Here is a 57,671-nt window from a genome sequence, read left to right on the forward strand (position 1 = left end):
TCCTGTCGCGAGGTGGCGTATATTACGCTTTCCTCCTGCAGAGTCAACCTCTTTCTCAGAAGTTTTTCTCCGGCGGCTCAGTCTCCTGTGCCTCTCAACCCGTTTTCCGTTGCCGGTTTGCCGTGTCAGTGGAGGCGCATTATAGGGAACGGCTCAGATAGCGCAAGTGCAAATTGAGACTTTTTTTCTGTTCGTCTGAAATTTGCACAAAAGCGCCGTTTTACCCCTTTTTAATGCGCGCCGGAAGCTCTGCCAGGCTATTAATCACCCAATCTGCTGCTGCTTCACCTTCAGCAGTGACCGGTTTGCCGCTGCGCACCAGTACTTTCTTGCCGACACCGGCAGCCTGCCCTGCCAGCATGTCTTCCAGCTTGTCACCTACCATATAAGAAGCGGCCATATCAATATTCAGTTCTTCCTGCGCCGTCAGCAGCATACCCGGCTGAGGCTTGCGGCAGTCACAGGCCTGACGGAACTCTGCTACTGTTGCTTCAGGATGGTGAGGACAGAAATAGATGCCATCAAGATCAACATCGCGATCGGCCAGCGACCAGTCCATCCATTCTGTCAGCCGCATAAAGGTATCTTCAGTAAACATACCGCGCGCGATGCCAGACTGATTGGTCACGACCACCAGCGCAAAACCCATTGCCTTTAGTTGTTGCAGCGCTTCAATCGTGCCGTCAATAAACTGGAAGTCATCGATCTCATGGACATAGCCATTGTCGACATTAAGGGTGCCATCACGATCAAGAAAAATAGCGGGGACTTTATTCGCCACGTAGAAACTCCTGCTGTAAAAATTGCCGATCAGTATCGCATGATTGCTATAAAAGGGAGAATGTCAGATTGAATCACTTCCATTGATTTAGACGTCTGGATGCCTTAACATCCATCCAGCTTTTATACCGAATAAAAGCGACGAGGCTTCCCACACCACGGACAACGCAACACGATAATAAATAACATAATGATTAAACTAGAAAATATTACCAAGGTGTTTCAGCAAGGTACGCGGTCTGTTCCGGCGCTAACGGATGTCAGCCTGCACGTGCCTGCCGGACAGATTTATGGCGTTATCGGTGCTTCCGGTGCCGGTAAAAGTACGTTGATTCGTTGCGTTAACCTGCTGGAGCGCCCTACTTCGGGCCGCGTACTGGTAGACGGGGCTGATTTAACCGCACTCAACGAACGTCAGTTAACTCAGGCGCGCCGCCAGATCGGCATGATCTTCCAGCACTTTAATCTGATGAACTCCCGTACCGTCGCGGGCAATGTTTCTCTTCCACTGGAACTCGGTAATCTCTCCAGCGCTCAGATCACGGCTCGCGTAACTGAGCTGCTGGAACTGGTGGGATTATCAGACAAGCATGATGCGTGGCCCGCGAATCTCTCGGGCGGTCAGAAGCAGCGTGTTGCGATTGCCCGCGCCCTGGCCAGCAATCCCAAGGTTCTGCTCTGTGATGAAGCTACCAGTGCACTGGATCCCGCGACGACCCGCTCTATTCTGGAATTACTTAAAGACATTAACCGCCGGCTTGGGCTGACGATTCTGCTGATCACCCATGAAATGGATGTAGTGAAACGCATCTGCGATCAGGTTGCGGTCATCAGTCACGGTGAGCTGATTGAGAAAGATAGCGTCAGTGAGGTCTTCTCTCATCCTAAGACACCGCTGGCGCAGCAGTTTATTCAGTCTACGCTGCATCTGGATATTCCGGATGATTACCAGCAGCGCCTTTCTGCCACCGCCGCTGAAGGCACCGTGCCCCTGCTGCGACTGGAATTCACCGGTAAATCGGTTGATGCGCCGCTGCTGTCTGAAGCTGCCCGCCGTTACAACGTGAATAACAACATTATCAGTGCCCAGATGGATTACGCCGGTGGCGTGAAGTTCGGCATTATGCTGGCCGAAATGCACGGCACAGAAAGCGATACCCGCGAGGCGATTGCCTGGCTGAAGGAGAATCATGTGAAAGTAGAGGTGTTAGGTTATGTCTGAAGCGATGATGTGGTTGCTGGGACGGGGCGTGTGGGAAACGCTGATGATGACCTTCGTCTCGGGCTTTTTCGGTTTTGTGCTGGGTCTGCCGGTCGGCGTTTTACTCTATGTCACCCGTCCGGGCCAGATTCTGCAGAATCAGGGACTTTATCGCGTGCTCTCCGCGCTGGTGAATATCTTCCGCTCCATTCCTTTCATTATCTTACTGGTCTGGATGATTCCTTTTACTCGCGTAATCGTCGGCACCTCAATCGGACTGCAGGCGGCCATCGTGCCGTTGACCGTAGGCGCGGCACCGTTTATCGCACGTATGGTTGAAAATGCCTTGCTGGAACTGCCAACCGGACTGATTGAAGCGTCACGTGCCATGGGCGCTACGCCAATGCAGATCATCCGTAAGGTTCTGCTGCCGGAAGCGATGCCTGGCCTGGTGAATGCTGCGACCATCACCCTGATTACCCTGGTTGGTTACTCCGCCATGGGTGGCGCGGTGGGTGCCGGTGGTCTGGGCCAGATCGGTTATCAGTATGGTTATATCGGATATAACGCCACTGTGATGAATACGGTATTGGTGTTGTTAGTGGTTTTGGTGTATCTCATTCAATTCTGTGGCGACCGCATCGTGCGTGCGGTGTCCCATAAATAAGCCAGCAATATCACATTATTAAGAAGGAAAGGATATGTCTTTCAGATTCAAGAAAATTGCCGCTGTGGGTGCACTGATTGGCGCGATTGCGCTGGCAGGATGCGATCAAAAAGAGAAAGACCCTAACCACATCAAAGTGGGTGTGATTGTCGGTGCTGAGCAGCAGGTTGCTGAAGCAGCGCAGAAAGTTGCCAAAGAGAAATATGGTCTGGACGTTGAGCTGGTCACCTTCAACGATTACGTACTGCCGAATGAAGCACTGAGCAAAGGCGATATCGACGTCAACGCCTTCCAGCACAAACCGTATCTGGATCAGCAGATCAAAGATCGTGGCTACAAGCTGGTTTCAGTGGGTAACTCCTTCGTCTACCCAATCGCGGGCTATTCGAAAAAGATTAAGTCACTGGATGAGCTGCAGGATGGCGCTCAGGTTGCCATTCCAAACGACCCGACCAACCTGGGCCGTACGCTGCTGCTGCTGCAGAAAGTGGGTCTGATCAAGCTGAAAGATGGCGTGGGCCTGCTGCCAACCTCGCTGGATATCACTGAAAACCCTAAGCATCTGAAAATTGTTGAGCTGGAAGCGCCGCAGCTGCCACGCTCACTGGACGATCAGCAGATCGCGCTGGCGGTTATCAACACCACCTACGCCAGCCAGATTGGCCTGACACCAGCCAAAGATGGTATTTTCGTCGAAGATAAAGATTCACCGTACGTGAACCTGATTGTGGCGCGCGAAGATAATAAAGATGCGGAAAACGTGAAGAAATTTGTCAAGGCTTATCAGTCTGACGAAGTCTACGATGCCGCTAACAAAGTCTTTAACGGCGGCGCGGTTAAAGGCTGGTAATTCAGCTGTTCATCTCCTTAAGGGCGGCGCTATGCCGCCCTTTCTGTTATTGGGTGCCCTGCCCGACTTGTTATTTATTCTTGTCCTTGTTTCAATAACGCCACTTTTTGAAACCTGAGGATGTTGCCATGCGTTTTTTACCGCTCTGCTTGTTAGCATTGATGCTGACAGGGTGTGTTCATGAGTATCACCCGATAAGCAGCGCACCGTCCCGGCCGCAGCAATCCAGTGAACCCACCCGCAAGCCTGTGTCACGACCGGCACCGGTTAAGCTCTATACTGATCCCGCCGATCTGGTCAGCAAGCCGTTCCGCGATCTGGGTGAAGTCTCCGCTGAAGATTGCCAGATGAGTAATCAGAACTCCCCAGCCAACATCGCTACTGCACGTAAACGCCTGCAGATCAAAGCGTCACAGATGAAAGCCAATGCGGTGCTGCTGCATCAGTGTGAAATCGTCACCGGCACGCCAGGCTGCTATCGTCAGGCGGTGTGTCAGGGTTCGGCACTGAAAGTCAGCAATCAATGAGTGAATTCGCCTTTGCGCAAATTGGGGTAATCCGCTCACCATGGAAGGAGAAGTTTGCCGTGCCGCGCCAGCCAGGGCTGGTGCAGGATGGCGGCGGCGAACTGCACCTGCAGCCACCTTACAATCAGCCGGAAGCGGTGCGTGGACTGGAAGCGTTCAGCCACCTCTGGCTGCTGTTTGTCTTCCATCAGACGATGGAGGGCGGCTGGCGTCCCACGGTTCGCCCTCCCCGGCTGGGCGGCAATGCGCGCATGGGTGTATTTGCGACACGTTCAACGTTCCGTCCCAATCCCATTGGCATGTCGCTGGTTGAGCTAAAAGGTATCAGGATTGAAAAACAGCAGGTGATCCTGCAGCTTGGCAGTCTGGATCTGGTCGATGGCACCCCGGTGGTGGATATCAAACCTTATCTGCCCTTTGCCGAAGCATTGCCCCATGCCCAGGCGGGTTTTGCTCAGGCGGCACCTGCGGCTGATATGCCGGTTCGCTTCTCCGCGCTGGCACAACAGCAGCTTCACCAGCAGTCGCGCTACCCCAATCTGGCTCGCTTTATCAGTGAAGTGCTGGCACAGGATCCCCGTCCCGCTTACCGTCAGGGCGAAACGCAGGCGCGGGAATATGCGGCCTGGCTGATGGATTTTAATGTACGCTGGCGCATTGACGATGCCGGTACTGAAGTGATCTCTATCGACCCGCGTTAAAACCCGCTTTTGAGCCGGTGATCTCACTGGTACACTAGCCGCCAGCAAAATTCTGTCTGTGACTTTCCGATCAACTGGAACCGTAATCAATGCGTACTACTCAATATCTGCTCTCTACTCAGAAAGAGACGCCTTCCGACGCTGAAGTGATCAGCCACCAGCTGATGCTGCGCGCCGGTATGATCCGCAAACTGGCTTCTGGCTTGTACACCTGGTTACCGACCGGGGTTCGCGTGCTGAAAAAAGTCGAAAACATCGTGCGCGAAGAGATGAACAACGCGGGCGCGGTTGAGATTTTAATGCCGGTTGTGCAGCCCGCCGACCTGTGGCAGGAGAGCGGTCGCTGGGAGGAGTATGGCCCGGAACTGTTACGTATTGCAGATCGCCACGAGCGTCCGTTCGTGTTGGGTCCGACGCATGAAGAGGTGGTCACTGACCTGATCCGCAATGAGCTGAGCTCTTATAAGCAACTGCCGCTCAACCTCTATCAGATCCAGACCAAATTCCGTGATGAAGTCCGTCCGCGCTTTGGCGTGATGCGTTCACGTGAATTCATCATGAAAGATGCTTACTCGTTCCACGTTTCGCAGGAGTCGCTGCAGGAAACGTATGACGCGATGTACCGCGCCTATAGCCAGATCTTCAGCCGTATGGGTCTGGATTTCCGCGCCGTGCAGGCCGACACCGGCTCGATTGGCGGCAGCGCCTCCCATGAGTTCCAGGTTCTGGCGCAGAGCGGTGAAGATGATGTGATCTTCTCTACCGATTCTGATTACGCGGCCAACATTGAGCTGGCCGAAGCCGTCGCACCCGCTGGTGAGCGCGCAGCGCCGTCGCAGGAGATGCAACTGGTCGAGACGCCAGACGCAAAAACCATCGCGGAGCTGGTTGAGCAATTCAATGTGCCTGTTGAAAAAACAGTGAAAACGCTGATTGTTAAAGGTGCTGAAGAGAGCGGCCACGCGCTGGTTGCCCTGCTGGTACGCGGCGATCATCAGCTTAATGAGATCAAAGCGGAGAAGTCAGAGATCGTTGCGTCACCGCTGGTGTTCGCGACCGAAGAAGAGATTCGCGCTGCAGTGGGTGCCGGACCGGGTTCAATCGGCCCGGTTGGTCTGCAGATGCCTGTGATTGCTGACCGTACCGTGGCGAAGATGAGCGACTTCAGCGCCGGTGCCAACGTCGATGGTAAGCACTACTTCGGCATTAACTGGGAGCGCGATCTGCCGCTGGCCAGCGTTGCGGATATCCGTAACGTGGTCGAAGGCGATTTAAGCCCGGATGGTAAAGGCACGCTGCAGATTAAGCGCGGCATCGAAGTCGGTCATATTTTCCAGCTCGGCACCAAGTATTCTGACGCGCTGAAAGCGTCTGTTCAGGGCGAAGATGGCCGCAATCAGGTGATGAGCATGGGCTGCTACGGCATCGGCATCACCCGCGTTGTTGCGGCAGCCATTGAGCAGAACCATGACGACCGCGGCATCATCTGGCCAGCCGCACTGGCACCTTTCGAAGTTGCGATTCTGCCAATGAATATGCAGAAATCGTTCCGGGTTAAAGAGCTGGCGGAAGAGCTGTATGCCACCCTGCGTGCTAAAGGCGTTGAGGTTATTCTGGATGACCGTAAAGAGCGTCCGGGCGTGATGTTCGCTGATATGGAACTGATCGGTGTGCCACACACCATCGTCATTGGTGACCGCAATCTCGATAATCAGGAGATTGAGTACAAATCACGTCGTGCCGGTGAGAAGCAGATGATTAAGCAGGATGAAATTGTTGAATTCCTGCTGAAGGCTCTGAATAAGTAAGTTCTTAGCGTTAATCAAAGCGGGCTGAATCTGGCCGCAACAGATGAGCTCAACGCGAAGGGAAGCGGGTCAGGAGAGGAAAGCGTCCCGCGCCAGGGACGGTGCGGGACGAGCAGCCATGGATGGCTTTAGCGACTTTCCGATCTGACCCCGTTCCCTGAGCAGGCTCGAACTCTTCGCCGCTCGCCCCTGACGTTGTAAGTACTCAAACGCCCCGCCTGCGGGGCGTTTTTTATTGCACCTTGCCGCGCATCGATTTAGTTGAACTGCGGCGGGCTTTTCCTTCAAGACGGCGCTCTTTTGAGGCGCGGGTCGGCCGCGTGGCGCGCCGTGCTTTTTCCACGGTACTCAGCTCCTGGATCAGATTAACCAGACGTTGCAGCGCCGCTTCACGATTCATCTCCTGACTGCGATACTCCTGCGCCTTGATCACTACAACGCCATCACCGGTAATCAAATGATGAGTGGCGGTGAGCAGCCGCTCTTTATAAAACGCGGGCAGTGAAGAGGCAGCAATATCGAAGCGCAGATGAATGGCGGTGCTGGCTTTATTGACATGTTGTCCGCCTGCGCCCTGAGCACGAATCGCCGTCAGCTCAATTTCACTCTCCGGAATCTCAACCGAACGGGATAGCATAATCATAAGCTCGCTCCCCACACCTTAACCACGTTGACCTCCGATAACCTGTTCATCAAATTAACCTTTTGTGCTCTGATTTATTCCGCCTCAGACAGCGGAATCTGTCACTTTAGCAGTGATTCGCGCACTGTTCCTGCTTTACGCAGGCTGATTTCCTCTAAATGGCTATGATATAGTCGCCAGTTAACCAGAGTATTTACGCTCTGCCGAGGAGGGCCACGTGCAAAATTATTGTGAGTTAGTTCGCCGGAAGTATGCCGAAATCGGCAGCGGGGATTTAGGTTACATACCGGATGCGATTGGCTGCGCATTGAAGGCACTTAATGATGTTGCCGCAAATACTGAGCTAAACTCTTCTGTCAGGGAACAGGCGGCCTACGCCGCTGCTAACTTATTGGTGAGCGACTATGTTGATAAATGAAGCGTACCAACCTATCAATTGCGATGATTACGATAATCTGGAACTCGCCTGCCAGAACAACTGGATGCTGTCGCTGGAAATGAAAGATGGCGAGCAGCTTAAGGCAAAAGCCAAAGAGATCTTTTCACGTAAGAACGTTGAATATCTGGCTATCGATCTTTCCGGTGAACATCGCGAATTACGTCTCGACCATATCGCCAGCTTCACCCATCCCGAGTTGGGTACGGTGGTTGTCAGCGCAGAGTAACCTACGCATTCAGGGCGGGACCTTTCCGCCCTGTTAAACTTCAGGGCTGCAACGAACTGTAGTACGCCGCTAAATCCGCCATATCGCTGTCACTCAATCCCGCCACAAACGCCTTCATGACTTCAGCCTGACCGCCACTGCGTTCGCCCTTTTTATAGGCCTGCAGCGCATGTTCCAGATAAGGTGCGTGCTGCCCGGCCAGGTCAGGATAGAGCGGCACCGCCGCTTTTCCCGCTGCGCCATGACAGGCCATGCAACTGCCCGCTTTCTGTGCGCCGCGCTGCGCATCACCCGCTGCCCATGCCGGTAACACGGTGACCGCTAAACAGGCGATAAGCCACTGTTTCATTATTGTTGTTCTCCTGCGCCGGATGCCCCGTCCCAGACTATCTGCCAGCCCTGCTGATCAGGGGCCGCGCCATCACGGGTGACAAAGAGAGTCGGAACGCAGACCAGCGTCTGGTTATAAAAAATTAACGGCAGCCGTTCACGCTGCCACGGCGGTATCTGTAACTCCTGCCACAGTTTTTTCATTTCCCTTCCGCCACGACGGCCCACCAGATGGACATAACCCTGTGCGTGGAACCGCACGCTGACCTGCTCATCCGGCTCAGGATAGCGCAACAGGCTCTGCGACTGGCTGGCACGCAGCGTGCCAAGGTTCTGCGGTAACGCCAGCGGCTGGCAGAGATTGGGCCATGCCAGCTCGGTGTCGCGCAGTGAACTGAACAACGGCAGCCAGTAGAGCTGCTGACGGTAACGACGGAGTTCAGCATGACCGAATCGCAGCCGGGGCTGCGCATCCTCCCGGCTCGCCATCACTTCGTCGTGGATGCGTTTCAGCGCTTCACGGGACGGCATCGCCCCACCCTGTCCGGCGATCCAGCGCCGCAATAAGGCATTAGCACGCAGCTCACTCATGGCCATTAAGGGTGGAAAGTGCAGGCTGCCATCAGGCTGGATCAGCTCTGCCAGTTGCCCGGCGAGCAGTTCATCCAGCAACAGCTCCTGCTCACTGCACAACATCGCACTGCGGGCCGTCGCCTCGGCAAAATGGGGCCAGCGCTGGTAAAGCTCAGGCAGCAGCCGCTGACGCAGAAAGTTGCGGTCGTAGCGAAGATCCTGATTGCTCTCATCTTCAATCCACACCAGCTGATGCGCGTCGGCATAGGCTTCAAGCGACTGTCGCGTCTGATTCAGCAGCGGACGCACCAGCTGATGAGAACCCAGCGCGCGTATCGCGGGCATCGCTGCCAGCCCGGCGGGACCACTGCCGCGCTTCAGCGCCAGCAGGAATGTTTCGCACTGATCGTCGAGGTGCTGCGCAGTGAGTAACACTTCACCCGGCTGCAGTGCCGCACTCAGCGCCTGATAACGGGCGGTTCGGGCGGCCGCTTCAATGCCGTTTTCCCGGTCATCAACGTTAACGCGGAGCACTTCACAGGGCAGCTGCCACTGCGCGCAAATCGTCTGGCAATGGGTTGCCCAGCGATCGGCATTCGGGCTAAGCCCATGGTGAACATGCAGTGCCCGCAGGCGCAACTGAGGATGCTGCTGCTGCCAGCCGCGAAGCTTATGCAGCAGCACGGTTGAATCCAGTCCACCGCTGAATGCGACCACCAGGGCGGCATCAGATTGCAACAGAGTGTCAAAAGCGGGCAAAGACATGGTAGAATCCAGAAAATCGGGCCACTGAATGTCGCCCGCTGAGCGCGCTATTTTACGCCTGATAAAGCTCCAGCGGCAAACCATCCGGATCGGCAAAGAAAGTGCATTGTTTACCGGTCAGGTCATCAATGCGAATCGGCTCGCAGATAACGCCTTTATCGGCCAGCGTCGCGACGGCAGCGGCAACATCCGGCACGGTAAAGGCCAGATGACGCAGGCCACACGCTTCGGGATGACTGACCCGCGCCGGCGGCTCAGGAAAAGAGAACAGCTCAATGGTATAGCGATCCTGTAGGGCAAGGTCGCCTTTCCAGGAGTCCCGCGCTTCGCGGTAATACTCGCCCATCAGACGGAAACCCAGTACATCACAATAGAATGCTTTGCTGCGCTGATAGTCAGAGGCGATGATGGCGATGTGGTGAATAGCGGTTAACTGCAACATGTTCAATTCCCTGATTCGGGCAGGCTGTCCGCAGACACCCTGCCGCTGATAGTTGTTTAAAGGTTTATGCGAGGTCGTTTTTCAGCACGCGGACGCGATACTCGCCCTCTTCGGTCAGGCTGGCACCGTGAATATCCGTTTCGAAGCCCGGATAATGCCGTCCAATGCTGCACAGCATCAGCAGAAAATCGAGCACCGCGCGGCTCTTCTCAGTAATCATCTCGCCTGGCATCACCAGTGGAACGCCTGGCGGATAAGGCAGAATCATATTGGCTGACACCCGCCCGACCAGCTCGCTGAGTTCCACCGTTTCGATATTGCCCTTCACCTGCTGCTGAAACGCCTGATGCGGCGTCATCTTCATTTCGGGCAGGACATCAAATGCCTGCAGCATCAGACGCGGCAGATCGTGATGGCGGATCAGCTGATGGATCCCCTGCGCCAGTGTCTGAATGCGCATATTGCGATAGAAGTCAGGATCTTCGGCATAGAGATCCGGCAGCATGTTTTTCACCCGCAGATTAAGATCGTAGGCGCGTTTGAACTCGGTCAGTCCGCGCAGCACGCTCATTGCTTTGGTTTTGTCGATGCCGATGCTGAACAGGAACAGCAGGTTATAGGGACCGGTTTTCTCCACCACGATGCCGCGCTCATCCAGAAACTTCGCCACCAGCGCCGCCGGGATCCCCTCTTCCGCCATCTTCCCCAGTTCGCTCATGCCCGGCGTCAGAATGGTGACTTTGATCGGATCCAGGTACATGTGATCGCGATCGGCCTGAGTAAATCCGTGCCACTCTTCGTCGCCGGGCTGGATCGGCCAGCATTGCGCTTCATCAACCTCTTCCGGCTGCCAGATATCAAAGAACCAGCTGTCAGACTCTTCGCGCAGGCGCTGGATCTCCCGACGGAAGTGCAGCGCGCGCTCCACCGAGCGATTGATCAGTCGTTTACCGGGATTGCCACGCAGCATGGCAGCAGCAGTTTCAATAGAGGAGACGATGGCGTAATTGGGCGAGGTGGTGGTGTGCATCATGTAGGCTTCGTTAAACGTCTGTTCGTCGTAGTCGCCCTTAATGTGAATCATTGATGCCTGCGAAAACGCCGCCAGCAGTTTGTGGGTCGATTGCGTCTCATACACCACTTTTCCCGGGATGCGGTCGCCACTCATGCCACTTTTACCGGCGTAGATCGGATGGAAATTAGTGTAAGGCACCCAGGCTGAATCGAAATGAATCGACGGTACATCCAGTGTCTCTTTGATGTACTGGGTGTTGTAGAGCAGCCCATCATAGGTGGAGTTGGTGATCACCGCATGAACCGGCCAGGTGGCACGGTCGGTGGCAGCCACCTTGAGCGAAATACTCTCGCGGGTGAACTCCTGCTTCGGGATACCGCCGAGAATACCCAACGCATTGCGGGTCGGCTTCAGCCAGATGGGGATAAGATCGCTCATCATCAGCAGATGGGTCAGTGACTTGTGGCAGTTGCGATCGATCAGCACGGTGCTGCCCGCCGGTGCGGCATACATGCCGACAATTTTGTTCGACGTTGAGGTCCCGTTGGTCACCATGTAACTCTGCTCGGCACCAAAAGTGCGTGCAATGTACTCCTCCGCTTCAAGGTGCGGACCGGTGTGATCAAGCAGCGAACCCAGTTCGGTAACGGAAATTGAGATGTCCGATTTCAGGGTATTGGCCCCGAAGAAATCGTAGAACAGGCAGCCCACCGGGCTCTTCTGAAACGCGGTACCCGCCATATGGCCCGGCGTGCAGAAGGTGTACTTGCCCTCTTTCACATAGGTGAACAACGCTTTAGTCAGCGGCGGCGTAATGTGGTCGAGATAGTCATCGGTATATTGCCGGATGTGCAGCGCGATATCGTCGGCGGCATTCAGCGCGTACTCAAAAAAGTGCAGCGGCATGCGCATCTCATTGACGCTGATGTCCATCTGCGAGTGGGTGTTGATAAAGGCGTACAGCGGCAGGTATTCGTTGAGCTGATTAATCTCACCGCAGAGTTCCGGACTGTTGTGCGCGTCCCAGTCGAAGATGACGCCGCTGATACGCGGATTGTGTTCGATCAGTTTCAGCAGATCGTCACTGTTTTTCGGGTAAAGCAGCCTGAAGCCTTGCAGATTTAACGCCGCGTCGAGTTCGCGTAACGGTTCATCTTTATAAAACACGCCGTGCGCGCCCATGATCGCCAGAATATTCAATGCCCATCTCCCTGATTATTGTGGAACCGGACAAGCATAACCGCTAACCCGCGGAAGGTGTAGCAAGGCGGCTATCGGATGGCGCTGAAAGAGAGGGGAATAGCGTGCGGAGATAAACCGGCGGCATAAAAAAAGCGGACCGGAGTCCGCTTTTATTGATGGGGCTAAATCAGGCGTAGCCGTAGCTCATCAGGCGCTGATAACGACGATCCAGCAGCTCTTCAGTGCTAAATCCATCGAGATCGGCCAAATCGGCCAGCAGCTGCTGCTTCAGTGATTGCGCCATATCAACCGGACGGCGATGCGCGCCACCCAGCGGCTCAGGGATCACGGAGTCAATCAGCTTCAGCTCTTTCAGACGGTGAGCGGTAATGCCCATCGCTTCAGCGGCCAGCGGCGCTTTGTCAGCGCTTTTCCACAGAATAGATGCACAGCCTTCCGGCGAGATCACTGAATAGGTGCTGTACTGCAGCATATTCACTTTGTCGCCCACGCCAATCGCCAGCGCACCACCTGAACCGCCCTCACCGATGACCGTACAGATCACCGGCACTTTCAGGCCAGACATTTCACGCAGGTTGCGGGCAATCGCTTCAGACTGCCCACGCTCTTCCGCGCCCACACCCGGATAGGCACCCGGTGTGTCGATAAAGGTGATGATTGGCATTTTGAAACGCTCAGCCATCTCCATCAGGCGCAGCGCTTTGCGATAGCCTTCCGGTGCTGGCATGCCGAAGTTACGGCGAATTTTCTCTTTGGTTTCACGGCCTTTCTGGTGCCCGATGATCATCACCGGACGTCCATCAAGACGTGCAATCCCGCCCACAATCGCTTTGTCATCGGCATAAGCACGGTCGCCCGCCAGCTCATCGAAATCGTCGAAGGCGTTGCGCACGTAGTCAAAGGTGTAAGGACGCAAAGGATGACGCGCCAGCTGAGCGATTTGCCATGCGCCCAAATCGGCGAAGATCTTACGGGTCAGCTCAACGCTTTTCTCACGCAGACGCTGAACTTCTTCATCCAGATTAACGTGTTTATCATCCTGACGACCAATTGAGGTCAGCGAATCGATCTTCGCTTCCAGTTCTGCAATTGGCTGTTCAAAATCCAGGTAATTAAGACTCATAATGTTCCTGTTCTAGTCAAACTCCAGTTCCACCTGCTCCGATCCAATCAACGAGCGCAGATCGTTAAGTAAACGATCGCTGGGCGAAATTCGCCACGCTGCACCAAAGCGCAGCTTCGCTCGCGCGTCGGCTCTCTGATAGTAGAGATGCACCGGAATAGTCCCTGATCGATGAGGTTCCAGAGACTGACGGAGTCGGTTTAATAGCTGGTCATCAATTTGCCTGTCCGTCAGCGAGATAGCAAGTCCGCGCGCGTATTTTTCGCGAGCTTCGTCGATGTCCATGACTTCACGAGCGGTCATTTTAAGGCCACCACTGAAGTCATCAAAGCTGACCTGTCCGCTGACGATCAGAATTCGGTCTTTCTCCAGCAACTGCTGGTATTTATCTAACGCATCGGTAAATAACATCACCTCAAGACGACCGGAGCGATCGTCCAGAGTACAGATACCAATTCGGTTGCCGCGTTTGGTGACCATTACCCGTGCCGCGATCACCAGACCGGCCGCCACGGTAATTTTACCCCGATCGGTAGGATGCATATCTTTCAGCCGCACCCCGCCAACATAACGCTCAATTTCTTTCAGGTACTGATTAATCGGGTGGCCGGTAAGGTAAAGCCCCAGCGTTTCCCGTTCGCCATCCAGCTGCACCTGCTCAGGCCACGGCGTGACGCTGGCGTACGATTTCTCAACCTGCTCCGGCTCTTCCGCCAGTACGCCAAACATATCAGCCTGGCCAATCGCTTCCGCTTTCGCGTGCTGATCGGCCGCTTTTAACGCGTCACTGAGTGAACTCATCAGCGCAGCACGATGCGGTCCAAGGCGATCAAAGGCCCCGGACATGATCAATTTTTCCATTACCCGACGGTTGATCTTTTTGGTGTCGGTACGGGCGCAGAGATCAAACAACTCGCGGAAATAACCGCCTTCGTTACGGGCGTCGATGATCGCTTCGATCGGACCTTCACCGACGCCTTTAATCGCGCCAATGCCGTAAACGATCTCGCCCGCGTCATTAACATGGAACTGATAGAGACCGGAGTTGATATCAGGCGGCAGGACTTTCAGTCCCATCCGCCAGCACTCATCGACCAGGCCAACCACTTTCTCGGTGTTATCCATATCGGCGGTCATGACCGCAGCCATAAACTCAGCCGGATAGTGCGCCTTCAGCCACAACGTCTGGTAGGAGACGAGTGCGTAGGCCGCAGAGTGTGACTTGTTAAAGCCATAACCTGCAAATTTTTCTACCAGATCGAAGATCTTCATCGACAGTTCCCCGTCGATGCCCATACTTTCAGCACCGTCGCGGAATACAGAACGCTGTTTGGCCATCTCCTCGGGTTTCTTTTTACCCATGGCGCGACGCAGCATATCCGCACCGCCCAGCGTGTAACCGGAGAGAACCTGGGCGATCTGCATCACCTGTTCCTGATAGAGGATGATGCCGTAGGTCGGTTCCAGCACCGGTTTCAGGCTTTCGTGCTGCCACTGAATGTCGGGATAGGAGATCGCTTCACGGCCATGCTTACGGTCAATGAAGTTATCCACCATGCCGGACTGCAGTGGGCCAGGACGGAACAGCGCCACCAGTGCGATCATATCTTCGAAGCAGTCGGGCTTCAGACGCTTAATCAGATCTTTCATGCCGCGCGATTCAAGCTGGAACACCGCAGTGGTTTCCGAGCGCTGCAGCATATCGAAGCTTTTCTTATCGTCCAGCGGGATAGAGGCGATATCGATCGGCTCCAGCCCCTGCTTTTCCCGGCGCGGGTTGATCATCTTCAGCGCCCAGTCGATGATGGTCAGCGTACGCAGACCCAGGAAGTCGAACTTCACCAGGCCGGCATATTCCACATCATTTTTATCGAACTGAGTTACCGGGAACTGCCCATGCTCATCACAATAGAGCGGCGCAAAATCGGTGATCTTCGTTGGCGCAATGACCACGCCGCCCGCATGTTTACCGGCGTTACGCGTGACCCCTTCCAGCTTGCGCGCCATGTCGATCAGCGCTTTAACCTCTTCGTCCGCGTCATACATGGCGGGAAGCTGCGGTTCAGCAATAAAAGCTTTTTCCAGCGTCATGCCGGGATCGGGCGGGATCAGTTTTGAAATGCGGTCAACGAAGCCGTAAGGATGTCCCAGCACGCGGCCCACATCGCGAATGACCGCTTTCGCCGCCATGGTGCCGAAGGTAATAATCTGGGAAACCGCTTCACGTCCGTACATATCTGCAACGTGTTCGATCACCTGATCGCGCTTCTCCATGCAGAAGTCGACGTCGAAATCGGGCATCGAGACGCGTTCCGGGTTCAGGAAGCGTTCGAACAGCAGGTCAAATTCCAGCGGATCGATATCGGTGATTTTCAGCGCATAGGCCACCAGCGAACCGGCACCGGAACCACGCCCCGGCCCGACCGGCACGCCGTTGTCCTTGGACCACTGGATGAACTCCATTACGATCAGGAAGTAGCCGGGGAAACCCATCTGGTTAATAACGTTGAGTTCAATCTCCAGACGTTCATCATATTCCGGGCGTTTCTCAAGGCGTTCGGCTTCGTCCGGGAACAGGAACTCGAGACGCTCTTCCAGACCCTCACGGGATTTCACCACCAGATAATCTTCGGTGGTCATGTCACCAGTCGGGAACTGCGGCAGGAAGTACTCGCCCAGCCGGACCGTGACGTTACAACGCTTAGCAATCTCTACGCTGTTTTCCAGCGCTTCCGGGATGTCCGAGAAGAGCTCGCACATCTCCTCTTCGCTGCGCATATATTGCTGAGGACTGTAGTTGCGCGGACGCTTGGGATCATCCAGCGTATAGCCATCATGAATGGCAACGCGAATTTCGTGCGCATCGAAATCTTCTGCATTGATAAAGCAGACTTCATTGGTGGCAACCACCGGTATTCCCTCTGCAATCGCCAGTTCAACTGCCGCATGCAGATAGCTCTCTTCGTCCTGACGGCCGGTACGAATCAGCTCCAGGTAGTAGCGATCGGGGAAATGTTGCTGGTAAAACGACAGGCATTGCGAAACCAGGGCATTGTTGCCGCGCAGCAGGCTGCGACCCACATCGCCGCGCCGTCCGCCCGACAGCAGGATTAATCCTTCCTGCAATTCAATCAGCCAGTCGCGGTCGATGATCGGTCCGTCCACGCCATACCCACGCTGATAGGCACGGGAGATCAGCAGCGTCAGGTTCTGATATCCGGTATTACTGGACGCCAGCACGGTAAGCTGTGTCAGTTCATCCCCCATCAGCTCACTGGCAACGTTGAAATCGGCACCAATGACCGGCTTTATCCCTGCGCTATGTGCGCCACCGTAAAATTTCACCAGGCCACAGAGGTTAGTGAAGTCGGTAATCGCGATAGCCGGCATGCCAAGGGCTGCCGCCTTCTTGATTAACGGCCCGGTTTTCGCCAGGCCATCAATCATCGAATAGTCACTGTGGACACGCAGATGTATAAAACGGGGTTCAGCCATATCAGTTTCCGGTTAAAACAGCGTCAGGCTATTAAAGCGTAAGGGTCTGGCGTGCAGCCAGTACTTCAGCATCGAGCAGCGCATTGCGTACGGGCGCAAAACTGCGACGGTGGTGCGGCGTGACGCCATACTGCGTCAGTTTTTCCATATGCAGCGCCGTCGGATAACCTTTGTGCTGCGCAAAACCATACTGCGGGAACAGCAGATCGAGTTCGGTCATCTCCTGGTCACGCGACACTTTGGCGATGATCGATGCTGCACTGATTTCGGCAACCAGACTATCCCCTTTAACTACCGCCTGTGAAGGCATTGGCAATGCCGGGCAACGATTACCATCAATCAGCACATAATCGGGCTGAATGCCAAGGCCAGCTACGGCGCGCTGCATCGCCAGCATAGTGGCATGCAGAATGTTGAGCTGATCGATCTCTTCAGGCTCTGCGCGTCCCAGACTCCATGCCAGCGCTTTCTCTTTGATTTCGTCATACAACGCGAGGCGGCGCTTTTCAGACAGTTTCTTCGAGTCGGCCAGGCCGGTAATCGGGTTTGCCGGATCGAGGATCACCGCGGCAGTAACGACCGCGCCAACCAGCGGACCGCGCCCCACTTCGTCCACACCGGCAATCAGTCTGGCGACAGGATAGATAAAATCAGGCATTCACCAGCTCCAGTACCGCATCCGCTGCCTGCTCATCGGCGTTCCAGCGGATCTGTTGATGTAATTCATGAAACGTCTGCAGGAGTGTTTCTCGCTCAGGCCCGGCATGCAGCAGCGGATCTAACGCTGCGGCCAGGGCTTCAGGCTGACACTCATCCTGCAGTAACTCTTTGACCAGCTCACGCCCTGCCAGCAGGTTTGGCAGCGAGACGTAAGGGGTTTTGACCAGCCGTTTCGCCAGCCAGAAGGTGGCCGGCTTCATGCGATAACCGACGACCATTGGGCATTTTGCCAGCATGCACTCCAGTGCGGCAGTGCCTGACGCCAGGAGTGCGGCATCGCTCGCAATCATCGCCTCACGTCCCTGACCATCAAGCAGATGCATCGGCAGTTCGGGGGCGGTTTCGGCTTTAATCTTCTCAAACTGTTCGCGGCGACGGGCGTTGACCAGCGGCACCACGATTTCCAGCGCCGGATAGTGACGACGCAGCAACTGAGCGGTTTTCAGAAAATCGGCGCTGAGCATTTCCACTTCCGCACCCCGGCTGCCGGGCAGCAAGGCCAGGCAGAGCGCATCATCGGCAATGCCCAGATGACGGCGTGCAGCCAGCTTATCGGGTTGCAGCGGCATGGCATCCGCCATGGTGTGACCGATAAAACGACAGGGAACGTTATAGCGATCGTAAAAAGCTTTTTCAAATGGCAGAAACGCCAGCACCAGGTCGGTGTTACGACCAATCTTAAAGACACGCTTTTGCCGCCATGCCCACACCGAGGGGCTGACATAGTGGATAGTGCGAATGCCAGTGCGTTTAAGATTGCCTTCCAGCGTGATATTGAAATCGGGCGCATCAATCCCGACAAAGACATCGGGTCGGAGTTCGGTAAAACGCCGGGTGAGATCGCGACGGATTGTCAGCAGGCGTCGAAGGCGACCGAGCACCTCGACAATGCCCATCACCGCCAGCTCTTCCATCTCATACCAGGCTTCACACCCTTCTGCCTGCATCAGGGGACCCGCCACGCCGACAAAGCGTGCATCCGGATGACGGGCTTTCAGGGCACGGATCAGACCTGCACCAAGAATATCGCCGGAGGTTTCTCCGGCGACCAGGGCAATCGTTAAGGGACGCGCTGACATGGATTAACGAATTAATCCACGGGTTGAACGGGTGAAGAAATCGTAGAAAGGTTGCACTTCGCTGTGCTGCTGTGCGATGGCTTCGATCTCCGGTTTCACTTCCTCCAGCGTTCTGCCGCTGCGATAGAGCAACTTATAGGCGTTGCGGATAGCGTGCAACGACTCTTTGCTGAAGCCGCGACGCTTGAGACCTTCGATATTGATCCCGAACGGCGTAGCGTGGTTGCCCTGCGCAATAACGTAAGGCGGCACATCCTGCGCCACGCCCGAACAGCCGCCAACCATCACGTGAGCACCGATGATGCACCACTGATGTACCGCTGTCATGCCGCCAATAATGGCGAAATCATCGACCGTCACGTGACCACCCAGGGTGGCGTTGTTGGCGAAGATACAGCGGTTGCCAATCACGCAGTCATGCGCGATGTGAGCATTAACCATCAGCAGATTATCGCTGCCCACTGTGGTGACCTGGCCACCCTGCGTGGTGCCGCGATGAATCGTCACGCTTTCACGGATGCGGTTACGATCACCGATCTCAACCCGTGTTGGCTCACCGGCATATTTCAGATCCTGATTCACTTCGCCAATTGAGGCGAACTGATAAATCTGATTATCTTTACCGATGCGCGTGTGGCCGTTCACCACAACATGTGACTTCAGTACCGTTCCTTCACCGATCTCAACATTCGCACCAATAAAGCAAAACGGGCCAATGTGAACGCGGGCGCCAATAATAGCGCCCTCTTCGATGACAGAACTGGGATGGATAGTGGCTGTTGGATCAATCACGAATTATGCCTCCCGGCTGCGGGCACACATCATGGTCGCTTCACAAACGATTTTACCGTCGACAGTCGCCACGCCTTTAAAGCGGGTCAGACCACGGCGGGTTTTCTCGAAAGTGACTTCCATGATCATTTGGTCGCCAGGTACCACAGGGCGCTTGAAACGGGCACTGTCGATACCGGCAAAGTAGTAGAGTTCGCCTGGCTCCAGTTTACCTACGCTTTTAAACGCCAGAATACCGGTAGCCTGCGCCATCGCTTCCAGGATCAGAACGCCAGGAAAAATCGGTTTACCAGGGAAGTGCCCCTGGAAAAACGGTTCATTAACAGAAACGTTCTTCACTGCACGCAGGTATTTGTGCTCTTCAAATTCCAGCACGCGGTCTACCAGCAGAAACGGATAGCGGTGCGGCAGCAGCTCTAAAATCTCTTCAATTTTCAGAGTATGAGTTTCAGTAGTCAAAATACTCTTCCTGTCCTAAAAATCTGATGACATCAATAACACGGCCTGCACAGATCAAAATGATCTTCCGCAGGCCGCAAATAGGTTCTGTGGCGCCGGGCTTCCCTGCTTAACATTTTTATTATGAAAGCCGGTCAGTTTTGGGATGGCGGTTAGTCGTCTTTGCCGACCTTGCGCTCGATGGCTTTTAAGCGTTTGCTCATGTCATCGATGTTCATCACCAGCGCTGCAGTTTTGCGCCAGGTTTTGTTGGGTTGCAGCGGAATGCCTGATGAATAGACACCAGGCTCTGTGATAGGACGCATGACCATACCCATACCGGTCACCGTTACTTTGTCACAGATTTCCATATGGCCGTTAATGACGCTGGCACCGCCAATCATACAGTAACGCCCAATTTTCAAACTACCCGCCATGATCACACCGCCTGCAACCGCAGTATTGTCGCCAATAACTACGTTGTGAGCGATCTGGCACTGGTTGTCTATGATAACACCATTGCCGATCAGAGTGTTATCCAGCGCACCGCGATCGATAGTGGTGCAGGCACCTATTTCTACGCGATCGCCGATTATCACCGCGCCTAACTGCGGGATTTTCACCCAGTTACCACGATCGTTGGCATAGCCGAAACCATCAGAACCGATGACGGTACCTGACTGAATCAGGCAATCCTGACCGATTTCAATTTCGTGATAAACAGAGACGTTGGCCCAGAGACGGGTACCGCTGCCGATACGGGTTTTTTTGCCAACAAAACATCCTGCACCAATGACCACGTTATCGCCCAGTTCAACATCCGCTTCGATCACCGCATTGGCGCCAATGGCGACGTTGCTGCCGAGTCGGACTGAGGGATCGATCACTGCACTGGGGGCGATATTTTGCGCTGGCTGAGGCGTGGTATCGAGTATTTGTGCCATACGCGCATAGGTCAGGTAGGGATCTTTCACCACCAGCGCTGCGGTATTGCACCACTCCAGATCCGCTTCCGTCAGCACCACGGCTGAGGCCTTAATCAGGGCGAGTTGCTCGCGGTAACGGCTGTTTGCAAGAAAAGTGATTTGGCCAGTTGTGGCGGATTGCATAGAAGCAATGCCGGAGATGACGATATCGCCATCTCCGTGCAATTCTGCATCCAACTGCTGGGCTAAATCAGCCAGTCGAATAGATGACATGAATTATTTAACCTGTTTCAGCACGTCAGCAGTGATGTCTTTTGCGTTTGACGCATAAGCCACCGCGTTAGCGTCGATCACGACGTCGTAACCATCGCTGTCAGCGACTTTCTTCACGGCATCCTGAATACGGCTCAGCAGCTTGTTACGCTCTTCCATCTGACGACGGCGATTATCCTGCTCAAAAGACTGGGCTTTTGTAGAGAAAGCTTCACGCTGAGACATGACATCTTTTTCCATACGGCTGCGTTCGCTCGCCTTCATGGTAGAACCGTCACGCTGCAGACGCTGCATTTTGGTTTGCAGATCGCGCTCCTGGCTCTGCAACTCAGTTGCACGGCCTTTGAACTCGTTTTCCAGCTGTTTAGCAACAGTCGCACGTTGCGGTAACTGTTGGAAAATGCTGGACACGTTTACCACTGCAATTTTGTCGGCAGCCTGAACACCAGCGGAGACCGCTAAAGCAAGACCCAGACCTGCGGCACACAACAACTTTTTCACTATAAACTCCTTACCATCAACGTTTGTGTCAGCGACACAGTGTTTGCCCCGGAACAGCAACAGGTGCTGTCCGGCAGCAATACTTCAGCTATGCATCCATGCTCAGAACATTACCAGGTTTTACCAATGTTAAACTGGAACTGCTCTGACTTGTCTCCATCGACTTTCTTCATCGGCTGGGCGTAAGAGAACACCAGCGGGCCGAGCGGTGACATCCACTGTAGCGCAACACCGCTGGATACACGGATATTGTTTGGATCGCTGTAGTCAGGAATGCCCGCCGCACGAGTTTCCGCAGTATTTTCCCAATGGGTATCCCACGCTGTACCGGCATCGACAAACACCGAGGTACGAACCGAGTTAGCATACTTCTCGCTCAGGAACGGCGTTGGCGTAATCAGCTCAAGGCTGGCAATCGCCATGGCGTTACCGCCCACCGCATCGTCAGACTTACAGACGCCATTTGGATCGGCGATTCGGCAGTTCGACGAGTTGTTATTTAAGTAGGCTGCTTTCGGTCCAATGGTGTTGGACTGGAAGCCGCGCACGGTGCTTGAACCACCGGCGTAGAAGTTCTCGTAGAACGGCATCTCTTTGCCGTCGAGACCATCGCCATAACCTACGCGACCACGGCCTAACAGCACCCAGGTACGATCCTGGTTAATCGGCACATACTGCTGAGTATCCAGCGTGGCCTTATAGAAGCTGTTATCCGAGCCCGGAATCGTCACCTTACCGTTCAGGTTGGTACGGTTACCGGACGTCGGGAAGAAGCCGCGGTCCAGGGTGTTATAAGTCCAGCCGTAGTTAAAGGTGAAGTCATCTGCTGAGAAATCACCTTCATCATTGAGCTGCTGCGGCTTGCCGACCGAGTCAAGATAACGCCACATCGCCACCTGAGGCTGCATGTTTGACAGGTCATTGTGGACATAGCCCAGACCGACACGCAGGGTGTTGTTTTCGTTAACCGGGAAGCCAAGCGTGCCATCCAGACCATAACTTTTGTTGGTATAGTCAGAAAGGTCCGCGTTATCTGCTTTAAAGTCGTTGTAGAACAGACGACCACCCAGACTGACACCATCAACGGTGAAGTAAGGGTCAGTCAGCGAGAATTCAGCATAGGTCTGGTAATCGTTCTTGGTCCCGCTGATGCCCACGGTATTACCGGTGCCCAGCCAGTTATCCTGCGTGACGCCGACCTGGAAGCTCACACCACTTTCGGTGCCGTAGCCGACGCCGAAGTTAAAGGTACCGGTGTTACGCTCTTTAACCTTGTAGACCACGTCAACCTGGTCTGGCGAACCTGGCACACGCTGAGTATCCACATCAACGGTTTCAAAGTAACCGGTACGGTTCAGACGCTCTTTACCCTGTTCAACCAGATCGCTGCCCAGCCACGCGCCTTCCATCTGACGCATTTCGCGACGTAACACGGAGTCTTTCGACGTGTCATTGCCTTCGAAACGGACGTTACGGACATAATAACGGTTACCCGCATCCACATTAATATGCAGTTTTACGGTTTTGTCGGCGTCGTTGATTTCTGGCTGTGTTGCCACGCGCGGATAAGCATAGCCGTAGCGGCCCAGCAGTTTCTTGATGTCATCTTCCATTTTCGTGACTTTGGCGCCGTTATAGAGCTCGCCTGCCGGAATCTTGGTCAGATGTTCAATTTCTGCTGAATGGCCCGCCATGCTGCCATTGACGATCACGCCAGCGATTTTGTACTGGTCACCTTCGGTGATGTTCACCGTGATGTAGATACCTTTTTTATCAGGCGTCAGGCTGACCTGCGTTGAATCGATGTTAAAGCGTGCATAGCCACGATCCAGATAGAAGCTGCGCAGGGTCTCGAGGTCACCCGCCAGTTTCTGCTTCTGATATTTACGATCGCCGACCACGTTCCACCATGGCACTTCATCGCGCAGCTGGAAGCGGGAAATCAGCTCATCGGAGCTAAAGGCTTTATTACCGACGATGTTGATCTGCTGAATTTTTGCAGAGACACCTTCAGTAAAGACCAGCTTCAGATCCACACGATTACGCGGCAGTGGCGTGACCACGGCTTTCACGTTGGCGGTATATTTACCTACGCTGTAGTAGAAATCCTCAAGTCCCTTCTCGATAGAGGAGATGGTGGTACGGTCCAGCGCTTCGCCGACACGGACACCTGAGGCTTCCAGATTTTGTTTGAGCTGATCCTCTTTCACCGCTTTGTTACCGGTGAAGGTAATGCTGGCAATGGTAGGACGTTCTTTGACCTGGACAATCAGCGTTGTACCGTCTCGCAGGACCTGAACATCCTCAAAGTTGCCAGTAGCGAACAGCGAGCGAATGGTATTTCTGACATCATCGTCATTCACCGTATCGCCAACCCGTACTGGCATGCTCAGCAGAGCCGCGCCGACGGCGACTCGCTGCAGCCCTTCGAAATGAATATCCTTCACTACGAAATCGTCTGCACCGTAAACGGTGGCGCTGCTAAACAGCAGCGACGCTATGAGCAACTTTTTCATCGCCATCGTTGTTATGCGTTTTCCTAACACATCCCTCGAATGTTCGCGTTCCAGCGGTTACAAACGTGAGAAATCATTGAAAAGTGCAAGCCCCATTAACAGCACCAGTAAAATTGAACCGATGCGATAACTAAAGTCCTGAACTCGCTCGGACACCGGTCCACCCTTGATCTTTTCGATCGCCAGGAAGAGCAAGTGCCCACCATCTAAAACCGGCAAAGGGAACAGGTTGATGATGCCCAGGTTGACGCTAATCAACGCCAGGAACATCAGGTAGTAAATCAACCCATACTCTGCTGACAACCCTGCACCCTGCGCAATCGAAATTGGCCCGCTCAGGTTGTTCAGCTTCACATCACCGGTTATTAACTTGCCCAGCATGGAGACGGTGAGCTTCATCAGTTGCCAGGTTTTTACACTAGCCTCACCGATAGCCGCAAACGCGCCATACTGTCTTACCGTCTTGTACTCTTCTGGCAGAGGAACAATGCGCGGAATGACACCCGCAAATCCCGCTTTACTGCCAGATTTCGCTTCTGGCGTCATCGTCAGCGCAATAGACTCACCGCCGCGATCCACCTCAAGCGCCATGCTTTTGCCGGGGTTATCCCGGACCTGCGTGACAAAAGTCTGCCACTGCGATAATGGCTGACCATCGACTTTAACGATCCTGTCGCCTGCTTGCAAACCGGCTTCACTGGCTGGCGAGTTCGCCTGCACTTCTGCCAGCGTGGTCTCAATCTGCGGACCGCGTGGCTGAATCCCTAACGCGACGACCGGATCCTGCTTATCAGGCTCAAACTGCCAGTTACGCAAATCCAGCTGTTTCTGCTGGGTTGCGTCCTCGCCAAATCGAGCCACTGTTAAGGTGGTGCTGTTGTCGCCGATTTTACCCACCAGCGCCATACGCACAGCATCCCAGTCAGGCGTTTCGATACCGTCAACAGCCTTAAGTTCCATGCCGGGCGTAATTTGAGCTTCCGCAGCCACCGAACCGTTTAAAATTTCACCGATTACCGGGCGCACACCGGGCACGCCGTGAATAAACACAACCCAGTAGGCAAAGATGGCAAAGATGAAATTAGCGACAGGACCTGCCGCAATGATTGAGGCGCGTTGCCAGACGGCTTTGTTGTTAAAAGCCTGATGACGAAATTCGGCTGGCACGCTTTCAACACGCTCGTCGAGCATTTTAACGTAGCCGCCAAGGGGAATCAGCGCGATGACAAATTCGGTGCCGTGGCGGTCACGGCGCTGCCAGAGCGACTTACCAAAACCAATGGAAAAGCGCTCAACTTTGACGCCACAGCGACGAGCGACCCAGAAATGGCCAAACTCATGAACGGTAATTAATACGCCCAGCGCAACGATAAAGGCGACGAAACTCCAGAGTATGCTCAACATCTTTGCCTGTCCTTAAAGGGTGCGAAACACCAGCAGCAATAAACAGGCAAACACCGGCACCGCCGCAGTCAGACTATCAATACGATCAAGAATGCCGCCGTGACCAGGAATCAGATTACCACTGTCTTTGATGCCCGCTTCACGTTTAAACATGCTCTCAGTGAGGTCGCCCAGCACAGAGGCCAGCGTCGCGATAATCGCGCAAATCACCAGCGTACCGGTGGAAACCGTCAGTGGCGCCAGCGTCGCAAACAGCACTGCAATCAGCGCCGAGGTGACCAGACCGCCCAGGAAGCCTTCCCAGGTTTTGCCTGGTGAGACCTTTGGCGCCAGCTTGTGCTTGCCGAACATCTTGCCAAACATATAAGCACCTGAATCCGCTCCCCATACCAGCAGCAACACAAACAGCAACCACCAGGCACCGGCGAAGTGGTCGGTGTCATAGTGATACTGGCGCAGCGCCACCATGCCCCAGAAAAAAGGGACCAGCGTTAACACGCCAAACAGTAAGCGAAGGGGACGCGAATGGCGCCAGAAGGCCGCAGAAGCGGGATAGGAGAGCACCAGCAGCAGTGCAACGACCCACCACACCAGCGACGCCCAAAGCGATGTCGCGATCTGTGGCAGATGCACCGTGTGTTGATAAGGTGGCAGCGTAAACTGCATCAGCGCCAGCAGCAGACCACAAAGTACAGCCAGCCAGACGCGCTGTTGCCGTGATGCCATCCCTGCAAACTGACCCCATTCCCAGGCTGCCAGCATGCAGATAACGATGGTTGTCAGGGCGAAGCCAACAGGCGGTAACCAGAACAGTGCAGCTATTACCAGCGGAATTAATATCAACGCGGTAATCAGACGAGACTTCAGCAAAGGTTACCCCCAGATTGCTCAGGCGCCGCCTGGTGCAGCGCCGCCAAAACGACGCTCCCGCAGAGAGAATGCATTCAGTGCACCTTCAAAAACGTGTTCATCGAAATCCGGCCAGAGCACATCGGTAAAATAGAATTCAGCATAGGCAATCTGCCACAGCAGGAAGTTGCTAATCCGATGCTCTCCCCCGGTCCTTATCACTAAATCCACTGGCGCCAGCTCCTGCATACAGAGCTGCGACGTCAGGCTCTCTTCGGTAATCTGGTCAGGTCGCAGTAATCCTTCCTGAACCTGTTCAGCCAGTTTTTTCACGCCTTCGATAATATCCCAACGGCCGCCATAGTTGGCAGCAATGTTGAGCGTCAGGCCACTATTATTTGCGGTCAGCGTCTCAGAACGGCGAATACGTTCCTGAATACGCGGGCTGAAACGGCTGGTATCGCCAATGACGCGTAAGCGAACATTGTGTTTGTGCAGGCTCTTCACTTCACTATCAAGCGCCCAGACAAAGAGTTCCATTAACGCGGTGACTTCCTGCGGCGGACGACTCCAGTTTTCACTGCTGAAGGCGTAAAGCGTCAGGGCTTCAAGATTGTTACTGACCGCAAAGCTGACGGCACGGCGTACCGATTTAACGCCAGCTTTGTGGCCTGAAATGCGCAATTTTCCCTGATTTTTGGCCCAGCGGCCATTGCCATCCATGATGATAGCGACGTGGCGCGGACCGTTTCCCTGCTGGTCATCAGTGTTGTTGTGATTGTTAGACGACATAACGCTTAACCAATTCCTTTCATCAGAAATGCTGTGGTTTCTGAATACATTGCGCCCGATTCAAATCCCGACACACTCTCAGTGCCGGGCCACACCGAATTCGGTGACAGACCGTGAAACGCGAGCCAGCGACTATATCATTTTCACCTGAAGCGAACAAATGGCCTCATAACGATCGGCATCACGACGTGAAACGCGGCAACATTTCTGTCGCCAGCGCGCGCGCAGTGCGATCGATTTCAAGGACAGCGTCCACCGAATCCGGCTCCGGACACACTTGTGCCGCCATCACCTCACTATTAAGCGCGGCAATGTCGGTGAAGCGGATCTGGTGATTCAGGAAAGCCGCGACGGCAACCTCGTTGGCTGCATTCAGCGTGGTGGTCGCCGCCTGCCCTGCATCACAGGCATCAATGGCCAGTTTCAGACAGGGGTAGCGACTAAAATCAGGTTCTGCAAAGGAGAGCGCCGACATGCGGGTAAAATCCAGCGGCGTCACGCCTGCATTGATGCGCGAAGGCCAGGCCATGCTGTGGGCAATCGGCGTACGCATATCAGGAGAACCTAATTGAGCCAGCACGCTGCCATCGCAGTATCGCACCATGGAGTGAATCACCGACTGTGGGTGGAGTATCACTTCCATCTGCGCTGCGCTGGCATTAAACAACCAACGGGCTTCAATGTACTCAAGACCTTTATTCATCATGGTGGCCGAATCGACAGAGATTTTTCTCCCCATCGACCAGTTCGGATGTGCACAGGCCTGATCTGGCGACATGGCGCTGAGATCCGCTAAATCTGTGTCACGAAAAGGACCACCCGATCCCGTAAGGATAATCGACTCAATGCCATTATCCCGCAGGTCAGCGTAACCTAACTGATGCTGGATGGTAGCCGGTAAACTCTGAAAAATGGCGTTATGCTCGCTGTCGACCGGTAGTAACTGTGCGTTATGATGACGCACGGCCTCCATAAACAAACGGCCGCAGGTGACAAGCGATTCTTTGTTGGCCAGCAGCACCGTTTTTCCGGCGCGAATGGCCGCCAGCGTCGGCAGCAAACCCGATGCGCCAACGATCGCCGCCATCACCTGATCCACCTCATCCAGCGCGGCCAGCTCACAGGCTGCCTGAACGCCGGAGAGCACTTCAGTATTGACCCTGATTGCTCTCAGTCGCTCACGCAACGCAGCGGCGGATGCCTCGTCTGCCATGCAGGCGTAGCGCGGTGTAAAAGCCGCACACTGCTCGGCCATCAGCGCCACGTTATGGCCGGCAACCAGCGCCGTAATCTGATAAAGCGCCGGGTTGGCGCGCACCACCGCCAGCGTACTGGTGCCGATTGATCCGGTGGATCCCAGCAGAGTTAATCGCTTCATGAAGCTATCCGTGTGAAGTCAGCGTGCCCACAGGCACAATGTAAAACGCCGCCAGATGTCGCATTCATACGAATACCTCTCTGTACGGCGTTTTGTCCGGCAGTGATGGGATTAGAAATCCATCAGCTCCGTCTCTTTTTCTGACAGTGCAGCATCAACTTTCTTGATGTACGCATCGGTCATTTTTTGCACTTCATCCTGCGCACGACGTTCGTCGTCTTCGCTGATCTCTTTATCTTTCAGCAGCGCTTTGATTTTATCGTTGGCATCGCGACGGACGTTACGTACCGACACACGGCCCTGCTCGGCTTCGCCGCGCACGATTTTAATCAGATCTTTACGACGCTCTTCTGTCAGCGCAGGCAGCGGAACACGGATGTCGGTACCGGCTGAACTTGGGTTCAGACCGAGATCGGACTTCATGATCGCTTTTTCGACTGCCGGACTCAGTGAACGATCAAACACGTTGATTTTCAGCGTGCGTGAATCTTCCACAGTGACAGAAGCCAGCTGACGCAGTGGCGTCGGCGTGCCGTAATATTCGACGACGATGCCGTCGAGCAGCGAAGGTGAAGCACGACCGGTGCGCACTTTGCTGATGGTGGTTTTGAATGCTTCAACGCATTTTTCCATGCGCGTGTCAGCATCTTTTTTGATGTCGTTAATCACGTTGAAACCCTTGGATTCGGTTTGACCTGGCCAGTTCCGGCGTAACCGGAAGCGGGATCGATAATCATCGATAATCCTGACTGGTGCGCGATGCATTATCATCGCGCTGACAGAATATACCTTATTTTATCTCGCCTCGGGTATTAATGCGTAATCAGGGTGCCTTCTTTTTCACCCATCACTACGCGACGCAGTGCGCCAGGCTTATTCATGTTGAAAACACGGATAGGTAATTTGTGGTCACGCGCCAGGGTAAAGGCCGCAAGATCCATCACTTTCAGCTCCTGATCCAGCACTTCAGCATAGGTCAGTTGCTCATACAGCGTTGCGTCCGGGCTTTTCACCGGATCCGCAGAGTAGACGCCGTCCACTTTGGTCGCTTTCAGCACGACGTCCGCTTCAATCTCAATGCCGCGCAGACACGCTGCAGAGTCAGTGGTGAAGAACGGGTTACCGGTACCGGCGGAGAAGATCACCACGCGGTTGTTACGCAGCAGGCTGATTGCTTCTGCCCAGCTGTAGTTGTCACAGACGCCATTCAGTGGAATCGCTGACATCAGGCGTGCATTCACATAGGCGCGGTGCAGTGCATCACGCATCGCCAGGCCGTTCATCACGGTTGCCAGCATACCCATGTGGTCACCCACAACGCGGTTCATGCCGGCCTGCTGCAGGCTCGCTCCACGGAACAGGTTCCCTCCGCCAATCACCACGCCAACCTGGATGCCCAGTTCAACCAGCTCTTTTACCTCTTGTGCCATGCGGTCAAGCACACTCGCGTCGATACCAAAACCTTCAGCGCCTTGCAGGGCTTCGCCGCTGAGTTTAAGCAGGATACGTTGATAAACAGGTTTTGCGTTGGTCGCCATGGTCAGTTCTTCCTGGAAGATTGGGTGTAAAGGAGAAGTAAATTCTGATCGATCATCCGCTTACCGCAATGAAATTGCTATTGGGATGAAACTGAAAACGTATCTGTTGCGATTCACAGACAAAAAAGAACCGCCATCTGGCGGTTCTTTCAAAGCATTAAGACTGTTTGGACATTGCTGCAACTTCTGCAGCGAAGTCAGACTCAACTTTCTCGATGCCTTCACCAACTTCGAAGCGGATGAAGTTGATAACGTCAGCGCCCTGCTCTTTCAGAGCCTGGCCAACGGTTTTGCTTGGGTCGATAACGAAAGCCTGACCAGTCAGAGAGACTTCGCCGGTGAATTTCTTCATACGGCCTTCAACCATCTTCTCTGCGATCTCTTTTGGCTTGCCAGACTGCATCGCGATGTCCAGCTGAACCTGGTACTCTTTATCAACCACGTCAGCAGAAACGTCTTCTGGCTTAACGAATTCAGGCTTGCTTGCCGCAACGTGCATCGCGATCTGTTTGATCAGATCTTCGTTAGCGCCTTTGGTTGAAACCAGAACGCCGATACGTGCGCCGTGCAGGTAGCTGCCCAGCTCTGCGCCTTCCAGGATAGCAACGCGACGGATGTTGATGTTCTCACCGATTTTAGCAACCAGTGCAACGCGCTCTTCTTCGAACTGCGCTTTCAGAACTTCAACGTCGGTAACGCGATCAGCTGCAGCCACATCCAGAACTTTGTCTGCGAACGCCTGGAAACCGCCATCTTTTGCAACGAAGTCAGTCTGGCAGTTTACTTCCAGAATCACGCCGTAGTCGCCAACGATCTTGGTTTTGATTACGCCATCAGCAGCAACGTTGCCTGCTTTTTTCGCTGCTTTGATTGCGCCAGACTTACGCATGTTCTCAATCGCCAGCTCAATGTCGCCATTCGCTTCAGTCAGCGCTTTTTTGCAATCCATCATGCCAGCGCCAGTACGCTCACGCAGTTCTTTTACCAATGCAGCGGTAATGTCAGCCATTCCAGAATCCTCGGTTCGTGCCTGTGTACGTTTGCACCAGCAGACACTTATTTGCGGAAAATTTACTCTGTCCCGCCGTCCGGTTGGGGGCGTAACAGACTTAGATAAAATAAAGGGGCCAGTATAGGCCCCTTACAGATCACATCTGAATGCTAAGGGCTCTTATGCAGAGCAAACCTTATTAAGCGTTTTCTAAAGACGCTTCTTCAGCTTGCTCAGCCAGGTCCTGAGAGCGGCCTTCGCGAACGGTGGTCGCAACGGCAGTCAGGTACAGGTTTACAGCACGGATTGCATCGTCGTTACCTGGGATAACGAAATCAACGCCATCTGGATCTGAGTTGGTATCAACGATAGCAAATACCGGGATACCCAGGTTGTTTGCTTCTTTGATTGCGATGTGTTCGTGGTCAGCATCGACAACAAACAGCGCGTCTGGCAGACCGCCCATATCTTTGATACCGCCCAGGCTGTTTTCCAGCTTGGCCAGCTCACGCGCACGCATCAGCGCTTCTTTTTTGGTCAGTTTGTCGAAAGTACCATCCTGAGACTGAATCTCCAGATCTTTCAGACGCTTGATTGACTGACGCACGGTTTTCCAGTTAGTCAGCATGCCACCCAACCAGCGGTGGTTTACGAAGAACTGGTCGCAGCTCAGTGCAGACTCTTTTACCGCCTGAGCAGCAGCACGCTTAGTACCTACGATCAGGATCTTACCTTTACGGGAAGAGATCTTGTTCAGTTCAGCCAGAGCTTCGTTGAACATAGGTACAGTTTTTTCCAGGTTGATGATGTGAACCTTGTTACGAGCACCAAAGATGAATGGCTTCATTTTTGGGTTCCAGTAACGGGTCTGGTGACCGAAGTGAACACCAGCCTGGAGCATGTCGCGCATGGAAACAGTTGCCATGATAAAACCTCTAAAGTTTGATTGGGGTTGGGCCTCCATGTATCCCATACGACCGACCTCTTTCAAGGCACCCCGGCGTATGTGTCGATACATGTGTGTTTTATTACACATAATGAGAGTTATGCGTTTCCTGCTGACCGAAACGGCCATACAGAGAATCGTCGGCGCGCTTTATACCACAACCAGCCCAGGGACGCCAATAAATGATCGCTGACGGAGGTCAGCGCGTTCTCTATTTGGCAGCCCATTTGCTGGCTGCTAACATGACAGCACAGAACTTATTATTGTCGAAAATTTCGACAACTGCGGATTAATTTAATGGCAATTTCAATTAAAACCCCTGAAGAAATCGAAAAAATGCGCGTCGCGGGCCGACTGGCCGCCGAAGTGCTGGAGATGATCGAGCCTTACGTAAAACCGGGTGTGACCACCGGTGAACTGGACCGCATCTGCCACGATCACATTACTCAAAAGCAACAGGCTGTCTCCGCCTGCCTCGGCTATCACGGCTTTCCGAAGTCGGTCTGCATCTCGGTGAATGAAGTGGTGTGCCACGGGATCCCCAGCGATGATCGTCCGTTAAAAGATGGCGATGTAGTGAATATCGATGTCACCGTAATTAAAGATGAATACCACGGCGATACCTCAAAGATGTTTATCGTCGGCAAGCCGACCATTCAGGGCGAACGCCTGTGCCGTGTCACGCAGGAGAGCCTCTATCTCTCACTGCGTCTGATCAAGCCCGGCATCCGCCTGCGCGAACTGGGCCGCGCCATCCAGAAATATGTTGAAGCCAACGATTTCTCTGTGGTGCGCGAATATTGCGGCCACGGTATCGGCAAGGGTTTCCATGAAGAGCCTCAGGTGCTGCATTACGATGCCGATGATGGCGGCGTGGTACTCCAGGCGGGCATGACCTTTACGGTAGAACCGATGGTCAATGCCGGGGATTACCGCATCCGCACCATGAAAGATGGCTGGACGGTAAAAACCAAAGATCGCAGCTTGTCCGCGCAGTATGAGCATACTATTGTGGTGACGGAGAACGGCTGTGAGATTTTAACCCTGCGCAAAGACGACACGCTGCCCGCTGTGCTTGTCGCCGAAGGGTAATTCCCCCATTACAGATCAAGCCGGCGCTGAGCCGGCTTTTTTTTGGCTAAAAAAGAGAAGAGCTGCATGAGCGTGAGTCTGTCAGAAGATGTGAAAAACGGTCTGGTCGATTCGCCAGCCGAATGGGGTGACGACCAGCTGACACGTGACATTCTGAAGCCGCGGCTGGAGCAATTTCAGCAACATCTGGCCGCCGCGTTTGATGCCGGTGAACCCGTTGAGCCGCTGATTGATGCCCGCACGCTGTTTATCGATCGGCTGCTGCGTCGCCTGTGGCGCTTTTTTGGCTTTGATGAGATGCCGGCTATCGCGCTGGTCGCCGTTGGCGGCTATGGCCGTGCCGAGCTGCATCCACTCTCTGATATTGACGTCCTGATCCTGAGCCGCCAGCCGCTGAATGAACAGGCTGCGCAGCGCACCAGCGATCTGTTAACGCTGATGTGGGACCTTAAGCTGGAAGTGGGTCACAGCGTCCGCACGCTGGAAGAGTGTCTGCTGGAGGGGTTATCTGACCTGACCGTTGCCACTAATCTGATTGAGTCACGCATGCTGACCGGCGATGTGGCGCTGTTTCTGGAATTACAGAAAAACATCTTCAGCGATGGTTTCTGGCCCTCATCCTGCTTTTTCGCCGCCAAAATTGAAGAGCAGCAGGAGCGCCACAAGCGTTATCACGGCACCAGCTATAACCTCGAACCGGACATTAAAAGCAGCCCCGGTGGCCTGCGGGACATTCATACGCTGCAGTGGGTCGCCCGACGCCATTTTGGCGCCACCACGCTGGATGAGATGGTCGGCTTTGGTTTCCTCACCGACGCGGAGCGCAGCGAACTCAACGAATGTCAGGCATTTCTCTGGCGCATCCGCTTTGCCCTGCACCTCTCCCTGCCCCGCTACGATAATCGCCTGCTGTTTGATCGCCAGCTCAGCGTGGCACAACGCCTGAATTATCAGGGCGAGGGCAATGAGCCGGTCGAGCGGATGATGAAAGATTTCTATCGGGTCACGCGGCGTATCGGCGAACTGAATCAGATGCTGCTGCAGCTGTTTGATGAGGCGATTCTGGCGCTCTCCACCAACGAAAAGCCCAGGCCTATTGATGACGATTTCCAGCTGCGTGGCGATTTGATCGACCTGCGCGACGAAACGCTGTTCCGGCGAGAGCCGCAGGCAATCCTGCGCATGTTCTACGTCATGGTGCGTAATGACAGCATCAAAGGGATCTACTCCACCACCCTGCGTCACCTGCGCCATGCGCGTCGTCATCTTAAACAGCCGCTGTGTCAGATTCCGGAAGCGCGCCGCACCTTTATGTCGATTCTGCGCCATCCCGGCGCGGTCAGCCGGGCGCTGGTGCCGATGCATCGCTACAGCGTGCTGTGGGCTTATACGCCGCTGTGGGGCCATATCGTCGGACAGATGCAGTTCGATCTGTTTCACGCCTACACCGTAGATGAGCACACCATTCGGGTGTTGCAGAAGCTGGAAAGTTTTGCCACTGAAAGCACCCGCCCGCAGCATCCACTGTGCGTCGAGTTATGGCCGCGCCTGCCGCAACAGGAGCTGTTGCTGATGGCCGCGCTGCTGCATGACATTGCCAAAGGGCGCGGCGGCGATCACTCTATTCTCGGCGCGCAGGATGCGCTCGACTTTGCTGAAATGCACGGTCTCAACTCACGTGAAACCCAGCTGGTGGCCTGGCTGGTGCGTCATCATCTGCTGATGTCGGTGACAGCACAGCGGCGCGATATTCAGGACCCGACGGTGATACAGCAGTTCGCCGAGGTGATGCAGAATGAGAACCGGCTGCGCTATCTGGTTTGCCTGACCGTAGCCGATATCTGCGCCACCAATGAAAGTCTGTGGAACAGCTGGAAGCAGAGCCTGTTACGCGAGCTCTTTTTCGCCACCGAGAAGCAGTTGCGACGCGGCATGGAAAACAGTCCGGATCTGCGTGAGCGGGTGCGTCATCATCGCCTGCAGGCGCTGGCGCTGCTGCGGATGGACAACATCGATGAAGAGCGTCTGCACCAGATCTGGAATCGCTGCCGCGCTGACTACTTCCTGCGCCATACGCCGAATCAGATCGCCTGGCATGCCCGCCACCTGCTGGTTCACGACCTGAAAAAACCGCTGGTGCTGGTCAGTCCGCAGGCCACGCGCGGCGGGACCGAAATCTTTATCTGGAGTCCCGATCGCCCGCACCTGTTTGCCGCCGTTGCGGGTGAACTCGATCGCCGTAATCTCAGCGTGCACGATGCGCAAATCTTTACCAGCCGCGACGGCATGGCGATGGATACCTTTATTGTGCTGGAGCCGGATGGCAGCCCGCTCTCTCCGGATCGCCATCCGATGATCATTCAGGCGCTGGAGCAGGCAATAACCCAGTCAGAGTGGGCGCCCCCGCGTACCCGCCGTCCGTCGGCCAAACTCAGGCATTTCAGCGTCGATACCGAAGTCAATTTCCTGCCGACGCATACCGATCGTCGCAGCTATCTGGAACTGGTGGCGCTGGATCAGCCAGGCCTGCTGGCGCGGGTCGGTGAAGTCTTTGCCGATCTCGGAGTCTCACTGCATGGCGCACGCATCAGCACCATCGGCGAGAGGGTCGAAGATTTGTTTATTCTGGCCAACAGTGAACGTCAGGCGCTGGACGAAGAAATGCGAAAAGCGTTGCGACAACGGTTGACAGAGGCCCTTAATCCAAACGATAAAGTGTGACCAGACTCGATTTGTAAACATTAATCTCTTTACTTGTGTCGGGGTATTGCCCGGCATCGCACATGACAGATCAGGAAAAAAATATGCAACAGTTACAGAGCGTTATTGAATCCGCCTTCGAACGTCGCGCTGACATCACACCCGCCAGCGTCGACAGCGAAACCCGTGATGCCATCAACCAGGTGATCGCCCTGCTGGACAGCGGTGCACTGCGCGTTTCTGAGAAGATCGACGGCGAGTGGGTAACGCATCAGTGGCTGAAGAAAGCCGTACTGCTCTCTTTCCGCATCAATGACAATCAGGTGATGGAAGGTGCAGAAACCCGCTTTTACGACAAAGTGCCGATGAAGTTTGCTGGCTGGGATGAAGCACGTTTCAAAGAAGCCGGTTTCCGCGTCGTGCCGCCTGCGGCTGTGCGTCAGGGTGCCTATATCGCCCGCAACACGGTGCTGATGCCTTCTTACGTCAACATTGGCGCCTTTGTGGATGAAGGCACCATGGTGGACACCTGGGCGACCGTTGGCTCCTGTGCACAGATTGGTAAAAACGTTCACCTTTCTGGCGGCGTGGGTATCGGTGGCGTGCTGGAGCCGCTGCAGGCGAACCCGACCATCATCGAAGATAACTGCTTCATTGGCGCGCGCTCTGAAATCGTTGAAGGCGTGATTGTTGAAGAAGGTTCCGTGATCTCAATGGGCGTTTACATCGGTCAGAGCACCAAAATCTATGACCGCGAGACCGGCGAAGTGCATTACGGCCGTGTTCCTGCGGGATCCGTGGTGGTCTCAGGTAACCTGCCCTCTAAAGATGGCAGCTACAGCCTCTACTGTGCCGTAATCGTGAAGAAAGTGGATGCGAAAACACTTGGCAAAACAGGTATTAACGAGCTGCTGCGCACCATCGACTGATTTAAGCGACGGGCTGGTTTCCAGCCCGTCATCTTTTCTTTACAGTTATTCATGAACAACATGCTTCGCGTCGCGAATTAACTGGTGCGTTTAGTTTTTATCCAGGTCATAATCCGCGCCAGTTAAATCCTGTCGCGCAATGTTCATCCCGCTTATTTATGTCTACAGTTGACGGACGTCATGAACAAGTCTGCGCGCTTCTCACTTTTGATGGAAACAACGCTATGTATGACAATCTGAAAAGCTTAGGTATCAGTAACCCGGACGACATTGACCGCTATAGCCTGCGTCAGGAAGCCAATAACGACATTCTGAAAATCTACTTCCGCAAAGATAAAGGTGAGTTTTTCGCGAAGAGCGTCAAATTCAAATATCCGCGCCAGCGCAAAACGGTTGTTGCCGATCACGCGACCCAGGGCTACAAAGAAGTTCAGGAAATCAGCCCGAATCTGCGTTATGTCATCGATGAACTGGACCAGATTTGCCAGCGCGATCAGGTTGAAGTCGATCTGAAACGCAAAATTCTGGATGACCTGCGTCACCTGGAAAGCGTGGTTTCTCACAAGATCACTGAAATTGAATCGGATCTGGAAAAATTAACCCGTAACGGTCGTTAATTTCCTGCCCGACCAGAGAGGCCAGCATTGCTGGCCTTTTTTATGCCGCAAATCTGCACTTCAGCCCTGCTCATCCAGTTGCAAAGCAACATAGAGCAACAGCCTGTCATCAAAATGGCCTAGATTCAGTCCGGTCAGTTCAGAAATCCGGTTCAGCCGGTATTCCAGCGTATTACGATGAATGAACAGCGCACGCGCGGTGGCGCTCGGCTGGACGTTATGGGTAAACCAGGCGATCAGCGTGCGGCGCAGCAAGCCGTTGTTATCCATGCTCTTGAGCTTCGCCAGTGGTCGGGCGAGCTCATTGGCCTGCCAGCCACCCCGCAGGCTGTCGAGCAGCACGGGCAGCACCAGATCCTGATAAAAATAGCTGCGCACCTCGGGCATACGTTGCTTGCCCACCATCATCGTGGTGCGCGCCGTCCGGTAAGAGCGTGCGATGCTGCCGGGTCCGGTAAAGAAGTTGCCCAGCGCGATACGCATCCGAAGATGACCGCTCTCTTTCATCCGCTGTAGTAGCTGCTCTACGCGGCGGCGATGATCTTCCTGATCGTGACGCCCATGCCCATTCAGGGCCGGTTTCAGCACCACCATTTCGGTCAGTGACACAATCGCGATCAGATTGTCCCGCTCCGGCGTGGTCAGCAGCGTTTGCAACTGCTGTAACTCTGACATCGCGCTGTCGACGCCGAGCTGACCACTATCCACTTCCACTACGGCGACCACACGCGGCTGATTGAGATCGATCCCGAGCCGCTGCGCCCATTCGGTCAGCTGTGGCGACAGGGTATCGCTGCGGATCAGGTTCAGCACCAGCTCTTCACGCAGACGGCTGTCCTGCGCCAGCATATGCAGCAGCCGGGCCTGCTCCAGCATCATCTCCGCGGTCATGCAGACCAGCTCGCCATAATGCCGCAGCGCCAGCGGCTCACCAGTCAGGCCGATCACCCCGACGATGTCACCATCAATGCGCAGCGGCAGGTTAATGCCAGGCCGCACGCCATGAAGATGTTTAGCCACGGCCTCATCGATGTCGACAACGCGCCCCTGAGAGAGCACCAGCAGTGCACCTTCGTGCAACTCCCCAATACGTTCCCGGTCACCGCTGCCGATAATCCGGCCCCGCGCATCCATCACGTTGACATTGCTGTCAATAATTTTCATGGTGCGCGCCACGATATCCTGTGCCAGCCGGGCATCAAGGTGATAGGTAGCCATCCATTACTCCTGAAAAGAGGGGGGAGAAACAGAATACGCATGCACAGCACGCAGAACATTGTGCAATTGCACAGAGCCAGGCCGTCATTTGCCGAATTTGCGGTGAGCATCACACTCTGACGAGGCAGAAAGTGGACATAAAAAAGGCGGACCGCAGTCCGCCTCTTCATCCGTTGCTGTTCGCTTACTGCATCAGCAGATAGATACTGCTGTCGCCGCGTTTCACATTCAGCGCCAGAACGGACGGCTTGCTGTCGAGAACTTTGCGCAGCTCACCCAGGTTGGTCACTACCTGCTGGTTAACGCCCTGGATCACATCGCCCTTTTTCAGGCCGATACGCGCCGCAGCACTGCCCGGTTTCACGTTATCAACCCGGACACCTTTGGTACCCGCTTCGATATTGCTGAGATCGGCGCCTTCAATGCCAGTGTAGATGGTCGCGGACTGCACTTTTGACTGGCTGCTCTGCTGCAACTTAACAGAGACATCGACCGGTTTGCCGTCACGCAGCAGCCCCAGTTTCAGGGTGGTGCCAACCGGAAGTGAGCCCACTTCCGCACGCAGCGAAGCAAAGCTGCTCAGCGGTTTACCGTTCATCGAGACAATGACGTCGCCCGCTTTAATACCGGCTTTGGCGGCCGCTGAGTCTGGCAGCACCTGGCTGACAAAGGCACCACGTTGTGCGTCGACCTTCATCGCTTTTGCCAGCTCGGAGTTCAGCTCAGTCCCCTGCACGCCCAGCTCGCCGCGTTTCACCTGACCAAACTCGACCATCTGTGCCGTCAGGTTTTTCACCATGTTGCTGGGGATAGCAAAGCCGATACCGATGTTGCCGCCATCGGGCGCCAGAATGGCGGTGTTAATCCCGATCAGTTCACCGTTGAGGTTAACCAGCGCACCACCGGAGTTGCCCCGGTTAATGGCCGCATCTGTCTGGATAAAGTTTTCGTAGTTTTCCACGTTCAGGCCACTGCGTCCCAGCGCGGAGACGATACCTGAGGTGACCGTTTCACCCAGACCATAAGGGTTGCCGATCGCCACGGTATAATCGCCGACGCGCAGGTTGTCAGAGTCAGCGATTTTGACTGCGGTAAGATTTTTGGCTTCCTGCAGCTGAATCAGGGCAATGTCAGAGCTGGGATCTTTACCGATGACTTTGGCGTCATAGCGACGACCGTCGCTGAGCTGTACCTGAATTTTGGTGGCATTATTCACGACGTGGTTATTAGTTACCACATAGCCTTTGTCAGCGTTAATGATGACACCCGATCCCAGAGCACGGAATTTTTCCTGCTGTGTATCAGGCACTGGCGCGCCGCCGTTACCGCCTGCACCGTCGCCGTTCTGGCACATCGGTGAACCCTGGAACGGGGAACCATCCTGGCAGAATGGCGAATTGTCGCCAAAGAATTGCTGAAATTGCTGCGGCATACGCGGGGTTTTCACCGTGGTGGTCCCCTCGACGCTGATACTGACCACAGACGGCATCACCTTCTCCAGCATCGGTGCCAGACTTGGCTGTTGCAGGCTATCGGAAGAGGCCGTTTGCGCAGCAGAAACAGTAACAGGGGCGAGCGCCATGCTCAGGCTCAACGCCAGCGCACTTAACATTAAGGTCTTTTTTTTCATTTTTCGTTTCTCAATAAGATTACTGTTCAGACCATTGCTGTGGTCGAAAGGTGAGATAAATGTTTTAGCGCGAAGTTCCTTTAAAAGTTTAAGGCAAAAGTAAAAATTTATTCGCGCTCTTTACAATTGGCGGCTTATTCTACCGCCATCAGTCGTCGGTACTCATCCCAGGCATAGAGATCGGTCATACCACTGATATAATCCTGAATGAGCCGGAAGCGATAATAACGTTCCCACAACAGACGCTGATATTTATGTTCTACAACCAGATTACGCATCTTATGCAAATAGGCTTTACGGTGTTTACCCGAGAGCTTATGAAAAAGCCGGGTTTCGATCGGATGCTGACGCAGGAAATCTTCATTTATCAGCGTGGTAAAGGCTTCGTAATTAAGGCGCATCAGCGGCTGATAGATCTCCAGCAGCCCTTTAATCACCCGGTAACCCTGCAACTCCAGCTGCTCTACTTCAGAATGATTAAAGACCTGCTGGCGCGCAACGGTTTTAAACAATTGCAGTAAGCGGCCCTCTTCACCCTCATCTTCCAGTAGCGCATGGTTAAAACTTCCATCGAATATAGCAGGAAGATTATCAACAAAACGTTTCACCGCATAGCTTACCAGTACGCTCTGAACATTTACGCGGAGTGACATAAAAAATTGATCGCTGCGGCTTCGGCGTTTTTTACTGCAGGCTTCACGCCAGGCTTCGCCAATAGTCCGACTGAAAGCGTCATTATTTTTAACCGGCCCCCAGGCTTTATTGAGAAACTCATACAAACTTTCAACATTAAAGATATCTTTTTCTACAGCGTCGTCCAAATCGGCAATACAATAGGAGATATCATCCGCAGCTTCCATTATATAAGTCAGCGGAAAACGGTGGTGTTCTTCCATATTGGTGGCAGCACGCAGGTCGGCAATATAATCCTGCTCAGAGAGATAAAACCCAGGCTTCTTCATGAGTACGCTAAATTCGGCGGGCTTTTCCCCCTGCCACCAGGCAGGCGCGGTATATTTCAGGATGCAGGCGACCTGAGAATAACTGAGATTCAGTTGCAGCAGCGTATGCACCATCCGGATCGCCTGCGCATTGCCTTCAAAGTGACAGAGATCCTGGCGGATCATGGCGTTGAGTTGATCAAAGGCTTTACGCTGTGCTTCTCCTTCCACGCCGGCCACCAGCGGATCAACCAGCTCGGCAGAGAGGTTCTCTTCAAACCAGTCATTAATCGCCGCCTCGCCAAAATGGCCAAAAGGTGGATTACCGACATCATGCATCAGACAGGCCATCTCAATCAGACTTTCAAAGGCGCCTTCCAGTTCATCAAGACCATACTGCGCCAGCCCGCCCTGCATCTTCAGGGTTTGCAGAATCTCTTTGGTGATGTAACGCCCGGTCTGCTGCACCTCCAGCGAATGCGTCAGGCGGGAACGAACGGCAGCGTTACGCTCCAGCGGAAACACCTGCGTTTTTTGCTGCAAACGCCGGATAGCGGCGGAGTTTATAATCCGTCCGCGATCGCTCTCAAAATGGCGCGTAATGTAATATTCGCCTTCCGGTTCCTTGCGGCTGTTATAAGGGCGCGAGAAGCTGATCTTCTTCCTGAAATTGATCGCTGACATGGATTACCCCTTATTTTTTCGTGAATTAATCCCCTGAATGCCATGGTAGACTATGCCCTAAATTTTGATTCTTTACATTAGCGGAACTCACTATGAAAGCAGGCATTATTGGCGCGATGGAGCAGGAAGTCACACTGCTGCGCGACAAAATTGAAAACCGTCAAACGCTGTCGCTGGCGGGTTGTGAAATTTATACCGGCACCCTGCAGGGCGTTGAGGTGGCTCTGCTGAAATCGGGCATTGGTAAAACCTCTGCCGCGCTGGGTACCACGCTGCTGCTGCAGCTCTGCAAGCCGGATGTGGTGATCAACACCGGTTCGGCTGGCGGTTTAGCGCCGTCGCTCAGCGTCGGTGATATCGTGGTGTCAGAAGAAGTGCGTTATCACGATGCTGACGTCACCGCTTTTGGTTATGAGCCGGGTCAGATGGCGGGTTGTCCTGCCGCGTTTGTGGCAGACAGCAAGCTTATCGCCGCTGCAGAAGCCTGTATTCAGCAGCTGGATCTGAAAGCCGTACGCGGTCTGGTAGTCAGCGGTGATGCCTTTATCAATGGTGCCGAACCGCTGGCGCGCATTCGTAATCTGTTCCCGCAGGCGATTGCCGTTGAGATGGAAGCCACCGCTATCGGCCATGTCTGTCATCAGTTCCAGGTGCCTTTTGTGGTCGTTCGCGCCATTTCCGACGTGGCCGATAAGCAATCTCACCTCAGCTTTGATGAGTTCTTAAGCGTTGCGGCGAAGCAATCTTCGCTGATGGTGGAGAACCTGCTGGCGCATCTGGCGCGTGGCTAAAACGCTACTCCTCTGCTGGCTGCTGCTGTTAAGCGGCAGCCTGCTGGCTTCACCGCCACGCGTGATTACCCTCTCCCCTCACCTTACCGAACTCGCCTTTGCTGCCGGGATTACCCCGATTGCGGTCAGCGCCTGGTCCGACTATCCGCCGCAGGCGAAACAGATTGAGCAGGTCGCAAACTGGCAGGGCATCAAGGCTGAACGTATTCTGCAGCTTAAGCCGGATCTGGTGTTAGCCTGGCGAGGCGGTAATCCGCAGCGGCAGATTGACCAGCTACAGCAGCTCGGCGTGCCGGTTAAATGGATTGATCCGCTGACGCTGGATGAGATGTTCACGGCGCTGGCCGATCTGGGCCACTGGAGCCCCAGACCGGAGCAGGCAACTCGCGCTGCCCGCCAGTTACGTCAGCAGGAAGCCGCGCTGCGTCAGCGCTATGCTCATCTGACTGCGGTTCCGCTTTTTTTGCAATTTGGTCAGCAGCCCCTGTTTACCGCCGCCAGAGCCACGCTGCAGAATGAAATTATTACGTTATGTGGCGGCAGGAACATCTTTGCTGACAGCCGCGTCAGCTGGCCGCAGGTCAGCCGTGAGCAGGTGCTGATGCGCCATCCTCAGGCCGTTGTGACGGGTGGCAGTGCGCAGCAGGCGGAAAACATCCGGGTGTTCTGGCGACCGCAGCTGGATGTACCGGTGATTGCCATCAACGAGGACTGGCTTAGCCGGCCAGGCCCGCGACTGCTGCTGGCCGCGCAGCAACTCTGTGCGGCCCTGCATCCCGATGAATAAATCGGCGAATTGATTAAAGTCACTGCGATTTTTGCCGTTGATCAATACCAGAGACGAACGCGCCACGTATGCTCGCCGTCCTTTTAGCGCTCCGGCGCTTTTTTAAAACACCAGGAACCTTATATGACCAGAGCACTGCTGCTGGCCATAGGGCTGTCGATCGCCGGTTCTGCCTTTGCAGGATCGATAAATGGCTCTATTGGCGCCAGACTTGTCATCTATTCACGCTGTGAAATCAACACGGCTAACGGCCAGCCCGCGCCGCAGATCAACTGCGGCAGACAGGCAAGCGCGCAGCCGCGCGTAACAAACGGCCAGATTCAATCGCAGGGAAGTGTGAAGCAAAGTAACCGGCTGGTCACAATAGAATGGTAAACGAGGCCGTCTGTATGACGGCCTGCATTATCAGATACTGAAGGAAGAGCCACAGCCACAGGTGGTTTTGGCATTCGGGTTGGTCACGATAAAGCGTGAGCCTTCCAGACCTTCCGTGTAATCCACTGAACCGCCCACCAGATATTGCAGGCTCATCGGATCAACCACCAGTGAGACGCCCTGCTTTTCAATCGTCATGTCGCCATCATTCATCTGGTCATCAAAGGTGAAGCCGTACTGGAAACCACTGCAACCGCCACCGGTGATATAGACGCGAAGTTTCAGCGCCGGGTTCTCTTCGTCGGCAATCAGGTTCTTCACCTTGGTGGCTGCGGCGTCGGTAAACTGCAACGGCAGTGCTACTACTTCATCACTCATGTTTTACTCCGGTAAACGCCCAGGTCAGAAAACGACCTTAATTACACTATTATCAGCCAGCACCTCAGCGCAATCAAGCTCTGCCCTTCGCACTCTGTGCCGCTTTCACTCCTGTTAAGGGCACAGGGGGCGAATCCACCTTTCGTCTGCTGCCCCTCTTCCGTAGAATGGCGCAATATTTTTCTGAACCGCTGGAGCCGAAAATGAGTAAGTCCGAACAACTGTTTGCCGAGGCACAACGCCTGATCCCGGGTGGGGTAAACTCGCCAGTACGCGCATTTACCGGTGTGGGCGGCGTTCCGCTGTTTATTGAACACGCTGATGGCGCCTATCTCTATGACGCTGACGGCAAAGCCTATATCGACTATGTCGGCTCATGGGGTCCGATGGTGCTGGGTCATAACAACGCGGCGATTCGTAACGCCGTGATTGAAGCGGCACAGCGCGGCTTAAGTTTTGGCGCACCGACCGAAATGGAAGTGACCATGGCGCAGCTGGTGTGTGAGCTGGTGCCGAGCATGGAGATGGTGCGGATGGTCAACTCCGGCACCGAAGCGACCATGAGCGCTATCCGCCTGGCGCGTGGCTTTACCGGCCGCGATAAAATCATCAAGTTTGAAGGCTGCTACCACGGCCACGCCGATCATCTGCTGGTGAAAGCCGGCTCCGGTGCGTTAACACTGGGTCAGCCGAACTCGCCGGGCGTACCGGCCGATTTCGCTAAACATACCCTGACCTGCACCTTTAACGATCTCGACTCAGTGCGCAGCGCTTTTGAGCAATATCCCGAGTCGATTGCGGCCATCATCGTTGAGCCGGTGGCTGGCAACATGAACTGCATCCCACCTCAGCCGGAGTTCCTGCCGGGTCTGCGTTCACTGTGTGATGAGTTCGGCGCACTACTGATTATTGATGAAGTGATGACCGGTTTCCGTGTCGCGCTGGGTGGCGCGCAGGCTCATTACAATGTGCGCCCTGATTTGACCTGCCTTGGGAAAATCATTGGTGGCGGAATGCCCGTCGGTGCGTTCGGTGGCCGTCGCGAAGTGATGGCAGCGCTGGCCCCGACCGGTCCGGTTTATCAGGCGGGAACGCTCTCTGGTAACCCAATCGCCATGGCGGCGGGTTTCGCCTGCCTGACGCAGATCGCGCAGCCGGGCACCCATGAGAAGCTGGATGCCCTGACCCGCAAGCTGGCAGAGGGTCTGCGTGAAGCAGCACAACAGCAAAATATCCCGCTGGTGATTAACCATGTTGGCGGGATGTTCGGCCTGTTCTTCACCGATGCTGACAGTGTGACCTGTTACGCCGATGTGACCCGCTGCGATGTGGAGCGCTTTAAAACCTTCTTCCACCTGATGCTTGAAGAGGGCGTTTACTTTGCGCCTTCAGCCTATGAAGCGGGCTTTATGTCGCTGGCGCACAGCGAAGAGGATATTCAGCGCACTGTCGACGCCGCGCGTCGTTGTTTCGCGAAGCTGTAATTGCGGCAGCGTTAAAGATGAAGACCGGCAGCAGCCGGTCTTTTGTTATTGATGAGGCTTGCCCCGCTCTGTTGTGAGAGGGTGCACGCACAGGAAACAGGGTCAGATCGGAAAGGCGCGAAAGCCGTCATCCATGACTCGCTCGGCCCGCGCGATTACGCACCTCATCCATGAGGTGCGCCCGTTGCCGGGCCAACGCTTCGCGTTGTTCAAAAACGCTCCCGGCGTTTTTGTCCCTGCCGCGGGACGCTTTCCTCCTCTGACCCAATTTCCTGCGCATTGAGCTTCTTCGTTGTTGTCAGATTCACCCTACTTTGGATCTGGCCGGCGTCTGAAACCAGCCTGCTTTTTCCTCTTAACCTGAACGCCGCAGCAGCCAGATAAAGTAAGGCGCGCCTAAAAAGGTCGCCATCAGCCCGGCTGGGATCTGATCCGGGAATGCCAGCATCCGTCCGCACCAGTCAGCCAGCACCATCAATCCCGCCCCCAGTAATCCTGACAGCAGCAGTTGCGGTAACGCCCGCCGGAATCCCAGCATGCGCGCCATATGGGGCGCCATTAGTCCGACAAAACTCAGCGGACCGATAGTCAGTGTCGCGCTGGCGGTCAGCGCGGCCGCCAGCAGCAGCAGACTCAGCCGCGCAGGCGTCAACGCCATACCGGCCGAGCGTGCGGTAGCGCTTCCCAGCGGCAGCAACGTCAGCCAGCGACTGGCCAGCGGTGCCAGCGACACCAGCACCAGCGCGCAGATTGCGCTCTGAACCGCCTGAGTGCCGCTGATGTTATAGGTCGAGCCGGAGATCCAGCTAAGCAGCCCGCCCATACGCGGATCGCCACTCGCCAGCAGTAGCATCAGCAGGGTGACAAAGGCGCTGTTAAGCGCCATGCCCGCCAGCAGCATTCGTTCCGGCGAAAAGCCGCCCCGACTGGCTACCGCCATGATCACCAGCAACGTCAGCGCCGCGCCCAGCGCACCGGCGGGCAGCAGCCAGGCCAGCGCATCGCCCGGCACAAAGAACATCATCATCACCACGCCAAAAGCGGCACCCGAACTGATGCCCAGCACTTCCGGGCTGGCCATGGGATTGCCGGTCAGCCGCTGAATCAGACTCCCCGCCACGCCCAGCATCAGGCCGGTCACCAGCGCGGCCAGCACGCGCGGTGCGCGCCATGGCAGCAGCGATTGCAGCATCTCACCCGCAGACCAGACCCAGCCCTGCGCATCACGACCAAACGCCAGACCACCCCACCCCAGCAGCGCCAGGATGGCAAGTCCCGTCAGCGCCCAGCGCAGCAGGTTCTGTCGCTCGGCGGGCACCTTATCACCCTGATTCAGCGCGGGCGGCACCGAACCGGTGCGCAGTCGCGGCAGCAGCCACAGCAGAATCGGTACGCCGAGCAGCGCCGTGGCGGTGCCGGTCGGGATATCGCGCCAGTGAGTGCTGAGCCACAACACGCAACTGTCCGCCAGCCACAGCAGCAGCGCGCCAGTCAGCGGAGCCAGCAGCATCCGGGTGATGAGCCGTCGTCCACCCAGCAGCTTCGCCAGCAGCGGCGCAAACAGCCCGATAAAGCCGATGATACCGGCGACGTTGACCAGCTGTGCGCTGAGCAGGATCGCCAGCCCGAGGCCACCGACACGCGCCACGGAGAGCGCAAGGCCAAGGTTTTTCGCTACGCCATCATCCAGCCCCATCAGCGTCAGCGGACGCAGCAGCGCCAGCGCCAGCACAAACGCCAGCAGCAGGCGCGGCCAGAGTTGCTGCACATTTTCCCAGCTCATCTGATTCAGCGCGCCGGTGCTCCACAGAAACATGTTCTGCAGCTGATCGTGATTGAAGATAGCGAAGATTTGATTCACCGCGCCGCTGTAGAGGCTCAGCACCAGCCCGGCCAGAATCAGCGTTACCGGCGACAGACGTTTACCCCAGGCCACACCAAACACCAGCGCCCCCACCAGCAGCGCGCCACTGAGCGCGGCAAACTGCTGTGTCAGCGCCCCGCCCGGCAGATGCCACAGCGTCGCCACGGTAATGCCCAGCTGTGCGCCGGAAGAGACGCCCAGCGTGGTTGGCTCCGCCAGCGGATTACGCAATATCTGCTGAAACAGCAGACCGGCTAACCCCAGTCCACTCCCCACCAGCAGCGCCAGCACGATACGCGGCAGCAGGCTGTGGTGAAACACCATCTGCGGCAGGCTATCGACCGCCGGTGACCAGAGTGCCTGCCACCATTCAGCCTGTGGCAACGCCTGATGCAGATTGACCAGCGTCAGGCTGAGCGCCAGCAGAAACAGCAGGCTGAGGAGGCCTGCGGGAAACAGAGCATGGCGCATCAGTGCGACTCCAGCGCGCGTTCCAGCACGCGAACAAAGTGCAGCGCCGAGAGCGTCGCACCGTAATACCAGACGGCCGGGACGCGCTGAAAGCGTCCGGTGCGTACAAACGGCAGCGACTGCCACAGCGGGCTGCGCATCAGTTGCTGCATCTCCGCATCGTTATCATGATCAAAGCAGATGACATCCACATCCCCGACCTGCGCCAGCTTTTCAATGCCGATCACCGCGCTGCCCCAGAAATTTGTTTCGCCCTGCCAGCCATTTTTCAGGCCCAGCAGAGTCATCACTTCCAGAAACAGACTGTTTTTGCCGAAGGTAATGGCGTGACGACTGTCGAGCAGCGACATCAGCAGGATAGTGCGTCCGGCATAGGGCGCCAGCCGCTGGCGCGCCGCCGCCAGCTGATCATCAACCTCGCGCAGATGCTGTTCCGCTCGCGCGCTTAATCCAAGGCGCGCCGCCAGCTGACGCAGCGATGCGCGCGCGGCAGTGAGAGGTTTCCCGTCGCCGCTGTGGAGGTCGAAGCCCATAATAGGCGCGATGCGCGTCAGTTTCTCTTTAGGCGGGCCGTAGCCGTTGGAGCAGAGGATCAGCGACGGCTGCATTTGCGCCATCAGCTCAAGATTGGGTTCGGTGCGCAGACCTACATCGATCACACCCTGAGGAAGCGGCGGCTCCCCTACCCAGATATTGTAGTTGTGCAGATCGGCCACGCCCCAGGGCGTGACGCCTAGTGCTATCAGCAGTTCGGTGGGTAACCACTCCAGTGCAATAATCCGACCCGGATTTGGCGTGGCGGCACGCAGGGGAAGCGCACAAAACAGCGGAGAGACTGCCAGCGCCAGCATCAGTCGGCGGCGATTAAGATCGGGCATCATCCTCTCCTTAACAGACAAAACTGACCGGCGCGCCGCCCTGCGGGTGCGGTAAAATGTCCATCGGAATGCCATAAATCGCACCGAGCACCTCAGCCTGCATAATCGCCTCTGCGTCTCCTTCGGCAATCATCGCGCCCTGACGCAGCGCCACCAGATGATCGCAGTAGCGTGCTGCCATATTGATATCGTGCAGCACCGCAATCACGGTTAAGCCCCGCTGCTGGCTCAGTGCTTTTATCAGCGCCAGCACCTCAACCTGATGGGCAATATCCAGCGCCGACGTCGGTTCATCCAGCAGCAGACAGCGGCTGTTCTGCGCCACCATCATCGCCAGCCAGGCGCGCTGACGCTCGCCGCCCGACAGGCTATCTACCAGCCGTCCGGCAAAGGCGTTAAGCCCGACCTGGCCAATCGCATCCTCTACCCGGTCGCGATCTTCCTGACCAAAGCGCCCCAGCGCGCCGTGCCAGGGATAGCGGCCAATCGCCACCAGTTCACGCACCGTCATCCCTTCGGCTGCCGATAACTGCTGCGGCAGATAGGCCACCTGACGGGCAAAGGCTTTGCTGTTCCAGCGTCCGACGGGCTGCTGATTCAACAGCACCTCTCCGCTGCTGGCTGCGTGGTGACGACCCAGCATTTTTAACAGTGTTGATTTGCCCGAGCCGTTGTGACCGATCAGCCCGGTCACTTTTCCCGGCGGAAAGGTCAGCGACAGTGGCTGAAGGAGAGTCCGGCCCGGCACTTCAAAACTGGCGTTTTTCAGCGTAAAGGTCGCCTCTTCTGCGTGCGGATGCGGCATGGTTATCCCTGTGAACGGGCGCCGAAGCGCCCGGTTAAATCAGAATCTGAAGGTCGCGGTGCCGACAATCTGTCGTTCCGCACCCCAGTAGCAGGCGTATTCACGGTAGCAGCTGGCGACGTAGTCGCGGTCAAACAGATTGTTGACGTTGACGCCCACTGTCGAACCCGGCAAACCGAAACGACCCAGATCATATTTCAGCGCCGCATCCACCGTGGTGTAACCGGCAACTTTAAAGTTCTGGTTCTGCTCAGTGCCAGTGCTGTAAAGCCCCTGGCTCTCACCGACATAACGCACACCCGCGCCGATCGTCACGCCTGACAAAGCGGTTTCGTGGAAGGTGTAGTCGCTCCACAGTGAGGCCATATGTTTCGGCACCTGTACCGGCGTTTTGCCTTTGAGCTGGGTGTCTTCGGTATATTCCGCATCGGTGTAGGTGTAGGACGCCGTCAGGTTAACGTTGGCATTCAGCGCCGCTTTAGCTTCCAGCTCTACGCCCCGTGATCGGATTTCACCGCTCTGCACGCTGGCAAACGGATGATTAAACGTATCAGGGTCCGCGGTCAGGTTTTTGGTTTTGGTCAGCTGATAAAGCGCTGCGGTGAGCACCACCGGACGATCTTTCGGCACATACTTCACGCCCGCTTCATACTGCTTAGCACGTGACGGATCAAATGCCTGACCGTCATAGGTCGCACCCGCATTCGGAATAAAGGCTTCGCTGTAGCTGAAGTAAGGCGCGATGCCGTTATCAAACACATAGTTCAGGCCGCCGCGCCAGGTAAAGGCCTGATCGTTCTGACGATCAACGCTATCCGCTACCCGATCGTAAACCGAGTTCATGGCATAGTCGTAGCGGCCACCCAGCGTCAGCACCCAGCGGTTCCACTCCATCTGGTCCTGAGCATAGAGGCCGGTCTGACGCTGTTTGTTGAGATGCTGATAAGGATCGGCAAATGGCGTTACGCTGTTATCACCATATTGCGGATTAACCGCATTCAGGCTGGAGGCAGTGCCAAACTGTGCGTCGATATCATTGCGGGTACGCTGGAAGTCCACGCCCAGCAGCAGCGTATGATCAACCTGGCCGGTGGCGAATTTCGCCTGCGCCTGGGTATCGACCGCCAGTTGGTTGAGTTTCTCTTCTGAAACCGCCGAACCGCGCGTGATTTCCTGAGTCGCCGGCAGGAAACCATTGCCATAAATGCTGCGGTAATCGGTGCGCAGGTCGGCATAACGCAGGTTCTGGCGCAGCGTCCAGGTGTCGTTAAAGCTGTGCTCGGCGTTATAACCGACCATTTTGGTGTTGCGTGAAATCTTGTTGCTCTGCTCGCCTTCATCAAAGTTGGTTGGCAGTTTGTACTGGCTGCCATCAGCGCGGGTGATCGGTACCACCGTGCCCTGACGCGGCAGCCAGCCGTAATAACCGGTTTCTGGCTCGTTCTGGAAATAGGTCAGCAGGTCAATGCGGGTGCGATCGTCGGGACGCCAGCTGAAAGCCGGTGCGATGGTGTAGCGCTTCTCTTTGTTCATCGCCTGCTGCGCATCCTGACTGCGCGCCTGGCCGGTCAGGCGATAGCTGTAGACGCCGTCGTCGTCCAGCGCGCCGCCAAAGTCAAAACCGGTCGAGAAGAGGTTGTCGTTGCCCATCTGGAACTGCACTTCACGCAGGGTTTCCTGGGTCGGACGCTTACTCACCAGCGAGACCACCCCGCCGGGATTGCTCTTACCGTAGAGCACCGAAACCGGGCCGCGCAGCAGTTCAGCGCGTTCCAGGAAGTAAGGATCGATGGCAAACTCAGAGTAGTTGTCACCCTGCAGTTTCAGACCATCCAGATACTGATTGGTGTTGGTTTCGCTGAAACCGCGAATCGACAGCGCATCAATCACGTCTGAGCTGCCCCGGTTACCGGTCAGCACGCCAGGCGTGTAGTTAAACGCCCCTTTCACGCTGGTTACGTTACGCATCTCCATCTCTTCACGGGTGACCACGGAGATGGACTGCGGATTTTTTTCAATGGGGGTATCAGTTTTGGTCCCGGTGGCGCTGCGTTTCGCTGCCACGGTGGGTGCCGGTCCCCAGGCGCTTTCCGCCTCGACGCCGCTGCCGCCATCAGCCGAGACGACCATCGTCTCCGCCTGCGCGGCGTAAAGAGAGGAGCTCAGGCTCAGTGAGATCATGATGCCCAGAAGCGGTCGGGAAAATGTTTTTTTGGTGTTGTCAGAAAAAGTCGTTCGCGCATTCATAAAAGTGTCTCTTAACAATAGGCTCAGGCAGGCGAATCGAAACGATAATGATTATTATAACGCTTAGATAATATGCGAAATTCAGCAGGCACTGCAAGAAGAAATCCCAGTAGTGACGCCGTTTGCAGGCCGATTGACGCGTATTGATCAGGAACAAAAAAAGGGCGCCGAAGCGCCCTTTTTAACCTGTCTGACTGATTTATTTGCCAAACATATCTTTTATCCACCCTGCTACGCCGTCGCTATCTTTCTGCTCCTGCTGTTGCTGGGCCGGTTGTTGCGGCTGCTGCTGCTGCTGTTGTTGCTGCTGCTGATCGAAGAGCTGTTGTTGCTGCTGAACCTGCTGCTGCTGTTGCTGACACAGCGCATTCGGATCCAGCGCCCATACCGGCAGAGAACGCCAGGTGCTGCTGCCCGTGCCGCAGACAAAGTTACCGGCAGAATCCACATTCATCAGCGACACATCTTCCGGTGGCGTCAGCTGTAACGGCATCGGGGCCTGAATGTCCAGGTAGCGACGGTAGAGCTGCATCGCGCCGCTGGCACCATAGAGTTTGGTCGGCTGGTTGTTATCGCGTCCCACCCAGGTGATCGCCACTTCTTTACCATCAATACCGGCAAACCAGCTGTCCACCAGATCGTTGGTAGTACCGGTTTTGCCCGCCAGATGCGCATTCGGGAAACGTGCGCCCAGCGCACGGGCGGTACCGTGGTCAGCCACCTGTTGCATGGTGTAGAGCGTCAGATAAGCGGCCTGCGCCGGCTCAACACGCTGCGCCTGCGGATAGCTCTGATAGAGCACGCTGCCATCTTCCGCAATCACCGAACGCACCGCTGACAGCGACGCGCGGTTGCCGCCGCTGGCAATCGACTGGAACGCCTGAGCCACTTCAACCGGTGTCAGGTTTAAGGCACCCAGCAGCATCGATGGCACCGGATGCAGCTGCTCTTTTGGCACGCCCAGCTTGTTCCAGGTATCCACTACCGCATCCAGCCCCAGCGTCATACCGAGGTTTACGGTCGGCACGTTCATTGAGTTGGTCAGCGCATCCACCAGCATCACTTTGCCGCTGAAGCGACGATCGTCGTTCATCGGTTTCCAGATGCTGCCGTTTGGCTGTTTCAGCGCAATCGGCTCATCGGCGATCCAGCTGTTCAGCCGGTAGCTGTTTGGCTGGCTCAGCGCGGTCAGGTAAGTCGCCGGTTTCGCCAGTGAGCCGATAGAGCGGCGTGCCTGCAGCGCGCGGTTGTAACCGGCATACTGTGGATCGGCACCGCCGACCATAGCGCGGACTTCGCCGCTGAAACGGTCAACCACCACCATCGCGGTTTCCAGATCTTTCAGACCACGCTGTTTTTTCAGCGTCGGAATGCCATCGATCACCGCCTTTTCGGCCGCATCCTGCGACACCGGATCCAGCGTGGTGAAGATTTTCACCCCGGAGAGATCTTTCACCTTGTCACCCAGTTTCGCCTGAAGCTCGTTACGCACCATCTGCATAAAGGCCGGCTGCGGCGTAATCACGCCGCCTTTCGGCTGCACGCCCAGCGGACGGGCCGACAGCATGTCATACAGCTCCTGGTCGATCACTTTCTGCTGCTGCAACAGGCGCAGCACGAGGTTGCGTCGTTCCAGCGCCAGTTTCGGGTTACGCCACGGATTATAGAGCGACGCGCCTTTCACCATGCCGACCAGCATCGCCTGCTGATCCAGACTCAGCTCATCAACCGGACGGCCAAAGTAGTAGAGGCTGGCCAGCGGGAAACCGCGGATCTGATCGCTGCCAGCCTGACCGAGATAGACCTCGTTCAGGTAGAGCTCCAGGATGCGATCTTTGCTGTAGCGCGCATCCATGATCACCGCCATATAGGCTTCACGCGCTTTACGCCACAGCGAACGCTCGTTGGTGAGGAACAGGTTCTTCACCAGCTGCTGCGTCAGCGTACTGCCGCCCTGCACCGCTTTCCCGGCCGTGATGTTCGCCAGGAAGGCGCGGCCGATGGAGTAAGGGCTGATGCCATCATGCTCATAGAAATGGCGATCTTCGGTGGCGATCAGCGTATCGACCAGCAGATCCGGGAAACCGGCGCGCGGTACGAAGAGTCGCTGTTCACCGTTCGGCGACTGCAGCATGGTGATCAGACGCGGATCGAGGCGGAAAAAGCCAAAATCACGACCGGTTTCAAGGTTTTTAATCTCGCTCAGCTCATCTTTACTGAAGCTCATGCGCGCGTGGATCTGCCCCTCTTTACTGTCGGGGAAATCAAACGGGCGACGCAGCAGATCGATGGTGTTGCCCTTCACCGAAAACTCGCCAGGGCGGGTAATACGGGAGACTTCGCGATACTGAGTACCTTCCAGCAGCGCCACCATTTCACTTTTGTTGTAGGCCATGCCGGGTTCCAGGCTGACCATGCGGCCATAGACGGTGGCGGGCAGTTGCCACACTTTACCGTCAATCCGGCTGCGAATTTCCGAGTCGAGGTAGATGCCCCACGCGGCCATGACCACCACAAACACCAGGAACAGTTTGATTACCCATCCCAGCCAACGGCGTTTGCCGCGCGGCGGTTTTCCACCTTTACCTTTACGTGGCACCGGCGCTTCCTCCTCGTCATCATTAAAATCGTCCTGATCGATATCCTGTTCGATATCCCTGCGTCGTCCCCGGCCCGCACTGCTGCGCGGCGGCAACGGTTTACCTTTGCGCCCTATTGGTTCGCGATCGTTCCCAGACATTACTTTTCTTCTCCAGGCAGTGCTTACGGCAGCGCCGCTACTCTAACTGCTTTCTCGCGTGCCGCATGGCAGAACCCTCTGAATTCGATCCAGCGGACTCAACCCTGCGGGGACATTTTTTTGGTTCGCCTTGTTGGCAAGGCGGTGGCCGGATCCTCGGGCCAGGGATGTTTAGGATAACGTCCCTTCATCTCTTTCCTGACCTCCGGCCAGGCACCGCGCCAGAACGCCGCCAGATCGCGGGTGATCTGCAACGGGCGCTGGGCGGGCGATAACAGCTCCAGCACCAGCGGAATTCGTCCTTCCGCCACGGTGGGATTCTGCGCCTCGCCAAACATCTCCTGAATCCTTACCGCCAGCGCGGGCGGCTTCTCCGCATCGTAGCGGATTGGCAGCCGGCTTCCGGTGGGCACAGTGTAATGAGTTGGCAGCACAGTATCCAGCCGCTGACGCTGTGACCATGTGAGTAAATGTAAGAGTGCCGTGGTCAGGTTCACCGCCTGCAGGCTGCGGAGATCGCGTACCGCTGACATCTGCGGCAACAGCCACTGCGACAGGCTCTCAAGCAGCGTTTCATCGTCGGTCGCGGGCCAGCTCTCTTCCGGCAGCCACCGGGCCGCACACTGGATTCGCAGACGCAGCTGTTCGGCCTCCGGCGTCCAGCCCAGTACCGACAGACCTTTTTCGACGATCCAGCGCAGCATGGCCGCGTGCAGCACCTCCGGTTCCGGGCGCGCCATCGGCTGGGTTTTCAGTATCAGCGCGCCAATCTGCTCACGTCTGAAAGCACGCAGCGTGCCTTTCTCTTCGTCCCACTCTACTTCGGTCCGGCGCTCAATCAGGGCGGGCTGCTGCTGGCACAGCGTTTCAATATCGACCGGCAGTGCCAGCAACATCCGGGCATCCGGTGTGGCACTGCCCTGCAACAGAGCAGGCGCAATCAGCCACTCATTACGCGTCAGGCCATCCTGCTCATCGAGTCTGGCGCCCAGCCCGTTGGCCAGCTGATAGCGACCGCTCTGATCGCGTCGCCGCGCCAGCCGATCGCCAAAGCCCACCGCCAGCAATCCGGCGAAACGATCTTCATCGATGCGCCCGCCACGGATTTTAAGCCGCTGCTGCCACTGCTGCGCCCGCCGCTGCCATTGCGCCTGCGGCCGATGCAGCGCATCACGCAGGTCGGTGCTGCCGCTGCGGGGAGGATCTTCCAGAATCGCCACCAGCAGCGCGGCGCTGGCGACCGCATCCGGCTCATCGCTTGCGGCACACAGTATGGCGGCGAGTCGGGGATCGCATCCCAGCTGCGCCATGCGCCGTCCCAGCGTGTTGAGCAGGCCGTTGTTGTCCAGTGCTCCCAGTCGGGTCAGCTGCTGCTGCGCCGCATCCAGATTTCTGGCGGGCGGCTGGTCCAGCCACTGCAGCTGTTGCGGCTGGGTACAGCCCCACTGCAGCAGATCCAGCCACAGTGACGAGAGATCGCTGTTAACGATTTCCGGTTCACTCTGCGCCGCCGCTCGTGATGCCTGCTCCTGCGGCACCAGATGCAGGCAGAGTCCCGGCATCAGTCGCCCGGCGCGACCCGCTCGCTGGATCATCGATGCCTGGCTGATTCGCTGGGTCTGCAGACGCGTCACGCCGCTGCGGGCGTCAAACAGAGCGCTGCGTTCCAGCGCACTGTCGACCACCAGCCGAATCCCCTCAATGGTCAGGCTGGTTTCGGCGATATTGGTGGCAAGCACCACTTTGCGGCGGCCGTCGGCAGCAGGCAGAATTGCCCGGCGCTGCGCCGCCAGCGGCAGTGCGCCATAGAGCGGCGTCAGATCAACGTCGTCACTGATGCGTGATTCCAGCTCGCGCTTCACCCGTTCGATCTCCGCCACACCCGGCAGAAACAGCAGCAGCGAACCGCTCTCATCCCGCAGCAGCTGGGCGACTTCACGCGCGACCGCCTCTTCAAAACGCACATTCTGATTCAGTGACGCGTAACGCCGCTCAACCGGATAGCTGCGCCCTTCTGAGACGATCAGTGGCGCATCCGGCAGCAGCGCCGCCAGCCGGGCGTTGTCCAGCGTGGCGGACATCAGCATGATTTTAAGGTCGTCGCGCAGCCCCTGCTGTACATCAAGCAGCAGCGCCAGCGCCAGATCGGCCTGCAGGCTGCGCTCGTGAAATTCATCGAGGATCACCAGCGACACGCCTTCCAGCATCGGGTCGTGCTGAAGCATGCGGGTGAGCATGCCTTCGGTCACCACTTCCAGCCGGGTCTGTGGCCCGACGCAGCTTTCGCCACGCATCCGGAATCCCACCGTGCCACCCGGCTGCTCGCCGAGTTGCTCCGCCAGCCGCTGCGCCACATTACGCGCCGCCAGCCGACGTGGCTCCAGCATGATGATCCGTCCCGGCAGCGCCGCCTGCTGTAACAACTGCAGCGGCAGCCAGGTCGATTTGCCTGCCCCCGTGGGCGCGGCCAGCAGGATTTGTGGGGCGTCACTCAGCGCCGCCAGGATGTCAGGCAGCACCGCGCTGACCGGTAAATCGCTCACAGCAAACTCCGCTTCTGCCTGTGCTAAGATGGCGCGCATTGTAGCATCCATCCGTGATATTTGCCGGAGAGCGCCATGGCGACACAACGCTTATTTTTTGCCATCAGCCTGCCTGACGAGATGCAGCAAGAGCTGGTGCGCTGGCGGGCCGATACCTTTCCTGCGGAGGCGGGCCAGCCGGTGGTCGCGGCGAATCTGCACCTGACGCTGGCGTTTCTTGGTGAAGTTGCGCCGGAAACCTCACAGCGCCTGCAGACGCTGGCCTCCCGTATTGTGCAGCCCGGTTTTGATCTCGACCTTGATGATGCCGGACACTGGCCGCGCCCCGGCGTGGTCTGGCTCGGCTGCCAGCGCGCGCCACGCGGTCTGTTGCAGCTCGCCAGCCTGCTGCGGGCCCAGGCCGCCCGGCATGGCTGTTACCAGAGCCCCCAGCCGTTTCATCCGCACATCACGCTGTTACGCCACGCCACGCAGCCGGTGACGTTACCGCCGCGCGGCTTTCACTGGCGTTTTCGCGTCTCCACCTTTTCTCTGTTCGCCTCTGAATATGCCCGGGGCCGCACCCG

The 57,671-nt window shown here is 55.9% G+C and carries 50 protein-coding genes (1 of these 50 running past the window's edge); 17 read left to right on the plus strand and 33 right to left on the minus strand.

Annotated features, from left to right (window positions below; genetic code table 11):
* Positions 1–220: 220 nt before the first annotated feature.
* Entirely contained in the window at positions 221–781 is a 561-nt protein-coding gene (gene gmhB, locus HFD95_RS18480) for a D-glycero-beta-D-manno-heptose 1,7-bisphosphate 7-phosphatase (protein WP_010254191.1), read from the minus strand.
* A 189-nt stretch (positions 782–970) separates the two neighbouring features.
* On the opposite strand from gmhB, the gene metN reads away from it, so the two are divergent.
* From metN to proS, 6 genes are all read left to right on the plus strand, one after another.
* The gene (metN, locus tag HFD95_RS18485; RefSeq protein ID WP_167430601.1) at positions 971–2,002 is read left to right on the plus strand and encodes a methionine ABC transporter ATP-binding protein MetN; all 1,032 of its coding nucleotides are present in this window, start codon (positions 971–973) and stop codon (positions 2,000–2,002) included.
* Positions 1,995–2,648 (plus strand): methionine ABC transporter permease MetI, encoded by a 654-nt coding sequence (locus HFD95_RS18490; protein WP_031375299.1) that lies wholly within the window; start codon positions 1,995–1,997, stop codon positions 2,646–2,648. Before metN ends, HFD95_RS18490 begins: the two co-directional genes overlap by 8 nt.
* Before the next feature lie 34 nt (positions 2,649–2,682).
* Entirely contained in the window at positions 2,683–3,498 is an 816-nt protein-coding gene (locus HFD95_RS18495; protein ID WP_010254184.1) for a MetQ/NlpA family lipoprotein, read from the plus strand.
* 128 nt (positions 3,499–3,626) lie between these two features.
* Positions 3,627–4,025 carry an Rcs stress response system protein RcsF gene (rcsF, locus tag HFD95_RS18500; RefSeq protein ID WP_167430602.1) on the plus strand — a complete coding sequence of 133 codons (399 nt, stop codon included), beginning with the start codon at positions 3,627–3,629 and terminating at the stop codon, positions 4,023–4,025.
* On the plus strand, positions 4,022–4,726 hold the full coding sequence (gene tsaA, locus HFD95_RS18505) for a tRNA (N6-threonylcarbamoyladenosine(37)-N6)-methyltransferase TrmO (RefSeq protein ID WP_167430603.1): 705 nt from the start codon (positions 4,022–4,024) through the stop codon (positions 4,724–4,726). Before rcsF ends, tsaA begins: the two co-directional genes overlap by 4 nt.
* An 89-nt stretch (positions 4,727–4,815) precedes the next feature.
* Positions 4,816–6,534 carry a proline--tRNA ligase gene (gene proS / locus HFD95_RS18510; protein WP_022625458.1) on the plus strand — a complete coding sequence of 573 codons (1,719 nt, stop codon included), beginning with the start codon at positions 4,816–4,818 and terminating at the stop codon, positions 6,532–6,534.
* Positions 6,535–6,766: 232 nt separating this feature from the next.
* Here the strand turns inward: proS and arfB are convergent, their stop codons facing one another.
* Complete coding sequence (gene arfB, locus HFD95_RS18515) at positions 6,767–7,177, minus strand: alternative ribosome rescue aminoacyl-tRNA hydrolase ArfB (protein WP_010254175.1); 411 nt, start codon at positions 7,175–7,177, stop codon at positions 6,767–6,769.
* A gap of 217 nt (positions 7,178–7,394) precedes the next feature.
* On the opposite strand from arfB, the gene HFD95_RS18520 reads away from it, so the two are divergent.
* Together HFD95_RS18520 and rof are read left to right on the plus strand one after the other, a co-directional pair.
* Positions 7,395–7,595, plus strand: coding sequence for a YaeP family protein (locus HFD95_RS18520; protein ID WP_010254172.1), 201 nt, complete (start codon positions 7,395–7,397; stop codon positions 7,593–7,595).
* On the plus strand, positions 7,582–7,842 hold the full coding sequence (gene rof, locus HFD95_RS18525; protein ID WP_010254167.1) for a Rho-binding antiterminator: 261 nt from the start codon (positions 7,582–7,584) through the stop codon (positions 7,840–7,842). Before HFD95_RS18520 ends, rof begins: the two co-directional genes overlap by 14 nt.
* 40 nt (positions 7,843–7,882) lie before the next feature.
* On the opposite strand, the gene HFD95_RS18530 is transcribed toward rof, so the two are convergent.
* The 21 genes from HFD95_RS18530 to rpsB form a co-directional block, all read right to left on the minus strand.
* Complete coding sequence (locus HFD95_RS18530; RefSeq protein WP_010254164.1) at positions 7,883–8,191, minus strand: cytochrome c; 309 nt, start codon at positions 8,189–8,191, stop codon at positions 7,883–7,885.
* Entirely contained in the window at positions 8,191–9,510 is a 1,320-nt protein-coding gene (gene tilS, locus HFD95_RS18535; RefSeq protein WP_167430604.1) for a tRNA lysidine(34) synthetase TilS, read from the minus strand. The genes HFD95_RS18530 and tilS overlap by 1 nt, the downstream gene beginning before the upstream one ends.
* 52 nt (positions 9,511–9,562) lie before the next feature.
* Positions 9,563–9,952: a VOC family protein gene (locus HFD95_RS18540; RefSeq protein WP_010671867.1), complete on the minus strand. Its 390-nt coding sequence runs from the start codon at positions 9,950–9,952 to the stop codon at positions 9,563–9,565.
* A gap of 64 nt (positions 9,953–10,016) precedes the next feature.
* On the minus strand, positions 10,017–12,167 hold the full coding sequence (locus tag HFD95_RS18545) for a lysine decarboxylase LdcC (RefSeq protein WP_010671866.1): 2,151 nt from the start codon (positions 12,165–12,167) through the stop codon (positions 10,017–10,019).
* A 169-nt stretch (positions 12,168–12,336) separates the two neighbouring features.
* Positions 12,337–13,293: an acetyl-CoA carboxylase carboxyl transferase subunit alpha gene (accA, locus tag HFD95_RS18550; protein WP_010254150.1), complete on the minus strand. Its 957-nt coding sequence runs from the start codon at positions 13,291–13,293 to the stop codon at positions 12,337–12,339.
* A 12-nt stretch (positions 13,294–13,305) separates the two neighbouring features.
* A complete protein-coding gene (dnaE, locus tag HFD95_RS18555; protein WP_033756640.1) occupies positions 13,306–16,788 on the minus strand; it encodes a DNA polymerase III subunit alpha in 3,483 nt (1,160 codons plus the stop codon).
* Between the two features lie 31 nt (positions 16,789–16,819).
* The gene (gene rnhB / locus HFD95_RS18560; RefSeq protein WP_022625455.1) at positions 16,820–17,446 is read right to left on the minus strand and encodes a ribonuclease HII; all 627 of its coding nucleotides are present in this window, start codon (positions 17,444–17,446) and stop codon (positions 16,820–16,822) included.
* Positions 17,439–18,587, minus strand: a complete 1,149-nt coding sequence (lpxB, locus tag HFD95_RS18565) for a lipid-A-disaccharide synthase (RefSeq protein ID WP_010254138.1) — start codon at positions 18,585–18,587, stop codon at positions 17,439–17,441. Before lpxB ends, rnhB begins: the two co-directional genes overlap by 8 nt.
* Positions 18,588–18,590: 3 nt before the next feature.
* Entirely contained in the window at positions 18,591–19,379 is a 789-nt protein-coding gene (lpxA, locus tag HFD95_RS18570; RefSeq protein ID WP_010254134.1) for an acyl-ACP--UDP-N-acetylglucosamine O-acyltransferase, read from the minus strand.
* A gap of 3 nt (positions 19,380–19,382) precedes the next feature.
* Positions 19,383–19,838 (minus strand): 3-hydroxyacyl-ACP dehydratase FabZ, encoded by a 456-nt coding sequence (fabZ, locus tag HFD95_RS18575; RefSeq protein ID WP_003852639.1) that lies wholly within the window; start codon positions 19,836–19,838, stop codon positions 19,383–19,385.
* Between the two features lie 152 nt (positions 19,839–19,990).
* Complete coding sequence (gene lpxD, locus HFD95_RS18580; RefSeq protein WP_163798980.1) at positions 19,991–21,016, minus strand: UDP-3-O-(3-hydroxymyristoyl)glucosamine N-acyltransferase; 1,026 nt, start codon at positions 21,014–21,016, stop codon at positions 19,991–19,993.
* Between the two features lie 3 nt (positions 21,017–21,019).
* Entirely contained in the window at positions 21,020–21,517 is a 498-nt protein-coding gene (gene skp / locus HFD95_RS18585; protein WP_010254125.1) for a molecular chaperone Skp, read from the minus strand.
* 110 nt (positions 21,518–21,627) lie between these two features.
* Complete coding sequence (gene bamA, locus HFD95_RS18590) at positions 21,628–24,039, minus strand: outer membrane protein assembly factor BamA (protein ID WP_010254119.1); 2,412 nt, start codon at positions 24,037–24,039, stop codon at positions 21,628–21,630.
* A gap of 51 nt (positions 24,040–24,090) precedes the next feature.
* Positions 24,091–25,437: a sigma E protease regulator RseP gene (gene rseP / locus HFD95_RS18595; RefSeq protein ID WP_167430605.1), complete on the minus strand. Its 1,347-nt coding sequence runs from the start codon at positions 25,435–25,437 to the stop codon at positions 24,091–24,093.
* Between the two features lie 12 nt (positions 25,438–25,449).
* Complete coding sequence (gene cdsA / locus HFD95_RS18600; protein WP_010254111.1) at positions 25,450–26,307, minus strand: phosphatidate cytidylyltransferase; 858 nt, start codon at positions 26,305–26,307, stop codon at positions 25,450–25,452.
* Between the two features lie 18 nt (positions 26,308–26,325).
* Positions 26,326–27,078, minus strand: coding sequence for a (2E,6E)-farnesyl-diphosphate-specific ditrans,polycis-undecaprenyl-diphosphate synthase (ispU, locus tag HFD95_RS18605; RefSeq protein ID WP_010254107.1), 753 nt, complete (start codon positions 27,076–27,078; stop codon positions 26,326–26,328).
* A gap of 181 nt (positions 27,079–27,259) precedes the next feature.
* A complete protein-coding gene (gene ispC / locus HFD95_RS18610; RefSeq protein WP_022625453.1) occupies positions 27,260–28,456 on the minus strand; it encodes a 1-deoxy-D-xylulose-5-phosphate reductoisomerase in 1,197 nt (398 codons plus the stop codon).
* 111 nt (positions 28,457–28,567) lie between these two features.
* Complete coding sequence (gene frr / locus HFD95_RS18615) at positions 28,568–29,125, minus strand: ribosome recycling factor (protein WP_010254103.1); 558 nt, start codon at positions 29,123–29,125, stop codon at positions 28,568–28,570.
* Positions 29,126–29,268: 143 nt separating this feature from the next.
* Positions 29,269–29,994 carry a UMP kinase gene (gene pyrH / locus HFD95_RS18620; protein WP_010254099.1) on the minus strand — a complete coding sequence of 242 codons (726 nt, stop codon included), beginning with the start codon at positions 29,992–29,994 and terminating at the stop codon, positions 29,269–29,271.
* 157 nt (positions 29,995–30,151) lie between these two features.
* Complete coding sequence (gene tsf / locus HFD95_RS18625; protein ID WP_010254097.1) at positions 30,152–31,003, minus strand: translation elongation factor Ts; 852 nt, start codon at positions 31,001–31,003, stop codon at positions 30,152–30,154.
* Positions 31,004–31,184: 181 nt separating this feature from the next.
* A complete protein-coding gene (rpsB, locus tag HFD95_RS18630; protein ID WP_008925636.1) occupies positions 31,185–31,910 on the minus strand; it encodes a 30S ribosomal protein S2 in 726 nt (241 codons plus the stop codon).
* Positions 31,911–32,228: 318 nt separating this feature from the next.
* On the opposite strand from rpsB, the gene map reads away from it, so the two are divergent.
* From map to HFD95_RS18650, 4 genes are all read left to right on the plus strand, one after another.
* Complete coding sequence (gene map / locus HFD95_RS18635; protein ID WP_010254092.1) at positions 32,229–33,023, plus strand: type I methionyl aminopeptidase; 795 nt, start codon at positions 32,229–32,231, stop codon at positions 33,021–33,023.
* Between the two features lie 66 nt (positions 33,024–33,089).
* Positions 33,090–35,744 carry a bifunctional uridylyltransferase/uridylyl-removing protein GlnD gene (gene glnD / locus HFD95_RS18640; protein WP_167430606.1) on the plus strand — a complete coding sequence of 885 codons (2,655 nt, stop codon included), beginning with the start codon at positions 33,090–33,092 and terminating at the stop codon, positions 35,742–35,744.
* Positions 35,745–35,827: 83 nt separating this feature from the next.
* Positions 35,828–36,652, plus strand: a complete 825-nt coding sequence (gene dapD / locus HFD95_RS18645; RefSeq protein ID WP_010671859.1) for a 2,3,4,5-tetrahydropyridine-2,6-dicarboxylate N-succinyltransferase — start codon at positions 35,828–35,830, stop codon at positions 36,650–36,652.
* A 224-nt stretch (positions 36,653–36,876) separates the two neighbouring features.
* The gene (locus HFD95_RS18650; protein WP_010254085.1) at positions 36,877–37,269 is read left to right on the plus strand and encodes a DUF3461 family protein; all 393 of its coding nucleotides are present in this window, start codon (positions 36,877–36,879) and stop codon (positions 37,267–37,269) included.
* 60 nt (positions 37,270–37,329) lie between these two features.
* Here the strand turns inward: HFD95_RS18650 and HFD95_RS18655 are convergent, their stop codons facing one another.
* The 3 genes from HFD95_RS18655 to dgt all read right to left on the minus strand — a co-directional run bounded on the left by HFD95_RS18655 (position 37,330) and on the right by dgt (position 41,742).
* Positions 37,330–38,487 carry a CdaR family transcriptional regulator gene (locus HFD95_RS18655; RefSeq protein WP_010254083.1) on the minus strand — a complete coding sequence of 386 codons (1,158 nt, stop codon included), beginning with the start codon at positions 38,485–38,487 and terminating at the stop codon, positions 37,330–37,332.
* 184 nt (positions 38,488–38,671) lie between these two features.
* Positions 38,672–40,117 (minus strand): serine endoprotease DegP, encoded by a 1,446-nt coding sequence (degP, locus tag HFD95_RS18660; protein ID WP_010671858.1) that lies wholly within the window; start codon positions 40,115–40,117, stop codon positions 38,672–38,674.
* Between the two features lie 134 nt (positions 40,118–40,251).
* Complete coding sequence (gene dgt / locus HFD95_RS18665) at positions 40,252–41,742, minus strand: dGTPase (protein WP_010254077.1); 1,491 nt, start codon at positions 41,740–41,742, stop codon at positions 40,252–40,254.
* Between the two features lie 92 nt (positions 41,743–41,834).
* Between dgt and mtnN the strand changes: the two genes are divergently transcribed.
* From mtnN to HFD95_RS18680, 3 genes are all read left to right on the plus strand, one after another.
* A complete protein-coding gene (gene mtnN, locus HFD95_RS18670) occupies positions 41,835–42,533 on the plus strand; it encodes a 5'-methylthioadenosine/S-adenosylhomocysteine nucleosidase (protein ID WP_033756625.1) in 699 nt (232 codons plus the stop codon).
* Entirely contained in the window at positions 42,526–43,320 is a 795-nt protein-coding gene (gene btuF, locus HFD95_RS18675; RefSeq protein WP_010671857.1) for a vitamin B12 ABC transporter substrate-binding protein BtuF, read from the plus strand. The genes mtnN and btuF overlap by 8 nt, the downstream gene beginning before the upstream one ends.
* A gap of 123 nt (positions 43,321–43,443) precedes the next feature.
* Positions 43,444–43,695: a hypothetical protein gene (locus tag HFD95_RS18680; RefSeq protein WP_010254068.1), complete on the plus strand. Its 252-nt coding sequence runs from the start codon at positions 43,444–43,446 to the stop codon at positions 43,693–43,695.
* Between the two features lie 30 nt (positions 43,696–43,725).
* Here HFD95_RS18680 and erpA read toward each other — a convergent pair whose 3' ends face one another.
* Entirely contained in the window at positions 43,726–44,073 is a 348-nt protein-coding gene (gene erpA, locus HFD95_RS18685; protein WP_010254064.1) for an iron-sulfur cluster insertion protein ErpA, read from the minus strand.
* A 203-nt stretch (positions 44,074–44,276) separates the two neighbouring features.
* Between erpA and hemL the strand changes: the two genes are divergently transcribed.
* Positions 44,277–45,557 carry a glutamate-1-semialdehyde 2,1-aminomutase gene (hemL, locus tag HFD95_RS18690; RefSeq protein ID WP_010254062.1) on the plus strand — a complete coding sequence of 427 codons (1,281 nt, stop codon included), beginning with the start codon at positions 44,277–44,279 and terminating at the stop codon, positions 45,555–45,557.
* Positions 45,558–45,912: 355 nt separating this feature from the next.
* On the opposite strand, the gene fhuB is transcribed toward hemL, so the two are convergent.
* The 6 genes from fhuB to hrpB all read right to left on the minus strand — a co-directional run bounded on the left by fhuB (position 45,913) and on the right by hrpB (position 57,144).
* Entirely contained in the window at positions 45,913–47,892 is a 1,980-nt protein-coding gene (gene fhuB / locus HFD95_RS18695; RefSeq protein ID WP_061703654.1) for a Fe(3+)-hydroxamate ABC transporter permease FhuB, read from the minus strand.
* Complete coding sequence (fhuD, locus tag HFD95_RS18700) at positions 47,892–48,770, minus strand: Fe(3+)-hydroxamate ABC transporter substrate-binding protein FhuD (RefSeq protein ID WP_167430607.1); 879 nt, start codon at positions 48,768–48,770, stop codon at positions 47,892–47,894. Before fhuD ends, fhuB begins: the two co-directional genes overlap by 1 nt.
* Positions 48,771–48,780: 10 nt before the next feature.
* Positions 48,781–49,575 carry a Fe3+-hydroxamate ABC transporter ATP-binding protein FhuC gene (gene fhuC, locus HFD95_RS18705; protein ID WP_167430608.1) on the minus strand — a complete coding sequence of 265 codons (795 nt, stop codon included), beginning with the start codon at positions 49,573–49,575 and terminating at the stop codon, positions 48,781–48,783.
* A 39-nt stretch (positions 49,576–49,614) separates the two neighbouring features.
* Entirely contained in the window at positions 49,615–51,822 is a 2,208-nt protein-coding gene (gene fhuA / locus HFD95_RS18710; RefSeq protein ID WP_167430609.1) for a ferrichrome porin FhuA, read from the minus strand.
* A 199-nt stretch (positions 51,823–52,021) separates the two neighbouring features.
* Positions 52,022–54,562: a bifunctional glycosyl transferase/transpeptidase gene (gene mrcB, locus HFD95_RS18715; RefSeq protein ID WP_010671853.1), complete on the minus strand. Its 2,541-nt coding sequence runs from the start codon at positions 54,560–54,562 to the stop codon at positions 52,022–52,024.
* A gap of 98 nt (positions 54,563–54,660) precedes the next feature.
* The gene (hrpB, locus tag HFD95_RS18720) at positions 54,661–57,144 is read right to left on the minus strand and encodes an ATP-dependent helicase HrpB (protein WP_167430610.1); all 2,484 of its coding nucleotides are present in this window, start codon (positions 57,142–57,144) and stop codon (positions 54,661–54,663) included.
* A gap of 36 nt (positions 57,145–57,180) precedes the next feature.
* On the opposite strand from hrpB, the gene thpR reads away from it, so the two are divergent.
* Positions 57,181–57,671 carry the 5' portion of an RNA 2',3'-cyclic phosphodiesterase gene (thpR, locus tag HFD95_RS18725; RefSeq protein ID WP_010671851.1) on the plus strand. The gene runs 67 nt beyond the window's last position, so the window shows 491 of its 558 coding nt (coding positions 1–491); it begins with the start codon at positions 57,181–57,183; its stop codon lies off the right edge, out of view.

It is taken from the genome of Pantoea sp. EKM10T (genome assembly GCF_011800685.1).
GTDB classification, from domain to species: domain Bacteria; phylum Pseudomonadota; class Gammaproteobacteria; order Enterobacterales; family Enterobacteriaceae; genus Pantoea; species Pantoea agglomerans.

What these genes read in the sequence shown, in the direction of transcription:
- metN (WP_167430601.1), top strand. Translation starts at nt 971, where the DNA reads ATGATTAAACTAGAAAATATTACCAAGGTGTTTCAGCAAGGTACGCGG.
- HFD95_RS18490 (WP_031375299.1), top strand. Translation starts at nt 1,995, where the DNA reads ATGTCTGAAGCGATGATGTGGTTGCTGGGACGGGGCGTGTGGGAAACG.
- HFD95_RS18495 (WP_010254184.1), top strand. Translation starts at nt 2,683, where the DNA reads ATGTCTTTCAGATTCAAGAAAATTGCCGCTGTGGGTGCACTGATTGGC.
- rcsF (WP_167430602.1), top strand. Translation starts at nt 3,627, where the DNA reads ATGCGTTTTTTACCGCTCTGCTTGTTAGCATTGATGCTGACAGGGTGT.
- tsaA (WP_167430603.1), top strand. Translation starts at nt 4,022, where the DNA reads ATGAGTGAATTCGCCTTTGCGCAAATTGGGGTAATCCGCTCACCATGG.
- proS (WP_022625458.1), top strand. Translation starts at nt 4,816, where the DNA reads ATGCGTACTACTCAATATCTGCTCTCTACTCAGAAAGAGACGCCTTCC.
- arfB (WP_010254175.1), bottom strand. Translation starts at nt 7,177, where the DNA reads ATGATTATGCTATCCCGTTCGGTTGAGATTCCGGAGAGTGAAATTGAG.
- rof (WP_010254167.1), top strand. Translation starts at nt 7,582, where the DNA reads ATGTTGATAAATGAAGCGTACCAACCTATCAATTGCGATGATTACGAT.
- HFD95_RS18530 (WP_010254164.1), bottom strand. Translation starts at nt 8,191, where the DNA reads ATGAAACAGTGGCTTATCGCCTGTTTAGCGGTCACCGTGTTACCGGCA.
- tilS (WP_167430604.1), bottom strand. Translation starts at nt 9,510, where the DNA reads ATGTCTTTGCCCGCTTTTGACACTCTGTTGCAATCTGATGCCGCCCTG.
- HFD95_RS18540 (WP_010671867.1), bottom strand. Translation starts at nt 9,952, where the DNA reads ATGTTGCAGTTAACCGCTATTCACCACATCGCCATCATCGCCTCTGAC.
- accA (WP_010254150.1), bottom strand. Translation starts at nt 13,293, where the DNA reads ATGAGTCTTAATTACCTGGATTTTGAACAGCCAATTGCAGAACTGGAA.
- dnaE (WP_033756640.1), bottom strand. Translation starts at nt 16,788, where the DNA reads ATGGCTGAACCCCGTTTTATACATCTGCGTGTCCACAGTGACTATTCG.
- rnhB (WP_022625455.1), bottom strand. Translation starts at nt 17,446, where the DNA reads ATGCCTGATTTTATCTATCCTGTCGCCAGACTGATTGCCGGTGTGGAC.
- lpxB (WP_010254138.1), bottom strand. Translation starts at nt 18,587, where the DNA reads ATGTCAGCGCGTCCCTTAACGATTGCCCTGGTCGCCGGAGAAACCTCC.
- lpxD (WP_163798980.1), bottom strand. Translation starts at nt 21,016, where the DNA reads ATGTCATCTATTCGACTGGCTGATTTAGCCCAGCAGTTGGATGCAGAA.
- bamA (WP_010254119.1), bottom strand. Translation starts at nt 24,039, where the DNA reads ATGGCGATGAAAAAGTTGCTCATAGCGTCGCTGCTGTTTAGCAGCGCC.
- rseP (WP_167430605.1), bottom strand. Translation starts at nt 25,437, where the DNA reads ATGTTGAGCATACTCTGGAGTTTCGTCGCCTTTATCGTTGCGCTGGGC.
- ispU (WP_010254107.1), bottom strand. Translation starts at nt 27,078, where the DNA reads ATGTCGTCTAACAATCACAACAACACTGATGACCAGCAGGGAAACGGT.
- ispC (WP_022625453.1), bottom strand. Translation starts at nt 28,456, where the DNA reads ATGAAGCGATTAACTCTGCTGGGATCCACCGGATCAATCGGCACCAGT.
- pyrH (WP_010254099.1), bottom strand. Translation starts at nt 29,994, where the DNA reads ATGGCGACCAACGCAAAACCTGTTTATCAACGTATCCTGCTTAAACTC.
- tsf (WP_010254097.1), bottom strand. Translation starts at nt 31,003, where the DNA reads ATGGCTGACATTACCGCTGCATTGGTAAAAGAACTGCGTGAGCGTACT.
- rpsB (WP_008925636.1), bottom strand. Translation starts at nt 31,910, where the DNA reads ATGGCAACTGTTTCCATGCGCGACATGCTCCAGGCTGGTGTTCACTTC.
- map (WP_010254092.1), top strand. Translation starts at nt 32,229, where the DNA reads ATGGCAATTTCAATTAAAACCCCTGAAGAAATCGAAAAAATGCGCGTC.
- glnD (WP_167430606.1), top strand. Translation starts at nt 33,090, where the DNA reads ATGAGCGTGAGTCTGTCAGAAGATGTGAAAAACGGTCTGGTCGATTCG.
- dapD (WP_010671859.1), top strand. Translation starts at nt 35,828, where the DNA reads ATGCAACAGTTACAGAGCGTTATTGAATCCGCCTTCGAACGTCGCGCT.
- HFD95_RS18650 (WP_010254085.1), top strand. Translation starts at nt 36,877, where the DNA reads ATGTATGACAATCTGAAAAGCTTAGGTATCAGTAACCCGGACGACATT.
- HFD95_RS18655 (WP_010254083.1), bottom strand. Translation starts at nt 38,487, where the DNA reads ATGGCTACCTATCACCTTGATGCCCGGCTGGCACAGGATATCGTGGCG.
- degP (WP_010671858.1), bottom strand. Translation starts at nt 40,117, where the DNA reads ATGAAAAAAAAGACCTTAATGTTAAGTGCGCTGGCGTTGAGCCTGAGC.
- dgt (WP_010254077.1), bottom strand. Translation starts at nt 41,742, where the DNA reads ATGTCAGCGATCAATTTCAGGAAGAAGATCAGCTTCTCGCGCCCTTAT.
- mtnN (WP_033756625.1), top strand. Translation starts at nt 41,835, where the DNA reads ATGAAAGCAGGCATTATTGGCGCGATGGAGCAGGAAGTCACACTGCTG.
- HFD95_RS18680 (WP_010254068.1), top strand. Translation starts at nt 43,444, where the DNA reads ATGACCAGAGCACTGCTGCTGGCCATAGGGCTGTCGATCGCCGGTTCT.
- erpA (WP_010254064.1), bottom strand. Translation starts at nt 44,073, where the DNA reads ATGAGTGATGAAGTAGTAGCACTGCCGTTGCAGTTTACCGACGCCGCA.
- hemL (WP_010254062.1), top strand. Translation starts at nt 44,277, where the DNA reads ATGAGTAAGTCCGAACAACTGTTTGCCGAGGCACAACGCCTGATCCCG.
- fhuB (WP_061703654.1), bottom strand. Translation starts at nt 47,892, where the DNA reads ATGCGCCATGCTCTGTTTCCCGCAGGCCTCCTCAGCCTGCTGTTTCTG.
- fhuD (WP_167430607.1), bottom strand. Translation starts at nt 48,770, where the DNA reads ATGCCCGATCTTAATCGCCGCCGACTGATGCTGGCGCTGGCAGTCTCT.
- fhuC (WP_167430608.1), bottom strand. Translation starts at nt 49,575, where the DNA reads ATGCCGCATCCGCACGCAGAAGAGGCGACCTTTACGCTGAAAAACGCC.
- fhuA (WP_167430609.1), bottom strand. Translation starts at nt 51,822, where the DNA reads ATGAATGCGCGAACGACTTTTTCTGACAACACCAAAAAAACATTTTCC.
- mrcB (WP_010671853.1), bottom strand. Translation starts at nt 54,562, where the DNA reads ATGTCTGGGAACGATCGCGAACCAATAGGGCGCAAAGGTAAACCGTTG.
- hrpB (WP_167430610.1), bottom strand. Translation starts at nt 57,144, where the DNA reads ATGCGCGCCATCTTAGCACAGGCAGAAGCGGAGTTTGCTGTGAGCGAT.